Origin of the sequence: Comamonas sp. UBA7528 (assembly GCF_002479375.1) — a bacterium.
Taxonomy (GTDB): Bacteria; Pseudomonadota; Gammaproteobacteria; order Burkholderiales; family Burkholderiaceae_C; genus Comamonas.
In genome coordinates this window covers 1-57217 of record NZ_DLMU01000008.1, presented here as the reverse complement: position 1 = coordinate 57217, position 57217 = coordinate 1, and the positions used below count along the sequence as shown (strand labels likewise).

Annotated in this window: 51 protein-coding genes, 1 pseudogene and 1 riboswitch (1 of these 53 cut by a window edge); of the genes and pseudogenes, 26 read left to right on the top strand and 26 right to left on the bottom strand. The window is 64.7% G+C overall.

The features are described from left to right. The 5 genes from B3349_RS09180 to B3349_RS09160 all read right to left on the bottom strand — a co-directional run. On the bottom strand, positions 1-254 hold the start of the coding sequence (locus B3349_RS09180; RefSeq protein WP_291588346.1) for an ABC transporter ATP-binding protein. 487 nt of this gene lie to the left of the window's left edge; the window shows 254 of its 741 coding nt (coding positions 1-254); the start codon lies at positions 252-254; its stop codon lies off the left edge, out of view. Positions 255-256: 2 nt separating this feature from the next. Further along, entirely contained in the window at positions 257-1057 is an 801-nt protein-coding gene (locus B3349_RS09175; RefSeq protein WP_414646870.1) for an ABC transporter ATP-binding protein, read from the bottom strand. A gap of 23 nt (positions 1058-1080) precedes the next feature. Next, a complete protein-coding gene (locus B3349_RS09170) occupies positions 1081-2160 on the bottom strand; it encodes an ABC transporter permease subunit (protein ID WP_291588345.1) in 1080 nt (359 codons plus the stop codon). Between the two features lie 15 nt (positions 2161-2175). Then, on the bottom strand, positions 2176-3105 hold the full coding sequence (locus tag B3349_RS09165) for a branched-chain amino acid ABC transporter permease (protein WP_066539696.1): 930 nt from the start codon (positions 3103-3105) through the stop codon (positions 2176-2178). Between the two features lie 381 nt (positions 3106-3486). Next, complete coding sequence (locus B3349_RS09160) at positions 3487-4911, bottom strand: replication-associated recombination protein A (RefSeq protein ID WP_291588344.1); 1425 nt, start codon at positions 4909-4911, stop codon at positions 3487-3489. 313 nt (positions 4912-5224) lie between these two features. Here B3349_RS09160 and brnQ point away from each other — a divergent pair, with 313 nt between their 5' ends. Beyond that, positions 5225-6544 carry a branched-chain amino acid transport system II carrier protein gene (gene brnQ, locus B3349_RS09155; RefSeq protein ID WP_291588343.1) on the top strand — a complete coding sequence of 440 codons (1320 nt, stop codon included), beginning with the start codon at positions 5225-5227 and terminating at the stop codon, positions 6542-6544. Between the two features lie 245 nt (positions 6545-6789). On the opposite strand, the gene lolA is transcribed toward brnQ, so the two are convergent. Continuing rightward, complete coding sequence (gene lolA, locus B3349_RS09150) at positions 6790-7422, bottom strand: outer membrane lipoprotein periplasmic chaperone LolA (protein WP_291588342.1); 633 nt, start codon at positions 7420-7422, stop codon at positions 6790-6792. Positions 7423-7470: 48 nt separating this feature from the next. Further along, the gene (locus tag B3349_RS09145; RefSeq protein ID WP_291588341.1) at positions 7471-9804 is read right to left on the bottom strand and encodes a DNA translocase FtsK; all 2334 of its coding nucleotides are present in this window, start codon (positions 9802-9804) and stop codon (positions 7471-7473) included. Positions 9805-10047: 243 nt separating this feature from the next. On the opposite strand from B3349_RS09145, the gene trxB reads away from it, so the two are divergent. The 7 genes from trxB (at position 10048) to B3349_RS09110 (ending at position 17357) form a co-directional block, all read left to right on the top strand. Continuing rightward, positions 10048-10998, top strand: coding sequence for a thioredoxin-disulfide reductase (gene trxB, locus B3349_RS09140; RefSeq protein WP_291588340.1), 951 nt, complete (start codon positions 10048-10050; stop codon positions 10996-10998). A 300-nt stretch (positions 10999-11298) separates the two neighbouring features. Further along, positions 11299-11532 (top strand): 50S ribosomal protein L28, encoded by a 234-nt coding sequence (gene rpmB, locus B3349_RS09135; RefSeq protein WP_066539714.1) that lies wholly within the window; start codon positions 11299-11301, stop codon positions 11530-11532. Between the two features lie 20 nt (positions 11533-11552). Beyond that, positions 11553-11723: a 50S ribosomal protein L33 gene (rpmG, locus tag B3349_RS09130; RefSeq protein WP_066539717.1), complete on the top strand. Its 171-nt coding sequence runs from the start codon at positions 11553-11555 to the stop codon at positions 11721-11723. Between the two features lie 372 nt (positions 11724-12095). Next, complete coding sequence (locus tag B3349_RS09125) at positions 12096-12572, top strand: RNA polymerase sigma factor (RefSeq protein WP_291588339.1); 477 nt, start codon at positions 12096-12098, stop codon at positions 12570-12572. A 21-nt stretch (positions 12573-12593) separates the two neighbouring features. Continuing rightward, entirely contained in the window at positions 12594-13583 is a 990-nt protein-coding gene (locus B3349_RS09120; RefSeq protein WP_291588338.1) for a FecR family protein, read from the top strand. Positions 13584-13701: 118 nt separating this feature from the next. After that, positions 13702-16158, top strand: coding sequence for a TonB-dependent siderophore receptor (locus tag B3349_RS09115; RefSeq protein ID WP_291588337.1), 2457 nt, complete (start codon positions 13702-13704; stop codon positions 16156-16158). Next, complete coding sequence (locus tag B3349_RS09110; protein WP_291588336.1) at positions 16158-17357, top strand: PepSY-associated TM helix domain-containing protein; 1200 nt, start codon at positions 16158-16160, stop codon at positions 17355-17357. The genes B3349_RS09115 and B3349_RS09110 overlap by 1 nt, the downstream gene beginning before the upstream one ends. Positions 17358-17737: 380 nt before the next feature. On the opposite strand, the gene B3349_RS09105 is transcribed toward B3349_RS09110, so the two are convergent. Continuing rightward, the gene (locus tag B3349_RS09105; protein ID WP_291588335.1) at positions 17738-19246 is read right to left on the bottom strand and encodes an aminotransferase-like domain-containing protein; all 1509 of its coding nucleotides are present in this window, start codon (positions 19244-19246) and stop codon (positions 17738-17740) included. 218 nt (positions 19247-19464) lie between these two features. On the opposite strand from B3349_RS09105, the gene B3349_RS09100 reads away from it, so the two are divergent. Continuing rightward, positions 19465-19860 carry a hypothetical protein gene (locus B3349_RS09100; RefSeq protein ID WP_291588334.1) on the top strand — a complete coding sequence of 132 codons (396 nt, stop codon included), beginning with the start codon at positions 19465-19467 and terminating at the stop codon, positions 19858-19860. A 92-nt stretch (positions 19861-19952) separates the two neighbouring features. Then, positions 19953-20105: riboswitch (FMN riboswitch) on the top strand. A 135-nt stretch (positions 20106-20240) separates the two neighbouring features. Further along, complete coding sequence (locus tag B3349_RS09095; protein WP_291588333.1) at positions 20241-20768, top strand: 6,7-dimethyl-8-ribityllumazine synthase; 528 nt, start codon at positions 20241-20243, stop codon at positions 20766-20768. Positions 20769-21100: 332 nt separating this feature from the next. Here the strand turns inward: B3349_RS09095 and B3349_RS09090 are convergent, their stop codons facing one another. Next, positions 21101-21553: a GNAT family N-acetyltransferase gene (locus B3349_RS09090; RefSeq protein ID WP_291588332.1), complete on the bottom strand. Its 453-nt coding sequence runs from the start codon at positions 21551-21553 to the stop codon at positions 21101-21103. Between the two features lie 76 nt (positions 21554-21629). Then, a complete protein-coding gene (locus B3349_RS09085) occupies positions 21630-21920 on the bottom strand; it encodes a hypothetical protein (protein ID WP_291588331.1) in 291 nt (96 codons plus the stop codon). A 386-nt stretch (positions 21921-22306) separates the two neighbouring features. Between B3349_RS09085 and B3349_RS09080 the strand changes: the two genes are divergently transcribed. Then, positions 22307-23197 carry an alpha/beta hydrolase gene (locus tag B3349_RS09080; RefSeq protein ID WP_291588330.1) on the top strand — a complete coding sequence of 297 codons (891 nt, stop codon included), beginning with the start codon at positions 22307-22309 and terminating at the stop codon, positions 23195-23197. Between the two features lie 128 nt (positions 23198-23325). On the opposite strand, the gene ftrA is transcribed toward B3349_RS09080, so the two are convergent. After that, complete coding sequence (gene ftrA / locus B3349_RS09075) at positions 23326-24315, bottom strand: transcriptional regulator FtrA (protein ID WP_291588329.1); 990 nt, start codon at positions 24313-24315, stop codon at positions 23326-23328. A 99-nt stretch (positions 24316-24414) separates the two neighbouring features. Between ftrA and B3349_RS09070 the strand changes: the two genes are divergently transcribed. Then, a complete protein-coding gene (locus tag B3349_RS09070; RefSeq protein WP_291588328.1) occupies positions 24415-24813 on the top strand; it encodes a rhodanese-like domain-containing protein in 399 nt (132 codons plus the stop codon). A gap of 106 nt (positions 24814-24919) precedes the next feature. Here the strand turns inward: B3349_RS09070 and B3349_RS09065 are convergent, their stop codons facing one another. Continuing rightward, positions 24920-26191: an RsmB/NOP family class I SAM-dependent RNA methyltransferase gene (locus B3349_RS09065; protein ID WP_291588327.1), complete on the bottom strand. Its 1272-nt coding sequence runs from the start codon at positions 26189-26191 to the stop codon at positions 24920-24922. Between the two features lie 195 nt (positions 26192-26386). Between B3349_RS09065 and B3349_RS09060 the strand changes: the two genes are divergently transcribed. Beyond that, on the top strand, positions 26387-26635 hold the full coding sequence (locus B3349_RS09060) for a DUF1653 domain-containing protein (protein ID WP_291588326.1): 249 nt from the start codon (positions 26387-26389) through the stop codon (positions 26633-26635). A 195-nt stretch (positions 26636-26830) separates the two neighbouring features. On the opposite strand, the gene B3349_RS09055 is transcribed toward B3349_RS09060, so the two are convergent. Continuing rightward, positions 26831-27136 (bottom strand): hypothetical protein, encoded by a 306-nt coding sequence (locus B3349_RS09055; protein WP_218332867.1) that lies wholly within the window; start codon positions 27134-27136, stop codon positions 26831-26833. Positions 27137-27478: 342 nt separating this feature from the next. Here B3349_RS09055 and B3349_RS09050 point away from each other — a divergent pair, with 342 nt between their 5' ends. The 4 genes from B3349_RS09050 (at position 27479) to B3349_RS09035 (ending at position 30012) form a co-directional block, all read left to right on the top strand. Continuing rightward, complete coding sequence (locus B3349_RS09050; protein WP_291588325.1) at positions 27479-28033, top strand: hypothetical protein; 555 nt, start codon at positions 27479-27481, stop codon at positions 28031-28033. Positions 28034-28057: 24 nt separating this feature from the next. Beyond that, on the top strand, positions 28058-28606 hold the full coding sequence (locus B3349_RS09045; protein ID WP_291588324.1) for a cell division protein FtsI: 549 nt from the start codon (positions 28058-28060) through the stop codon (positions 28604-28606). Between the two features lie 32 nt (positions 28607-28638). Beyond that, on the top strand, positions 28639-29337 hold the full coding sequence (locus B3349_RS09040) for a flagellar basal body L-ring protein FlgH (protein ID WP_291588323.1): 699 nt from the start codon (positions 28639-28641) through the stop codon (positions 29335-29337). A gap of 87 nt (positions 29338-29424) precedes the next feature. Next, positions 29425-30012, top strand: a complete 588-nt coding sequence (locus B3349_RS09035) for a chalcone isomerase family protein (protein ID WP_291588322.1) — start codon at positions 29425-29427, stop codon at positions 30010-30012. Positions 30013-30039: 27 nt separating this feature from the next. Here the strand turns inward: B3349_RS09035 and B3349_RS09030 are convergent, their stop codons facing one another. The 3 genes from B3349_RS09030 to B3349_RS09020 form a co-directional block, all read right to left on the bottom strand. After that, positions 30040-30786: a response regulator gene (locus B3349_RS09030; RefSeq protein ID WP_291588321.1), complete on the bottom strand. Its 747-nt coding sequence runs from the start codon at positions 30784-30786 to the stop codon at positions 30040-30042. Between the two features lie 476 nt (positions 30787-31262). Continuing rightward, positions 31263-32552: an ATP-binding protein gene (locus B3349_RS09025; RefSeq protein ID WP_291588320.1), complete on the bottom strand. Its 1290-nt coding sequence runs from the start codon at positions 32550-32552 to the stop codon at positions 31263-31265. Further along, positions 32549-33256: a response regulator gene (locus B3349_RS09020; protein ID WP_066539781.1), complete on the bottom strand. Its 708-nt coding sequence runs from the start codon at positions 33254-33256 to the stop codon at positions 32549-32551. The genes B3349_RS09025 and B3349_RS09020 overlap by 4 nt, the downstream gene beginning before the upstream one ends. Before the next feature lie 258 nt (positions 33257-33514). Here B3349_RS09020 and xopAW point away from each other — a divergent pair, with 258 nt between their 5' ends. Then, entirely contained in the window at positions 33515-34417 is a 903-nt protein-coding gene (gene xopAW / locus B3349_RS09015; RefSeq protein WP_291588319.1) for a XopAW family type III secretion system calcium-binding effector, read from the top strand. Between the two features lie 129 nt (positions 34418-34546). Here xopAW and purN read toward each other — a convergent pair whose 3' ends face one another. After that, entirely contained in the window at positions 34547-35128 is a 582-nt protein-coding gene (gene purN, locus B3349_RS09010) for a phosphoribosylglycinamide formyltransferase (RefSeq protein ID WP_291588318.1), read from the bottom strand. Positions 35129-35149: 21 nt separating this feature from the next. Here purN and B3349_RS09005 point away from each other — a divergent pair, with 21 nt between their 5' ends. From B3349_RS09005 to B3349_RS08995, 3 genes are all read left to right on the top strand, one after another. Continuing rightward, entirely contained in the window at positions 35150-35875 is a 726-nt protein-coding gene (locus B3349_RS09005; RefSeq protein ID WP_291588317.1) for a YceH family protein, read from the top strand. Between the two features lie 88 nt (positions 35876-35963). Then, positions 35964-37145: an acyl-CoA dehydrogenase family protein gene (locus B3349_RS09000; RefSeq protein ID WP_291588316.1), complete on the top strand. Its 1182-nt coding sequence runs from the start codon at positions 35964-35966 to the stop codon at positions 37143-37145. Between the two features lie 134 nt (positions 37146-37279). Then, the gene (locus B3349_RS08995; protein WP_291588315.1) at positions 37280-38395 is read left to right on the top strand and encodes an acyl-CoA dehydrogenase family protein; all 1116 of its coding nucleotides are present in this window, start codon (positions 37280-37282) and stop codon (positions 38393-38395) included. Positions 38396-38511: 116 nt separating this feature from the next. On the opposite strand, the gene B3349_RS08990 is transcribed toward B3349_RS08995, so the two are convergent. Both B3349_RS08990 and B3349_RS08985 read right to left on the bottom strand, forming a co-directional pair. After that, on the bottom strand, positions 38512-39459 hold the full coding sequence (locus B3349_RS08990; RefSeq protein WP_291588646.1) for a bestrophin family protein: 948 nt from the start codon (positions 39457-39459) through the stop codon (positions 38512-38514). Between the two features lie 189 nt (positions 39460-39648). Beyond that, positions 39649-40206, bottom strand: a complete 558-nt coding sequence (locus B3349_RS08985; protein ID WP_291588314.1) for an HNH endonuclease — start codon at positions 40204-40206, stop codon at positions 39649-39651. 169 nt (positions 40207-40375) lie between these two features. On the opposite strand from B3349_RS08985, the gene B3349_RS08980 reads away from it, so the two are divergent. The 4 genes from B3349_RS08980 to B3349_RS08965 all read left to right on the top strand — a co-directional run bounded on the left by B3349_RS08980 (position 40376) and on the right by B3349_RS08965 (position 47079). After that, positions 40376-41425, top strand: coding sequence for a bifunctional riboflavin kinase/FAD synthetase (locus B3349_RS08980; RefSeq protein ID WP_291588313.1), 1050 nt, complete (start codon positions 40376-40378; stop codon positions 41423-41425). A gap of 114 nt (positions 41426-41539) precedes the next feature. Further along, positions 41540-44395, top strand: a complete 2856-nt coding sequence (gene ileS, locus B3349_RS08975) for an isoleucine--tRNA ligase (RefSeq protein WP_291588312.1) — start codon at positions 41540-41542, stop codon at positions 44393-44395. Between the two features lie 176 nt (positions 44396-44571). Beyond that, positions 44572-45078: a signal peptidase II gene (lspA, locus tag B3349_RS08970; protein ID WP_291588311.1), complete on the top strand. Its 507-nt coding sequence runs from the start codon at positions 44572-44574 to the stop codon at positions 45076-45078. A 345-nt stretch (positions 45079-45423) separates the two neighbouring features. After that, positions 45424-47079, top strand: coding sequence for a Na/Pi cotransporter family protein (locus tag B3349_RS08965; RefSeq protein ID WP_066539817.1), 1656 nt, complete (start codon positions 45424-45426; stop codon positions 47077-47079). Between the two features lie 75 nt (positions 47080-47154). Here B3349_RS08965 and B3349_RS08960 read toward each other — a convergent pair whose 3' ends face one another. Both B3349_RS08960 and B3349_RS08955 read right to left on the bottom strand, forming a co-directional pair. Continuing rightward, positions 47155-47976 carry an NUDIX hydrolase gene (locus tag B3349_RS08960; RefSeq protein ID WP_291588645.1) on the bottom strand — a complete coding sequence of 274 codons (822 nt, stop codon included), beginning with the start codon at positions 47974-47976 and terminating at the stop codon, positions 47155-47157. An 11-nt stretch (positions 47977-47987) separates the two neighbouring features. Then, a complete protein-coding gene (locus tag B3349_RS08955) occupies positions 47988-48971 on the bottom strand; it encodes a quinone oxidoreductase family protein (RefSeq protein ID WP_291588310.1) in 984 nt (327 codons plus the stop codon). Positions 48972-49131: 160 nt separating this feature from the next. On the opposite strand from B3349_RS08955, the gene B3349_RS08950 reads away from it, so the two are divergent. Continuing rightward, positions 49132-50031, top strand: a complete 900-nt coding sequence (locus tag B3349_RS08950) for a DMT family transporter (RefSeq protein WP_291588309.1) — start codon at positions 49132-49134, stop codon at positions 50029-50031. Positions 50032-50148: 117 nt separating this feature from the next. On the opposite strand, the pseudogene B3349_RS08945 reads toward B3349_RS08950, so the two are convergent. The 5 genes and pseudogenes from B3349_RS08945 to B3349_RS08925 form a co-directional block, all read right to left on the bottom strand. Beyond that, positions 50149-51753, bottom strand: a pseudogene (locus tag B3349_RS08945) (putative bifunctional diguanylate cyclase/phosphodiesterase); the annotation flags it as partial. Positions 51754-53064: 1311 nt separating this feature from the next. After that, positions 53065-53889, bottom strand: coding sequence for an SDR family oxidoreductase (locus B3349_RS08940; protein WP_192334306.1), 825 nt, complete (start codon positions 53887-53889; stop codon positions 53065-53067). 51 nt (positions 53890-53940) lie between these two features. Beyond that, positions 53941-54873 (bottom strand): DMT family transporter, encoded by a 933-nt coding sequence (locus B3349_RS08935; RefSeq protein ID WP_291588308.1) that lies wholly within the window; start codon positions 54871-54873, stop codon positions 53941-53943. Positions 54874-55047: 174 nt separating this feature from the next. Beyond that, positions 55048-56361 carry a DUF3422 family protein gene (locus B3349_RS08930; protein ID WP_291588307.1) on the bottom strand — a complete coding sequence of 438 codons (1314 nt, stop codon included), beginning with the start codon at positions 56359-56361 and terminating at the stop codon, positions 55048-55050. Between the two features lie 166 nt (positions 56362-56527). Continuing rightward, a partial coding sequence (locus B3349_RS08925; protein ID WP_291588306.1) for a methyl-accepting chemotaxis protein occupies positions 56528-57217 on the bottom strand: 690 nt, incomplete at its 5' end.

Here is a 57217-nt window from a genome sequence, read left to right as displayed (position 1 = left end):
AGATCCCAGGCACCACGCCCCTGCACGCTCTTGCCCAGGTAGCTGATCTCGCCGCCATTGGCATTCAGCGTGCGGGTGATGGCCTTCATGGTGGTGGTCTTGCCAGCGCCGTTGGAGCCGATCAGCGAGACCAGCTCGCCCTGGCGCACCTCGAAGTCCACACTCTTGACGGCCTGGATCCCCCCGTAGGATACCTTCAGGCCCTTGACCTGCAGCAGCACCTCTCCGGTGCGCTGTGTTGCTTGCTCTGCCATGCTCAATGCCCTCCGGTGCCCAGATAGGCCTCGATCACTTTGTCGTTCTTCTGCACTTCGGCCGGCGTGCCTTCGGCAATCTGCTTGCCGTAGTCCAGCACGGTCACGCGGTCGCACAGGCCCATCACCAGCTTCACATCGTGCTCGATCAGCAAGATGGTGCGGTTGTCCTTGCGGATGCGGTCGATCAGTTCGCGCAGCTGCACTTTCTCGGTGGCGTTCATGCCGGCAGCCGGCTCATCCAGCGCAATCAGCTGCGGGTCGGTGGCCAGTGCGCGGGCGATTTCCAGGCGCCGCTGGTCGCCATACGACAGCGTGCGCGCCTTGAAGTCGGCGTACTTGGCAATGCCCACGTACTCCAGCAGTTCCTGGGCGCGCTGGCGGATGGCGGCTTCCTCGGCCTTGAAGCCCGAGGTGCGCAACACGGCGCCAATCAGACCGGAGTGGGTGCGCACATGGCGCCCCACCATCACGTTCTCCAGGGCCGTCATCTCGGCAAACAAACGGATGTTCTGGAAGGTGCGGGCGATACCGGCCTTGGCCACCTTGTGCACGGCCGTGGGCTCGTAGGGGTGGCCGGCCAGCGAAAAGCTGCCGCTGTCCGGCGTGTACAGGCCGGTGATCACGTTGAAGAACGTGGTCTTGCCGGCGCCGTTGGGGCCGATCAGCCCGTAGACCTGGCCGCGGCGGATGGTCACCCCCACATCGCTCAAGGCCTGCAGGCCGCCGAATCGCTTGGAAATGCCTGCGACCTTCAACACCACATCGGTGTCGTCTGCAGCGGGGGCCATGGTGGCTGTCATTGCTTCAACTCCTTGCATGGCGCTCATCCCTTCTGCGCCAGGCTCTTGCCGTGTTCCGGTGTCGGCCACAGGCCGCGCGGACGCAGCAGCATCACGACGATCATGGCCAGTGCGATCAGCAACTGGCGCAGGATGGCGGCATCCAGGCGGCCGCCGGTCAACTCCTGCAGCGGACCTGCCACATAGCGCAGCACCTCCGGCAGCGAAGCCAGCAGCACGGCGCCCAGGATCACGCCCGGGATATGGCCCAGACCGCCCAGCACCACCATGGCCACAATCATCACGGACTCCATCAGGCTGAAGGATTCCGGCGACACAAAGCCCTGGAAGCCCGCAAACATGGCGCCCGAGACACCGCCGAAGGTGGCACCCATGCCGAAGGCCAGCAGCTTCATATTGCGCACATTGATGCCCATGGCCTTGGCGGCGATCTCGTCTTCGCGGATCGCCATCCAGGCGCGGCCGATGCGCGAATCCTGCAGGCGGTAGCAGATCACCACCGTGATCAGCACCAGCACCAGGAACAGGTAGTAGTACATGGTCACCGAGCTGATGTCGAAACCGAAAATCTCCTGGCGCTTGGCCAGGTCGACACCGAACACTTGGATCGAGTCGATCTGGCTCAGGCCCTTGGGACCGTTGGTGATATTCACCGGGTGGTCCAGGTTGTTCATGAAGATGCGGATGATTTCACCGAAACCCAGCGTCACGATGGCCAGGTAGTCGCCGCGCAGCTTCAGCACCGGAATCCCCAGCAGCACCCCGGTACAGGCCGCCAGCAGCGCCGCCATCGGAATCACCAGCCAGATGCTGGAGTGCAACCCGTCCGGGAACATGGACTGGAACCAGGCGAAGGTCTCAGACAGATGGGGCGACGCCATCAGGCCGAACATATAGGCGCCCACGGCGTAGAACGCCACATAGCCCAGGTCCAGCAGGCCGGCATAGCCCACGACGATGTTCAGCCCCAGGGCCAGCATCACATACAGCAGCGCCAGGTCGGCGATACGCACCCAGGCGTTGCCGAAGTACTGCAGCACCAGGGGCAGCACCAGCAGCACAAGGCCCCACAGCGCCCATTGCACGGTTTTCTTGGATTGCATATTGCGTTCCCTCTCTTATGCGCGGTCCGCCACACGCTCACCCATCAGGCCCGAGGGGCGTAGGGTCAGAATGATGATCAGCACGATGAACGCAAAAATGTCGGTGTAGTGGCTGCCCAGCACACCGCCGGTGAGCTGGCCGATGTAGCCCGAGCCGATGGATTCGATCAGGCCCAGCAGGATGCCGCCGATCACGGCGCCGGCCAGGTTGCCGATGCCGCCGAACACGGCCGCCGTGAAAGCCTTCAGACCGGGCAGGAAGCCCATGGTGTGCTGCACGGTACCGTAGTTGGAGGCCCACATGATGCCGGCGATGGCCGCCAGCACCGCACCGATGATGAAGGTGGCGGAAATCACCATGTCCGGGCGCACGCCCATCAGGGCAGCGACGCGCGGGTTCTCGGCCGTGGCACGCATGGCGCGGCCCAGGCGGGTGTAGTTGACCAGGTAGACCAGCGTGGCCAGGGACACGGCCGTCACGGCCAGGATCAGGATCTGCGTGGGCGTGATCACGGCACCGGCGATCTCATAGGGATCGGGCGACAGCAGCACCGGGTAGGCCTTGGGATTGGGCTTCCAGATGATCATGGCCAGGGCTTGCAGCAGGATGGACACACCGATGGCGGTGATCAGCGGCGCCAGACGCGGGCTGTTGCGCAGCGGACGGTAAGCGATCTTTTCGATACAGAAATTCAGGCAGGCCGCCACCACACAGGCGATGACCGTGGCCAGCAACAGGATCACCCAGCCCGGCGCACCGGGCATGGCCTCCTGCATCAGGCCGATACAACTCCAACTCGTCAACGCGCCCACCATCAGCACTTCGCCGTGGGCAAAGTTGATGAGCTGAATGATGCCGTACACCATGGTGTAGCCCAGGGCTATCAAGGCGTACATGCTGCCGAGGACCAGACCATTGATGATCTGCTGCAGCAAGATATCCATATGTCGCTTCCCTTCAAGGTGGCAGGTGTCCAGACAAACCACCCGTTGGTCCACCCAGCCCCGCGCACGCCTTTCTCCAGTAGCAAAAAACCCGCCAGAAAGATTTCGGGCGGGCGGCCGGAAAAAGCAATGGCAGCACGTTATGGACTTGGTCAGTTCCCCAAAATGGGGGTTACCCTTGCCATTGCGGTGCACCTCCGCGCGGGTGCAGCAGGCACACAAGGCCGTCCATCCATGCACAGCACGCAATGAAAGCGTGTGCTGCTTCGCAGCAATTGATGCCCAGCACGCATCAATACGCCACGCACCAGCAGCGTGCACACCTGCGCACCACACGCGGGCTCAGGGACAACCCGCAGGCTCCAAGTCTTCAGCCGCCTGTCAGCCTGGGGCAGACCCTGTGTCGTCTGGCGCAGACGGTTGCGGGTCCGCGCCGGGCTCTGCCGCAGCCCGGGCCGCCGCGTTCAACGCGCGCAGCTGGGCCAGCTTGTCGCCGATCTTGATCTCCAGGCCGCGCGGCACGGGCTGGTACAGGCGCTGCTCGTCCATGCCATCGGGAAAGTAGCGCTCGCCGGCGGCAAACGCCCCCTCCTCGTCGTGTGCGTAGCGGTAGCCCTTGCCCCAGTCCATGTCCTTCATCATCCGGGTGGGGGCGTTGCGCAGGTGCATGGGTACCGGGCGGGTGCTGTCGCTCTTCACCAGCGCGCGCATCTGGTTGTAGGCGTTGTAGCCGGCATTGCTTTTGGGGGCCACGGCCAGATAGAGCACGGCCTGGGCCAGCGCCAGCTCGCCCTCGGGGCTGCCCAGCCGCTCATAGGTCTGAGCCGCCTCATTGGTGATTTGCATGGCGCGCGGATCGGCCAGGCCAATGTCTTCCCAGGCCATGCGAATCAGCCGCCGCGCCATGTAGCGCGGGTCCGCGCCACCGTCGAGCATGCGCACCAGCCAGTACAGTGCCGCATCCGGGTCGGAGCCGCGCACCGACTTGTGCAGCGCACTGATGGTGTCGTAGAACTGCTCCCCCCCCTTGTCGTAGCGGCGCATGCGCTCGCCCAGCACCTGCAACAGCCAGACGTCCGTGATCACTTCCACCTTCGCCTGTTCGGCGGTAATGGACAGCGTCTCGAGCGTGTTCAGCAGGCGCCGCGCGTCACCGTCGGCGTAGGCAATCAGGCGCTCCAGTGCATCGTCCTCGATCACAGGCACGGCGCCCAGTGCCTGCGCCTTGGCCACGATGCGCTGCAAATCCTCGGCCGTCAGACTCTGCAGCACATAGACGGCCGCGCGCGACAGCAGCGCGGAGTTCACCTCGAACGAAGGGTTCTCGGTGGTGGCGCCGATGAAGGTGAACAGCCCGCTCTCCACATGCGGCAGGAAGGCATCCTGCTGGCTTTTGTTGAAGCGGTGCACCTCGTCCACGAACACGATGGTGCGCTGCTGCAGCAGGCTGTCCCGGGCCATCTGGGCTTTTTCCACGGCCTCGCGGATGTCCTTGACCCCGCCCAGCACGGCGCTGATGGAAATGAACTGGGCATCGAATGCATCGGCCATCAGCCGCGCGATGGTGGTCTTGCCCACTCCCGGGGGACCCCACAGGATGCAGCTGTGCGGCCGGCCCGATTCGAACGCCAGCCGCAGCGGCATGCCTTCGCCCAGCACCTGCTGCTGGCCCACCACCTCGCCCAGGGTATGCGGGCGCAGGCGCTCCGCCAGCGGCTGGTGGGCCGGCAGGGCCGCTGCCCCACTCGCAGCGCCGGCCGCAGGAGCGCCAAATAAGTCAGTGGTTGTGGCAGGGTTACGGGGCATAGCCATATATCAGAAGTTCACATCAGGCAAAATAGGGTTTCAGCGGACACATGCTCTCCATTGGCGAGGTCACCCCTCACGTAGATGGAACAGCAGCGCCTTCTGGCCCGTCAGCCACAAGCTTAACGGCCCTGCCCTGCCCGATTCGGTTGCCGCCTGCTGCCATCCAGTGCCTGGCAACGTGCAGCCTGCGACCGGCCTATCGCCGGCCAGTGCCAATGCACTCTACCGAATCCCCGCTTTTCGTTTGGTTTGCAATGTTTTCAACGCATCCCCGGGCGCGCTTGCGCCGCCGGGGTGCAGGGCTTTTGGTATGACAACACTCAAGACGCGGGACCTGATGGCCCTCGGCTTCATGACGTTTGCGCTGTTTCTGGGCGCAGGCAACATCATCTTCCCCCCCATCGTCGGTCTGGCCGCAGGTGAGCACCTGTGGAGCTCCGCCGTGGGCTTTCTGCTCACCGGCGTGGGACTGCCGCTGGTCACCGTGGTGGCGCTGGCCCGCGTGGGCGGCGGCCTGCAGACCATCACCGCTCCCATCGGCAAGGTGGCCGGCATGCTGCTGGGCGCCGCCGTGTACCTGACCATCGGCCCGCTGTTTGCCACGCCGCGCACGGCCACCGTGTCGTTCGAGCTGGGCGTGGCGCCGTTCGTGGGCAACAGCCCCCTGGCGCTGGGGGTCTACACCGTGCTGTATTTTGGCCTGACCCTGCTGCTGGCCCTGTTCCCCGGCAAGCTGGTGGACACCATCGGCAAGCTGATCACCCCGGTGCTGATCCTGGCCCTGGTGGTGCTGGGGGGCGCGGCCTTTTTGCTGCCCGCCGGCACGCTGTCGGCCAGCCTGCCCGATTACCAGAGCAGCAGCCTGGCCCTGGGCCAGGGCTTTGTGCAGGGCTACCAGACCATGGACGCACTGGCCGCACTGGTGTTCGGCATCGTCATTGTCAACGCCATCAAGGACAGCGGCATCACCGACACCCGCCTGCACACCCGCTACACCATCATTGCCGCCATCATCGCCGCCACCGGCCTGGGCCTAGTCTATGTGTCGCTGATCTACCTGGGCGCCACCAGCGGCAGCCTGGTGCAAAGCGCCTCCACCGGCGTGCAGATCCTCACCGCCTACGTGCAGCACACCTTTGGCGACGCAGGCATGGTGCTGCTGGCCGTGGTGATTCTGCTGGCCTGCCTGACCACCGGCGTGGGTCTGGTCAGCGCCTGCGGCAGCTATTTCAGCCAGTTGCTGCCGTTTTCCTACCGCACGGTGGTGATTGCGCTGTGCGTGTTCAGCGCCGTGGTGGCCAACCAGGGCCTGGAGCAATTGATCGCCGTGGCCGTGCCGGTGCTGGTGACCGTCTACCCGGTGGCCATCGCCCTGGTGGCGCTGAGCCTGCTGTCGGGCTGCTGGAAGCATGCCCGCCGCGTCTACGCCCCGGTGATGGCCGTGGCCCTGCTGCTGGGCCTGCTGGACGGCGCCAAGGCCGTGGGCCTGATGGAGCTGCCCGAGTGGATCACCAACTTGCCCGGCGCCGCCATGGGCATGGCCTGGCTGACCCCGGTGCTGGCCATGCTGCTGCTGGCCGCCACCGCCGATCGCCTGCTGCCCGCCCGCAGCCACCCGGCACAGGCCTGAGCGGCTTTTCCGCCGCACCATGCCAAAGGGCGCACCTCTTGCGGGGTGCGCCCTTTTTGTTGGGAATCTCTTTCAGGCATGTCTACAGGCTGCAGTGGACGGCATGACCGCCTCTGTATGCCGCCCGCTATCCGATATGAGGGCAGCAGCTAGAGCACAGTAAAAAAAAGCGCGCACTCACACCGAAAACTCAGACACAACGTTCGCGCGGTACGCCCCCCGGCAAACGCCGGCGCGGAACACCGTTACTGCTTGAGCACATCCGCCCCGGCCGGCGGGGTGAATTGGAACGTGGATGCCGGCAGCGAAGGCAGCAGTTGCAACTGACTGAAGCGGATCAGCGAACGCTGGCCAAAGCTGTCCACAATGTCCAGCGCCGACAGCTTGCCGCCGGCAAAGCCCACACGCACCTGGCGCAGTTGGTTGTCGCTGGAACGCGGCTCGGCCTGCACCCATTCCATGCCGTCGGCATCGGGGGCGTTGCTCAGGTTGAAATCCTTGCGCAGACCGTTCAGGTCGGTGGCCGAGGCCAGGATGGCCGCGGGCGTGCTGGCCAGTGCCTGGCTCTGCGCGCGCTGCGTCACCTGGTTCAGGTCCTTGTCCAGCATCCACAGCGTCTTGCCATCGGCCACGATCACCTGCTCGAACGGCTTGGTGTAGTGGAAGCTGAACCTGCCCGGGCGCTGGAACTGGAACTCGCCACTGCTGGTCTTGGTGCGGCCGGGCTGGCCGTCTCGCCCCGGGGAGGTGACCGTCTGGGTGAACTGGGCCTTGCCCGCCCGGGACTCCTTCATGAAGGATTCCAGGCTGCCCATGCCGTCGGCCAGGGCCCACAGTGGCAGCACCGACAGTGCCAGGGCGGAAATCATCTTTCGCATGCGCGAACTCCTTGTCGCAATCTCAGGGACGGCCAACCGCAGCCGCCCTCATTCGTCCCCACGGCCGGCAGGCACCAGCACTTCGCGCTGGCCGCTGGACGTGAGGGAACTGACCAGACCCGCCCGCTCCATCTGCTCCAGCAGATTGGCCGAACGGTTGTAGCCGATGCGCAGTTTGCGCTGCACATAGGAAATGCTGGCCTTGCGGTCTTTCAGCACAATTTCGACGGCCTGGTCGTACATGGGATCCTGCTCGCCATCGCCGCCGCCTTCCCCGTCGCCCCCACCGCCCTCATCGGACAGCGAAGACTCCAGCACACCATCGATGTAGTCTGGCTCGCCCTGCTCCTTCAGGTAGGAGACCACGCGGTGCACCTCATCGTCCGAGACGAACGCGCCGTGGACGCGGATGGGCAGACCGGTACCGCTGGCCATATAGAGCATGTCGCCCATGCCCAGCAGCGACTCGGCGCCCATCTGGTCCAGCACGGTACGGCTGTCGATCTTGCTGGAGACCTGAAAGGCGATACGCGTCGGAATATTGGCCTTGATCAGGCCGGTGATCACATCCACGCTGGGTCGCTGGGTGGCCAGAATCAGATGGATACCGGCGGCCCGTGCCTTTTGCGCCAGACGGGCGATCAGCTCTTCGATCTTCTTGCCCACCACCATCATCAGGTCGGCCAGCTCGTCGATCACGATGACGATGTGTGGCAGACGCTGCAAGGGCTCGGGCGATTCCGGCGTCAGGCTGAACGGGTTGCCAATGATCTCGCCCTTGCTCTTGGCATCATCGATCTTGGTGTTGTAGCCCGCCAGATTGCGCACTCCCAGCTTGGACATCAGCTTGTAGCGGCGCTCCATCTCGGCCACGCACCAGTTCAGGCCGTTGGCCGCCATCTTCATGTCGGTCACCACCGGGCACAGCAGGTGGGGAATGCCTTCGTAGACCGACATTTCCAGCATCTTGGGGTCGATCATCAACAGGCGCACGTCCTTGGCCTCGGCCTTGTAGAGCAGGGACAGAATCATGGCGTTGATACCGACCGACTTGCCCGAGCCAGTGGTACCGGCCACCAGTACGTGGGGCATCTTGGCCAGATCGGCCACCACAGGCTTGCCTTCGATGTCCTTGCCCAGCCCCATGGTCAGCAGGCTCTTGGCGTCGTGGTAGACCTGCGAACCCAGCACTTCCGACAGGCGGATCGACTGACGCCGCGCATTGGGCAGCTCCAGCGCCATGTAGTTCTTGCCCGGAATGGTTTCGATCACCCGCACCGACACCAGGGACAACGAACGCGCCAGATCCTTGGCCAGGTTCACCACCTGCGAACCCTTCACCCCGGTGGCAGGCTCGATCTCGTAGCGTGTGACCACCGGGCCGGGCGTGGCCTGCACCACATGCACTTCCACGCCGAAGTCCTTGAGCTTCTTCTCGATCAGGCGGCTGGTCATCTCCAGCGTGTCGGCGGAAACGGTTTCCTGCTTGGCCGGCGGGGCGTCCAGCAAATCCACCTGCGGCAACGCACTATCGGCCATTTCCTTGTCCTCGAACAAGGGCTTCTGGCGTTCCTTGATGACCCGCTCGCTGGGCACCACCGGCGGTGGTGCAGGGGTGTTGATCTGCACCGGCTTGGACTGGTAGGCCTCTTCGGCACCCAGGTGCACGTCGTCCAGCACGTCCCGGCGCTCCTGTGCGGCCTTGCGGCCGGCCGCTACATCCTTGACCTTTTCGCGGTGCTGCTGGCCGATGCGCACCAGTGTGTCGATGCGCGCCCCCAGGGTCTCGGCCACCGTGCCCCAGGAAAAATGGAACACCAGACCCAGGCCCAGAATCATCAGCATGATGCCCAGCAGCCCGGAGCCGGTGAAGCCGAACCAGCCGACACCAGCCTTGCCCAGCAGATAGCCCATCACGCCGCCGGCATGGCCGGGCAGATGGGTTTCCAGCCGGTACAGGCGCGACCATTCCAGCGCCGTGCTGGCCGCCAGCAGCAGCAGCAGCCCGCCCCAGAACGTGAGGTTGTCGCGCCAGGCATGGCCTTCCAGCGTTTCGCCACGCATCCAGCGGCGCAGCGAACGGCCCCAGGCGAACACCGCCGCCAGCACCGCCCACCAGACCGAATAGCCAAAGCCGAAGTACGAGGTATCGGCCAGCCAGGCCCCGAAACGCCCCGCCCAGTTGCGCACGACCACGCCGTTGGCCAGGCCGCTGGTGGACCAGGCCGCATCTTGGGGAGAGTAGGTGCACAGTGCGAGCAGCCAGAAGATCAGCGCCAGCAACGCCACCACCAGGCACACCTCGTGTCCGAAACGAACAATGCCCGCTTTGGGCGGGACTTTTGCAGACGCGGTGTTCAAGGCATTCAGTGAATAAGTCATACGCAAGGCGGGTAGCTTACCGCAGCGCTCCGGGCTCCCCCAGGGTTCCGGCCGCAGGGCAAATGCAAACAGTTGCAACAAAACTTGCACTGCATCAGGCAATGCATGCAGCAACAGCCCGATTCGGCACAGGGCTCTTGCGCTTTCTACAATGCTTGCTTCTTCCGGTCCAGCACCTTGGTAGTGGTGGACCCGGGTTCCAAGGGGCCGCGCCCATGCGCAGCCCGCTGATTGATTGCGCACATGACCACTCCGACACACGCCCAAGTCCTGATTCTCGGTTCCGGCCCCGCCGGCTACACGGCCGCCGTCTATGCCGCCCGCGCCAACCTCAAGCCGCTGCTGGTGACCGGAATGGCCCAGGGCGGCCAGTTGATGACCACCACCGAAGTGGACAACTGGCCTGCCGACGTGATGGGCGTGCAAGGTCCCGAGCTGATGCAGCGTTTTCTGGAGCATGCCGAGCGCTTCAAGACCCAGATCGTGTTCGACCATATCAGCAAGGTCGATTTCAGCAAGCGCCCCTTCACCCTGACCGGCGACAGCGGCACCTACACCTGCGACAGCCTGATCATCGCCACAGGCGCCTCCGCCAAGTACCTGGGCCTGCCCTCGGAAGAGGCGTTCATGGGCCGCGGCGTGTCGGCCTGCGCCACCTGCGACGGTTTCTTCTACCGTGAGCAGCCCGTGTGCGTGATCGGCGGCGGCAACACCGCCGTGGAAGAAGCGCTGTATCTGTCCAACATCGCCAGCAAGGTCACCCTGGTGCACCGCCGTGACAAGTTCAAGGCCGAGCCCATTCTGGTGGACAAGCTGATGGACAAGGTCGAGGAAGGCAAGATCGAGCTCAAGACCCACTTCACCCTGGATGAAGTGCTGGGCGACCAGTCGGGCGTGAACGGCATCCGCATCAAGAGCACGACGGACGGCCATACCGAAGACATCGCCCTGCAAGGCGCCTTCATTGCCATTGGCCACCACCCCAACACCGACATCTTCCAGGGCCAGCTGGAAATGGAAAACGGCTACATCGTCACCCAGGGCGGCCTCAAAGGCTTTGTCACCCAGACCAGCGTGCCCGGCGTGTTTGCCGCCGGCGACTGCCAGGACCATGTGTACCGCCAGGCCATCACTAGCGCCGGCACAGGCTGCATGGCGGCCCTGGACGCCCAGCGTTTCCTGGAACAGGAATAAGCCTCCAGGGAGGCGCTTGCGCTGCTTCTCCCGCGCTGGCGCCACCTTCCTGCAGCCTGCCGCATAGGCGAAGGCGCAAGGTTCGCCCTGGGATTTCCAGGTAACACCCAAGGGCTTTTTCAGTTCCTGGCTATAATCCCTGGCTTTGCTGGATATGGGACTTCTGTAACTACAGACTGGGACATGGATAGCAAACGGGTTACCGCCACCCATTACAAACTGGCGAGGTGAGGTTGTCGGCACAACCTGCAGTTGCAGGACCTCAGAGCCGGCAGCCGATTCAACTATCGGAGTGTCCCAATGGCACGCGTATGTGAAGTTACGGGCAAGAAGCCCATGGTGGGCAACAACGTTTCCCACGCCAACAACAAGACCAAGCGTCGTTTCCTGCCCAACCTGCAGTACCGTCGTTTCTGGGTGGAAACTGAGAACCGTTGGGTGCGTCTGCGCGTTTCCAGCGCTGCTCTGCGCCTGATCGACAAGAACGGTATCGACTCCGTGCTCGCAGACATGCGCGCCCGTGGCCAAGCTTAATTTCCTGAAGGAGAAACACCATGGCTGCTAAAGGCGGACGCGACAAGATCAAGCTGGCATCTACGGCTGGCACCGGTCACTTCTACACCACCACCAAGAACAAGAAGACGATGCCTGAAAAGATGTCGATCATGAAGTTCGACCCCAAGGCTCGCAAGCACGTCGAGTACAAGGAAACCAAGCTGAAGTAAGTGTCGTTGGGACCGCAAGAACAGCGTTTTCGCTTTTCTCGGGGTCGCACCACATCAGCAAAAAAAGGACACTTCGGTGTCCTTTTTTTTGCAGCAACCATTCCCGGTCGGGTGGTTTTCAGGTGCTGAGCGGGCCTGGGCCCCAGCCATGCAGGGACCGCACAGGTTCCGGACCTGATGCGTGGGCCTGATGGCCGGCCACCCCTGCCTTTACCCATGACGCCCCTGCACCGGCCACTCGGAACACCTCCACCGCATCCGGCGTTTACAAGCTCGTTACAATCCCGGCTCTCTCCTCCCCAGCAACAGGTCTGTCACAACGATCTCAGCCAAGCCAGGAGTTCTCTTTTGTCATCCGGCTGAGGTGTCCCTGTGCCAGAGCGCTACTACAGAGAACTGCTGCGGTATTTCACACGCAGCGCAGGCGACCGTGATGTGGCCGCCGACTTGGTGCAAAGCACCTACACCCGCATCTATGCCTTGCAGCGCGCAGGAGGAACCGTGCGGGATGCCCGTGCCCTGCTCTACCAGACGGCACGCAACTTGGCGGCCAGCGGCGCGACCCGGCGGCAGGCCGAACAACGGGTACTGGATGTGCTTCGCTTGGTCACACCCACGAGTGCGCCCTCCGCCGAAAGCACGGCCATGGCCCGCGAGCATCTGAGCCTGTTTCTCCAAAGGCTGGAAGCCATGCCACACAAACGGCGCGATGTGTTCATCCTGGTGCGCATCTATGGCTACAGCTACCGCGAAGCCGGCGAACATCTGGGTATGACCGAAACGAATATCGAACGCCACGTCATGCGGGGCATCCTGGATTGCGCGGCCTATGCGCCCTCGCGCGCCTGACGATGGAAGCGATCTCACACCATGGCATCCTCTGAACCTCCTCGCAAACTGGTGGAAACCGCCTTGCTGCTGGTGGGCCGTACCCACCGGGGGGATCCGGCCTCGGCCATGGCGGCCGGGCAGGAGCTGGAACGTTGGCGCACCGGCTCCCCGGAATGCCGCGCTGCACTGGAGACGGCAGAGCACCTGTGGGCCAGCACCGACGGCAGCTTTCTGCAGTCGAGCGTTCCGGCACCGCAGCGCCATGATCCGCAGCGCGCAAGGCGCAACACGCTGGGGCTGCTGGGACTGGGGGGGCTGACAGCCATGCTGTGGGGAGGGGGGCGTTGGTATTGGCAACAGCCTGTCTTCGAACTGGCGCTGCACACCGAACACGCACAGCAACGTGACATGCCGCTGCCCGACGGCTCGGAAGTCAGCCTTGCGCCGCACACCCGCGCGCGCATCGTGATGTACCGCGACCGGCGCGAGGTCCAGCTGGACCACGGCGAAATGCGATTCCGTGTGACCCAGGACGTGGACCGCCCTTTCACAGTGGCCACCGCCTGGGGCCACGTGCGCGTGCTGGGCACGGTGTTCAGCGTCAGCGCCCGCACCGGCCAGATGCGCGTGGAGGTGGCCGAAGGCCGGGTCGCCGTGTGGCCTGCCGACCGTACGGGAGGCCCCACCGAAATGGGCCCTGCCCCTATGACGCTGACGGCGGGAGACGCAGTGGAAGCGGATCAGAGCGGTCTGAGGCCTCGCTCGCATGCGCCTGCCGACAGCGTGGCCGCCTGGCGCAATGGATGGCTGGTCTTCAACAACACCCCGCTGGACCAGGTCCTGGACCAATGGAACGACTACCTGTCGCGCCCACTGCGCCTGGGCAGTCACCCACGCCTGCGGCAACTGCGACTGTCAGGGAGTTTTCCGTTGCGCCAGCCGCAGGCCTTTCTGACAGGCTTGCCCGACATGCTGCCGGTACGCGTGCAGCACAGCGCTGCGGGCGATATGACCGTGGAATTGCGTTGAGACGCCCCGCATCCCAAGCCTCTCGACGGCCTCCTCGCACAACGTCGCGAATTTTTTGTCAGGGTTGAAGGCCTTCGTTGGTCTTCTGCTGGAACCCCTCCAACGGAAGCACCTTCTAATGAACCGAAATCTCCTGACCGCGCCCGCCGCACGCGCATTTGCCTTGTCGCCGCTGGGCCACGCCGCCCTGGCTTGTGCAACCACATTCGCCATGTTCGGCATCACGCCCGGCGCCCAGGCCCAGACACCCGGCAACGCGCAGCATGTACAGATGTCCGTGCCGGCCCAGTCGCTGGCACAGACGCTCCATACCCTCTCGCGGCAAACCGGTATCGCGATTGGCGCCGATGCAGCGCTGCTGCAGGGCAAATCCGCTCCGGAGATTCCGGGCGGCCTCAGCCTGCAGCAAGCGATGGACCTGGCCCTGGCCGGCAGCGACTTGGTGGCGGTGCGCAGCGGCCCGGACACCATCTCCATTCGGCCCCTGCCCCCTGCGGGCCAGGGCATGTCTGCGCTGCCCGCCGTGACAGTCACCGCCGCCACGGACACGGAAACAGCAACCGGTCCCCTGTCGGGCTATGTGGCGCGGCGCGCCACGGCAGGCAGCAAGACGGATACCGCCATCATCGACACCCCGCAGTCGGTGTCGGTGGTGACCAGCGATGAGCTGCGCAGCCGCCAGGCCGAGACCTTGTCTCAGGCGCTGAACTACACCCCGGGCGTCACCACCCAGCCCACCAGCTTCAGCCGCACGGCCGACCGTTTTCGCATCCGCGGCCTTGATGTGGAGTCTGCCAACAGCGGTTCCATGCGCGATGGCTTGCGGCTGCAAAGCAACTCCTACGATGGCATTCAGGAGCCCTATGGCTTGGAACGGGTGGAAGTGCTGCGCGGCGCCGCTTCGGTGCTCTATGGGCAGCTGTCGCCCGGCGGGGTGGTCAACGCCGTCAGCAAGCGCCCCACGTCAGAGCTCATCCGGGAACTGGGACTGCAGCTGGGCAACCACAACCGCCGCCAGTTGACGGCAGACTTCAGCGGCCCTGTGGCCGGCAGTGACATGCTGGACTACCGGCTGACCATGCTGGGGCGCGACAGCAACACGGCAGATCGCTACATTCCGGACGACAAGCTGTACATTGCGCCCGCCCTCACCTGGCGGCCCAGCGCGGACACCTCGCTCACCCTGCTGTCGTTCTACCAAAAGACCAACACGCGCTTCTCTGCCCCCTTGCCCTACCAACTGGTCGAAGGCATAGGCAACGGCCCCCACACCATCGGCCGTGGCGATTTCATTGGCGAGCCGCACTACGACAAGATGAAAGGCGAGATGTTCACGCTGGGCTATGAACTGAAGCACGCGCTGAACGCCAGCACACGCATCCACCACAGCCTGCGCTTCTTCGAATCCAAAGTGACCTGGAACTATCTGCAGGCACAGACGAGTGCAGCTGCCATCGACGCCGCAGCCTCTACAGGTGTGCTGCGCCGCCAGTACAGCGACCGGCGAGAACACGCCAAGGGCCTGACATCCGACACCCGGGTGGAATGGAACGGCAAGCTGCTGGGGGCCGAGCACACCCTGCTGGCCGGTATGGACGTCTACCGCATGGACTATGACTCGCAGAATTTCCGCGCCAACACCGCTTCGCTGAATCTCGGCAGCTACAACTATGGCCAGCCGGTGGTGGTCAACCGCGACCCTGCACTGAACCGCGGCTCGCGCCGAAAAACCACGCAAGCCGGCCTGTACGTGCAAGACCAGGTCAACCTGGGAGACCGCTGGACCATCCTGGCCGGCCTGCGCCGCGACTGGGCACAGCAGGACCAGACCGCACACCGCGACGGCAGCAACGCTGTGCAAAAGGACGAGGCCACCACCTGGCGCACCGGTGTGGTCTACAAGGCACCCAACGGACTGGCGCCGTATCTGAGCTACAGCGAATCCTTCTTCCCGGTTTCGGTGTCCGAAGTGTCCGGCCAGAGCTTTCGGCCCACCAAGGGCAAGCAGTACGAAGCTGGCGTGCGCTACCAGCCGGATGGCAGCCGCATGCTGCTGAGCGCTGCGGTGTACGAGCTGGTGCAGGACAATGTGCTGAAGTTCAATGCGGGGCAGAACGCCTACCGCCAGACAGGACAGGTGCGCTCACGAGGCTTTGAGCTCGAAGCCAAGGCCGAAGTCTCGCGCGCACTCAGCGTGATCGCATCGTATGCCTATACCGATGCACGGACCACCCGCAGCACCATCGCCAGCGAAATCGGCCAGCGCAGCGAGGACACGCCCTACCACCAGGCCGCGATCTGGGCGGACTACAACTTCGCCGCCTGGGGCATGCCGCAGTTGCGCCTGGCGACGGGGGTCCGCTACAAGGGGACCACCCGTGCTTCGGGCATCGCCACGCCCATGCCGGTCTACACGCTCGTCGACGCCATGCTGGGCTACCGCATTGACGCCCATTGGGACCTCAGCGTCAATGTAAGCAACCTCATGGACAAGAAGTTCACCAACTGCGAGTACGCCATCTGCCACTACGGTGACGCCCGCCAGGCCAGCGCCAACCTGACCTACCGCTGGTGATGCCGCAGCGCAAAGCATCGCTGCGGGGCGCGCTGGTCATCGCCCACCGGCTTGCCGGCCTGACGCTGGCAGCTTTCCTGGTGGTGGCAGGGATGACCGGCAGCCTCCTGGTGTGGAACACCGAGCTGGATGCGGCGTTAAATCCGCACTGGCTTCGGACCACGGGCTCCTACACCAGCGCCCAACCGATGGACGCGCTGGCGTTGCGCGACGTGGTCCAGGCACGCCATCCCCAAGCCTTGGCCATGCGTGTCCCCCTGGCGCAGGAGCCCGGCCATGCCATGGTGTTTCTGCTGCGCCCCCTGCCTGGCACCGGTGCGCTGGAGAACGACCAGGTCTTTGTCGACCCGTACAGCGGCCGCATCCTGGGCGAGCGGCGCTGGGGCGACATAGGTCAGACCTGGCGCAACCTCATGCCTTTTATCTACCGTCTGCACTATTCGCTGGCATGGGGGGCGGTCGGGACCTGGCTGCTGGGCCTGGTGTCGCTGCTGTGGATGATCGATAGCGTGGTGGGCTTTTGCCTGACGCTGCCGGCGACATCGAACAACGCCCAACGCCCCTGGCTGGGACGCTGGGCCCGTGCCTGGAAACTGGACCTGCACAACCGCTGGCGCGCCACCTTCGACCTGCACCGCGCCGGTGGCCTGTGGCTGTGGCCTGCCCTGTTCGTTCTGGCCTGGAGCAGTTTTGCCCTCAACCTGCCGCAATGGCACGACCCCATGGTGCGGGCCTTCGGCACGCAGCAGCCAGCCACGACCGATCTGCCCCGGCGCGCCAAGCCACTGTGGCAGCCCGCACTCGACTGGAAAGCTGCCCACCTGCAGGCACGCCAGCTCATGCAGGAACAAGCGGCGCTGCGCGGCTTCGCGGTGCAGGCAGAGAGTTCTCTGGCTTACGACCCGTCGCGGGGGCAGTACCGTTACGACGTGCGCAGCAGCCTGGACATCAAAGACCGCGGCGGCAGCACCCGGCTGTTTCTCGACGGCGACACCGGGGTACTGGTCGCCACATGGTGGCCGACCGGAGCGGCAGGGGGCGATACCTTCATCACTTGGATGAGCAATCTGCACATGGCCTCGGTCGGGGGAATGGCCTATAGACTGGCTATCACCCTGGTCGGCGCAGGCGTCACGGTTCTCAGCGTCACCGGTGTGCTGATCTGGCTGCGCAAGCGGAGCGCGAAGCGGAAACAGTGATCGGCGGTGCTGCGCCGTATTCTCTGCACCCCATGGGCTGCTGCAGGGTTGCACAGGATCCGTGCCGGTGACGGTCAAGTGACCGGTGACAAACTCACGCTGTGCCGTGCAAGCCCGTACACCGCAATGCTCAAAAAAGCCGCCGTCGGCGACCCACCCCGGCCGTGAAATCCCGGCCCGTTGGTGTGCTGGCCAGAGCCCTGCAACAAGGTCAGCAGTCCGCAGCGCCGTGCGTGAACTGCATCAACACCCTCTGCATCCACTTCGGCAGGCATACGCCTGCCGAGGGGCTGCCCAGGGAACGTTCGAAAGGTACCGTGCCGCCATCTAGCACAAGCCCGTCGACTCAGCGGGCGTTTGTCTTGCCTGCTCTGCCGCAGCTATCCGCCACGCGGCACCTGCCCCAGCTGGCGGCAGGCCATGCTCCCCAGCAACTGCATCGCCTTGTCCACCGTGGCGTCCACCGGGTGGGTGCAGGCCAGCCGCATGCAGTGCTCATAGCGGCCAGAATTAGAAAACATGCTGCCCGGCGCAATGCGTATGCCCTGCGCCAGCGCATCGCCAAACAGCTGGGCGCTGGAAAATCCCTCGGGCAGCTCCAACCACAGGCACAGACCTCCGGCCGGCAAGCTCATGCGCGTGCCCACGGGAAAATGGCGCGCCACTAGCCGGGCCATGGCTTCGCGCTGGGTTTTGAGCTGGGCCTTGAGCCGCTCCAGGCTACGCTGGTGTGCGGGCGATCCCAGCACTTCGGCCACCACCATCTGGCCCAGGGTCTGGGTGTTGCGGCTCTGGGCAAATTTCAGCATCTGTATCCGGCCATGCCATTGGCCGCCGTTCATCCAGCCCTGGCGCAGTCCGGGCGCCAGGCTTTTGTTGAATGCCTGGCAATAGATCACATGGCCGGACACGCTGTCCCAGGCCTTCAGCGGCTTGACCGGCTGGCTGCCTTCGACAAACAGGCCATAGGAATCGTCCTCGATCAGCGCCGCACCGTACTGGGCACACAGCGCCACCAGCCGCGCCTTGTGCGCATCGGGCATGCGCGTGCCCAGCGGCATCTGCAGCTCGGGCACCACCACCACGGCCTTCAGGCGCGGCTGGGTCTGGAACGCCAGCTCCAGCGCCTCGATGGACAGGCCGGTGCGCGGACTGCAGGGAATTTCCAGTGTCTGCAGCTGCAGCGACTCCACGACCTGCAGCAGGCCATAGTAGGTGGGCGACTCCACTGCCACCATGTCGCCGGGCCGGGCCACGGCCGCCAGCGCCAGACTCACGGCCTCGGAATTGCCGGTGGTGGCCAGCACATCGGTCGGCGCCACCCGGATGCCCGATGCCAGCGCGCGCCGCGCCATGGCTTGCTGAAAGAGAGGGTGGTTGCCCTGGTTGGCCAGCAGCGAACGCCCCTGCACCAGCAGCTGCGGGTGCTCGCGCAGCAGGCGTGCCACCAGCTGGTTCAGGTGTTTGTGGTCAAACAGCGCAGGCGGCGGCGTGCACCCGCCCACATCCAGGAACACCTCGGCCTGGCGGCCGCGCTCCAGCAGCAGCGATATGTGTTCGTTGATGCCCACAAAGTGCGCCTGCGCGCCGGGCTGCACCGGCTGGCTCAGGTCGGGCTCGCTGGTCAGGTCCAGCGCACCACTGGCGGGCACACGGGCATCGCGCACAAAGTAGCCCACACGGGGCCGGGCCTCCAGATGGCCCTGCGTCTCCAGATGGCGCAGCAGCTGCAATGCGGTAGACAGACTGACCTGGTGGCGGCGCATCAGCTCCCGCACCGATGGCATGCGCTCGCCCACACGCAAGGTGCCCAGGTCCATGGCCTGGGCATAGTCGCCGGCCAGGCGGCGGTACAGAGGAAGGGTGGCAGCAACTGGGGCCAGGGTCATGGGCCTCGTTCCCGCAGGAACGCCGGTGGAACAAGCAGGGTGCCATCATGCCCCAGGCATCTGTTCTGCAACAGATACAGATTGACCACCCAAACACCAGAACAGTCATGTCGCCATCTGCACTGCTGCGGCGCACAAAGGTCGGGGCTGTGCCTGTTGCGCAAGGGCTCCTCTGCTTACGCTGGAGGCACTGTTTCACACGCTCTACAGGCCCTGACATGCACCCCTTCTCGCCCTCTTGCGCCCCCTCGTCCACATCGTCCACCGCAGCGCAGCCCACACCGCAACTGTTCTGTATCCACCCCGGCCAGCCCCATGCCTTGGTCGTTCCTGCGGGCAGTGAACTGTTCTGCAGCCACGGCAGCCTGCTGCTGCACAGCGGCCCCCAGGGCCTGGTCGACGGTGCGCCCAGCCTGCAGTGGCAGCTGTCCACCGGCCAACGCTGGCGCGCCCCCTGCCTGCTGTGGCTGCAGGTCGGCAGCCAGGGTGGTCCGGCCCGTTTGCAGTGCCACATGGCACCCTTGCCCGCATCTGCATCAGCCAGTGCAACGCCATGGCGGCGCCTGCGCACGCTGCTGCGCCGGTTGGGCGTGCGGCGCACGGCAGCCATCTGAAGCGGCGCCATGGCCAAGCTGCCGGGTTGCCTATGTGACCGCAGGTGCCATCGGCACCGGCCTACAATGGCACTGCCGCTTCCTTGGAGCGGCGACGTTCTCAGGGCGGGGTGAAATTCCCCACCGGCGGTATGCAGCCTCGGCTGCGAGCCCGCGAGCGCCTGAAAGGCCATGCCTTTCAGGGTCAGCAGATCTGGTGCGATGCCAGAGCCGACGGTCACAGTCCGGATGAAAGAGCAACGTGAAGACCTGTCCCCCAGCCTGGGGCGGCAGCGCATGGGCGCGGCAATCCTTTGCCCGTCGGTGCGCCGGCTGCTGCGGGCTGCCTTGCCTTCGCGCGCCCTGATTCATTTGTTCCATGTCTTTGCAAGACCAACACCATGAATCAGACCACTATCGCCAACGTTTCTTCCTCCCAGGCCACCCGTGCAGCACTGCAGCAGGCCCGCATCGCCATCGTCAGCGCCAACTGGCACAGCGATGTGGTGCACCAGGCCCGCGACGCCGCCGTGCGCCGCCTGACGGCGCTGGGTGCCGCCCCGGCACGCCTGCACCAGGTGGAAGTGCCCGGTGCCTTTGAAATCCCGCTGATGGCGCAGAAGCTGGCCGCTTCCGGCCAGTTCGATGCCGTGATCGGTTGCGCCGTCATCGTCAACGGCGGTATCTACCACCACGAATTTGTCTCCGCCGCTGTGGTGGACGGCCTGATGCGCGTGCAGCTGGACACCGGCGTGCCCGTGTTCTCGGTGGCGCTCACGCCACACAACTTCCAACCCACGGAAGACCTGCTGGGCTTTTTCCGCACCCACTTTGTCCACAAGGGCGAAGAAGCAGCCGATGCCTGCGCCCAGACACTGGCCGCCCACGCCGACATCGACGCACTGCTGACCCAGGCCGTGGCGGCGTAAGCCCGCCATGCCCTGAACCGCTGCAACGCCTTGTGCCGGCGCTGCAGCGGCCACCACACCTCCCTGCCCGGCCTCTGCCGGTGCAGGGATTTTTTATGCTGCCCCGCAGTCCGAAGCCTCCACACCAGCGGCGGCCCGACCCAACTGCAGGTGAGAACCGCAACGGCGATGGCATCGGGCTTGCAGCAGTCGACTTGCCAGTGAACCAATTCACAGCCGTCGGCTGAATGCTTCTATCCATGGGTATGGATTCCCATGGCATTCCATCCCATGCCGGGATCAAGCGGTGATGCCAAGCGGCACCGCATCGGCGAAATCTCCCGGCAGCGCCGTCAATACCGCAGCCTCAGGCGCAGCATGTCCCGGTGCTGTATGCCATCCTCGAAAACAGGCGCAGGGTAGTGTTTGACGAAGAAGTCATGGTCAATGCTGGCCACCCGAAAACCATGGCGCTGGTAGAAGGCCAGTTGGTAGCCAAACGTCCCGGTACCCACCTCCAACTGGCTGGCGCCAGATGCGCTAAAGCAATCGATGACCCATTGCAGCAGCACCGTGCCGTAACCGGATTGTTGATGGGCAGGTAGCACGGCAATGCTCATCAGCTCGTGCACGCCGGCGCCGCGCGGCTGGACGACGCAAGCCCCCACCACCACGCCATCACGGAAAGCAGCAAAGCATCGTGACCCTGCCAGATAGGAACGCACCTTGTCTTCCGACGGGTCCGCCAGCAGCAGCAGCGCCATGGGCGCATCGGTGGAAGGAATCTCCTGGATCAGCAGAGCCATGCCCGTTTTGCCATCAAAGGTCTGTCTTCACGGGCAACTGCAGGCCTGGCAAGCCATATGGGGTCATGCATGGCGCTCAAAGCCCATATTCCTGCTTCTTCGCCAGCACCCTGCGGGCAATCTCAACTGAGTGCCCCATATTCGGGTCCAGTGCCATTCTTTCCACGGCGGCCCATTCAAGGTAGTCCGCAATCACCTGGGGATCATCCGTGCCCATGGCCAGGCTGAAGACGCGAGGAAGGTACGCGTGGTATTCATCCCTGGGCCAGTCCATCGCGGAGATACCGATGGGATCCCATTCGCTCCAGAGCAGATCGTCAATCGCCCGGTAAAAATCGATGTGTCCCTGCGGGAGTTTCTGGCCCATTGCCTGTGCAACCTGACTGGATTGATACGACCGTCCATGGGAACGGACGTGCAGACCCCTATGAATCCATCCCTCTCAATCAAGGGGTCCGCGTGGATGATAGCTTGATGCATAGCCTCAGAGTCCCGAATCGCAGTCCGTAATCCGCACAGAGGCCCAGTGACCGAAGGCCACCACAGCGCGGGTCTCAAACAGACGGTCGGCTTGCATGACAGCGCATCAGCAGTCCCCATCGGCCGCAGTGGCAGCCCCATCCTTCTCTGCATTCGCCACCCGCGCCCACCGCCCTGCCCAAAGCCGCTGCCCCGTTCCACCCACGCGACAGCTGACGGCAGATCAGGCTCCCAATAATGGGGGTCGCATTACAACCACAGGAGACAACACCCATGCGTACCCCCTCCACTTATTGCGCAGCCTTGCTGGCCTGCGCCGCCATGGCAGCCATCGCCCCGGCAGCACAGGCCAGCGAAGTGCGTGCTGCCGAAGTGCAAAGCCCCGCCCTGGGCCGCGCCCTGACCTACAACGTCTACCTGCCCACCGGCTATGCCGAAAGCCCCAATGTGCGCTACCCCGTGATGTACCTGCTGCACGGCAATGACGGTGCGCGCAACGACTGGGCCGTCAAAGGCAAGATGCAAAAAACCGTCGATACGCTGGTGGCCAATGGCGACATTCCGCCTGCTATCTATGTGATGCCCGACGCCAACACCAACTGGTATGTGGACCTGAAGGAGAAGATGGAAACCGCCTTTCTCCAGGACCTCATGCCCCATGTGGAGAAAACCTACCGCACCATCAACGCCCGCAACGGCCGGGTGATCGGAGGCCTGTCCATGGGCGGCTACGGCGCGCTGCGCATGGTGCTGCAGTACCCCGAGAAATTCCAGGCGGCGGCCCTGCTCTCGCCGGCCATCTACAACCCCGAGCCACCTGCCGACTCCTCCGCCCGCCACGTCAAGGTGTTTGCCGAGCCCAACACCAACGGCGCCTACAGCAAGACGGTCTGGCAGCAGTACAACTACCCGGTGCTGATGGACGCCTTCCTGGCCAAGGGCATCAAGGTCCCCATGTACATCAACTCGGGCGACGACGATGAATTTGCCATCGAAGCCGAAGCCACCCAGCTCTACAGCCAGCTGCGCAAAGCCAAGCAACCGGCCGAGTTGCGCATCGTCAACGGCAAGCACGAATGGATGGTCTGGGAAACCACACTGGGCGACAGCCTGAAATACGTGTTCAGCACGGTCAGCCGACCGCAGGTTGGACCCACGAAATAATCCCCGCGTCGGTGCGCCCGGCAGCAGCAGCGCCACCGCCCCGCCCCCAGTCCCCGCATGCGGAAGACGCGGGCGGGGGATTCCCGGTGGACGGCGCCGCCCATGGCCGCTGCCACATGCCCCCTTGGTCAGGGATGGAGCCTGAACATGCGGCGGTACGCCGAGGGCGACACGGTCAGCCTGCTCTGGAAGTGGTGGCGCAGGGCCTGCACACTGCCAAAACCCACCAGTGCGGCAATGCGTTCAATGGACAGGTGGCTGGATTCCAGCAGACGCTGGGCTTCCGCAATACGCTCGGCAATCAGCCACTGGCCAGGGGACTTCCCGGTGCACTCCGTGAAGCGGCGCAGAAAGGTGCGCACACTCATTGCTGCGGCGTCCGCCATGCGCTCCACCGTCCATGGGGCGTCCAGCTCGGTCCGTACCCGGTCCAGCACGGCCACCATGCGGTGATGGCGGTCTGCCGGCACCGGCCTTTCAATGAACTGCGCTTGGCCACCGCTGCGGTGCGGCGGCATCACCAGGCGCCGGGCCACACGGTTGGCAGCTTCCGCGCCGAAATCCTCGCGCACGATGTGCAGCATCAAATCCATGCCGGCGGCACTGCCTGCCGAGGTGTATATGCGCTCCTCGGCCACGTACAGCACATCGGCATCCACGGCAATGTCGGGGTACAGCGTGCGCAGCTTGTCGCTGTAACGCCAATGGGTGGTCGCCTTCCTGCCGGACAGCAGGCCGGTGGCCGCCAGCACAAACGCCCCCGAGCAGATGGAGGCCAGACGCGCTCCGCGCTGCCACGCCTTGCGCAGCGCCGCCGTCAATTCGTCCGGCACCGGGACATCGGTCCCTTTCCAGCCAGCCGCCACAATCAGATCCGCCTGCTCCAGCAACTCCATCCCCGCCGTCGGTGTGACCAGCAGCCCTCCCTGCGCACGCAACACCCCGGGCTCGATGCCCGCACAGGCGTAGCGGTACCAGCCGGATCCCATTTCGGGCCGGCTCAACCCGAAGATCTCTGCGGCAATGGAAAACTCGAAGGTGCACAGCTGGTCGTGCACCAATGTCACCACCAGAGGGCCGTGGAGTTGCGGGGGCGATGCGGGGCCGGTGGTGGTCACACAGTTTGGCGTAAAGTTGTCGATCAATGGCTTGGCTGCCAATTGTTGCAGTTTCCCCGGCAAAGCACCATCTCGGCTTCACCACCAAGAAAGCCTGACATGAGCACCGCAGTGACCGCCGTTCCCGCCGCCCCCTCGGCACTTGCAGAAGCCCACTTTGCAGCAGCGTTTGCTTTTGAAACCGACTGCTGGGATGTGCACGACGCATTGTCCCAGGGCGCAGATTTCGTTTTGCTCGATGTGCGCTCGGCAGCCCTTTTTGCCCGGGGCCACATTCCGGGTGCCATCCATTTTCCGCATGGAAAACTGGTCGCCAGCCAGCTCGTACGGTGGCCTGCCGACACCGTGTTTGTGACCTACTGCGCCGGCCCCCACTGCAACGGTGCTGCACGGGGCGCACTGCGCCTGGCCAGACTGGGCCGGCCCGTCAAAATCATGGCCGGAGGCATCACCGGCTGGCAAGATGAAGGCTTTGCGCTGTCCACGTCAGCAGACTGAACGCCTGCGCGCCCGAACCGTCGATAAAAAAATCCCCGCCAGCCTTTCAGCTGCGGGGATTTTTTCCAGCGGCGAACACAGCCGGATTCCAGGGCGGAAGCTGCGCTTACTTGCGTTCCCACACGGCCGCAAAAAAGCCGTCGGTCTGGTGGGCGTGGGGCCACAGACGCACATACTGCGTGCCGGTGTCGCCGCCGGCGCACAGCGTCGCGGCGTGCTCCACTTTCAGCTTCTCCAGCGTCTGACCGGCATCCAGCGGCACGAAGTCGGGATGCGCTTGCTGAAAGGCTTCGGCAATGCGCTCGTTTTCTTCGGGCAGCACGGAGCAGGTGGCGTAGACCAGGCGGCCACCGGACTTCACCATGCGCGCAGCGCTGGTCAGGATGGACAGCTGCTTTTCGGTCAGCTCGGCCACCGCATTCTGGTCCTGGCGCCACTTCAGATCGGGGTTGCGGCGCAAGGTGCCCAGGCCGGAACAGGGCGCATCCACCAGCACGCGGTCGATCTTGCCGCCCAGGCGCTTGACGCGTTCATCGCGCTCGTGGGCCAGGGCGGCAGGGTGCACATTCGACAGCCCGCTGCGTGCCAGACGGGGCTTGAGCGCCTCCAGGCGGTGGGCAGACACATCGAACGCATACAGGCGGCCGGTGTTGCGCATTTGCGCGCCAATGGCCAGGGTCTTGCCGCCGGCACCGGCGCAGAAATCCACCACCATTTCGCCGCGCTTGGCGTCCAGCAGCAGGGCCAGCAGTTGCGAGCCTTCATCCTGCACCTCGATACGGCCCTTCACAAAGGCTTCCAGCCTGGTCAGCGCAGGCTTGCTGTCCACGCGCAGCCCCCAGGGGGAGTACGGCGTGGCTTCGGCCCGGATACCGGCTTCTTTCAGCTCTTTTTGCACCTCGGCGCGCTTGGCGTTCAGGGCGTTGACACGCAGGTCCAGCGGAGCGGGCTCCAGCATGCTGGCGGCCAGTGCCTCGAACTGATCGCCCACCTGGGCTTGCAGCGCATCGGCCATCCACTGGGGCAGGTTGTGGCGGTGCTGGGGCATCAGCTCTGCGGGCTTCACCGCATCGCATTCATCGACCCACTTGATCTCCTGCGGGCTGAGCGCGGCTTTCAGAAAGTCGCGCGGGCCGTGAAAGCCCAGGATGGCCAGGCGCCGTTCCTTGGGGCCGCTGCCGTTGCGGGCCAGGGCTTCGAACAGGGTTTTCTTGCGCAACACCGTGTAGGCCGTTTCGGCCAGCGTGCCGCGCTCGCGCGGGCCCAGATTGCGGTGGTCACGGAAATAGCGGGACACCACGGCATCGGCCGGGTGTTGAAATTGCAGGGTCAGCTTGACCAGTTCGGCGCAAGCGTCCAGAAGGGCTTTGGGGTGCATAGCCTGCATTGTCCCATTGCAGGCTATTCCCGGGCGTGGTGGCGGCTTGGCGGCTTCTTTGTTGTAGCTGGCCACCAGCCATCTACATGGCCGTCTGCATGGCACGTACGCCCCCAGACTGTCGATATCCGCCCGAATCTCTTTTTTGCGGTGTGCTTTCCGTTGACGTGCCGCCCAGGCACTAGCATGGCGGCCATGGCACACCCCGAACCCCTTCCCCCTCTGCCGCTGATTCCTGCCGGCCGCTACCGCCACTACAAAGGCAACTTCTATCAGGTGCTGGATGTCGCCCGGCACAGCGAAACGCTGGAGGCCCTGGTGGTGTACCGTCCGCTGTACGGCGAAGGCGCGCTGTGGGTGCGGCCAGCCGCCATGTTCACCGAGACGGTGGTGGTCGATGGCGTAGAACAAGCGCGTTTTGCGCACGTGGGCGGCGGAGACTGAGCACGGGCAGCAGCCTGCCCGCGCTCCGCAGGCCTTGGCAGGCACACGCACAGCCGCCATGCATGCCAGCAGCCGGTTGGAGGTGCGTTCGCCAGACCGGAGCGGACGCCCGGCAATGACCGCGGCACCCCAGGTATCTCGTCACAGGCCTGCGGCATCCACCATGTACTGCCCGGCGCCTGGGCTGCGCGCGCTTCAGACGAAAAAGTCCACGACCTTGCCCAAGGTCTTCATCCCGCCGCTGGTGTAGGCAGCAATGGCTTTGCCGGCCGTGGTCGTGGTATCGACCACGCCGGTCACACCCGCCACCACGCCATCCACCACGGCGGCGGTCACGTCTTCGACCAGACCGCTGGCAATGCTGCCCACGCCCCCGGTCTGTGCGGCAAAGGCCGTTCCCGCCACGGCCCCCACCACATCGCCCAGTGAACGCTTCTGGTGCACGGCAGTGCCCAGCTGCAGGGCACCACGTACCGTCTGGATGGCCTGAAGTGCATTCATGTCGTCTTCATTTCTTTTTCATTTCTATGCCGCATTTGTATCACAAACATTCCAGAATAAATGGCGCCATACAAAATCCACACAAACTGGCTACATCGCATATACAAAATTCCAAAATCAATACCATATCATTGATCAGAATTTGTATGCACAGCGTCACCGGATAATTTCAAACACCGTACAAGATGCACGCCAAAATAATGCTTTTCTTTGCCATCTCGTATCCAAAATGTTGATTATCTGTATGCGCTTTGTAGTTTGAACTGATTTTCTCCCATTCATCGTCTTATTCAATAAATCAGCACACTCCTAATATTCGCTCATCTTTTCAAGGAGATTGCGATGAGCGACATCACATCTGTTTCAGGCAGCGGCTCCAGTTCTCTCGCTGCGCTGACCAACATCCAGCGCCCCCGCGTGGCGGCGGACACCCAGCAGGCAGGCGAATCCGACTTTGCCAGCGCCATCTGCTCTTTCAGCAACGAAAGCATGGCCCTGCTCAGCGAAGCAGGCCACACCGGTCTGGAGTGGCTGGAAGCGGGCATTGACGGCACCGTGGAAGGGGTGAGCGATCTGGGAGACGGCATTGCCGAGCTGGCAGAAGACGGCCTGGACGCCATCGTGAGTCTGGCCCAGACCGTGGAGTCCACCGCGTCCAGCGTCGCCCACTCCCTGGGATCGGCCGCCACCAGCGTGGCCCAGTCGGTGGAATCCACGGCGTCCGGCGTGGCCGATCTCTGGGATGACACGGTGGAGATGGCTTCCACCGTGGCGGGCGCGGTCACCGACGGTGCCGAAACGGTGCTGGATGTCGTGGGCTCCGGCTCGCGCAACGTGGCCTCCTATGTGGCCCTGGGCAATTCGGCGGTACGCGCCCTTCTCAACGAACTGGTCTGAACACAGACCGCAGGACGCCCCATCATGCGAATCCCCTCCCCCCTGCTCACCACCCTGGGCATTGCAGCCTGCGCACTGCAAACCGGCTGCGCCATCATCACCGTGGAACCCTTGTGGGAACTGACCAAGGCCGCCGCTGTCGTCGCCAACAGCGCCGTGGCGCTGTCGCCTCCCTCGGCATCCAACACGCTCTACAACCTGCGCACGCCGCTGAACAGCGTGTGCATTGAGTACAACCCCCAGACACAGGTGCCCGACCTGGTACCGGCCCTGCAGGCCGAACTGCAGAAGCACGGCATCGACAGCAAGGTGTATGACACCGCCCCTGCGGCACGCCTGTGCAATGTCTGGCTGGAGTACACCGCCTACTTCGACTGGGGCCGCCCCCCCTTCACGGGTGACTTCCGCCCCTATGTGACCTCGGTCCAACTGGCCCTGCGCTCCAAGGAAGGCGAGCTGATCTCCAGCAGCCAGTTCCAGCTGGACCCCTACCTGTCGCGCGGCCAGTGGACCAGCACCCGCAGCAAGGTCAGCCCGGTCGTGACCGCCCTGGTCACCGGCTACCAGGACTGATTCCCCTTTTTCCGATTTCGCAGGAGATTCCGATGCCCATGCCTTTCCGCCCATTGTTCCTGGCCTCCGCCGCCTTGTGCGCAGGCATGCTGACCGGCTGCGTGACGCGCGACCCCTCCATTGTCAACAGCCCGGTTGCAGTGGCCGCCCTGCCACGCATGGCCAATATCGAGCGCGTCAACACCGGCAGCCTCTTCAACAACAACACCTTCACCAGCCCATTCAACGGCCGTGCCCGGCCGCGCAATGTCGGGGATTCGCTGAAGATCGAGATCGCCGAGTCCATGAGCGCCACCAGCAAGGCCAAGACCGACGCCAGTCGCCAGAACGCCATGGCCAACAAGGGCCCGGGCAGCAATTCCGGCACCGGCTTTCTGGGCTCCATCCTGAATCTGGATGCCCAGGCCTCCGGCAGCGATTCCTTCAGCGGTGACGGCAGCGCCAGCAACTCCAGCAATTTCACCGGACAGATTGCCGCCTCGGTCATCAACGTGCTCCCCAATGGCCACCTGGTGGTGGCGGGCGAACGCAGCATCGCCATGAACGGCGACGCCAAGACCCTGCGTTTCTCCGGGGTCGTCGATCCGCGCGACTTCCGTCCCCAGAACATCGTGGCCTCGTCCGATGTCATCAACGCCAAGATGGAAGTGGTCGGCCGTGGCGATGTCTCGGAAGCCGGTCAACGCACCTGGCTGCAGCGCGTGCTCACCAACACCCTGGCCATCTGGTAGGCGCCGCACTGCTTTTCCTGCCGGCGTCCCATTTTGTTGACCCGCAGCAGTGCCGGATGCTGCACCCGTCTTTGCAAGGAGATCACCATGTCCACTCCATTCAAGACTGCACTGGCCATCGCCTCCTGTGTGGCCAGTTGCTGGCCCAGCCTGGTGCGCGCCGCCGAAGCGGAGCCTGCCCTGATCGGAGCGTCCGCCCAGGTGGCGGGGCAGCAGCTGCAGCTCAATGGCGCAGGCATCAGCAAACGCCTGCTCTTCAAGGTCTACACGGTGGGTCTGTATCTGCGTGACCAGCGGCGCACCACCGAAGCCGTGCTTTCCAGCGACGGGCCGCGCCGCCTGGTGATTCGGCTGATGCGCGACATCTCCGCCAAAGAGTTCGAGGAAGCCGTGCTGGACAAGCTGGCCAAGGACATCGCCCAGATGGATGCCCGTGTGGCCGAGCAGATGAATGGCCTGAGCCAGGCCCTGGCACACCTGCCTTCCGGACTGCGCAGCGGCGACCTGCTGACCCTGGACTGGATTCCGGGAACCGGCACGGTGGTGGAGCACAACCGCCGCCGCGTGGTGAAACCCATGCAGGACATTGCCTTCTACAACACCTTGCTCAATTTCTGGCTGGGCGAACAGGCGGACGATACACAGCTCAAGACCGCATTGCTGGGCCTGAGCTGAGACCGTGAAGACGCTCTGCCGGTCTGGTCAGCGCTGCCAGACCGGGTGGCCCTGGACGTGGTGCACCTCCAGCACATAGCCCACGCCGCGCACGGTCTTGAGCAGCGTGGGCGAACGGGGATCGTCGCCGAGCTTGCTGCGCAGGCGCGATACCAGCAGGTCGATGCTGCGCTCGAACGCCGCCATCGTGCGCCCATGGGCCTGCTCCATCAGCTTGTCCCGGCTGCAGACCCGCCGAGGGGTGCGCAAAAACGTGCACAGCAGGCGCAGCTCGGCCCCCGACAGCGGCACCACCACCCCGTCGGGCGACACCAGATGGCGCTCCATGGTGAAGAGCTGCCAGCCATCGAACTGCACCACCTCGAGCAGGTCCGGAGGCAAGGTCACCGGCTTGATCGCCGCAGCCACTGCGGCTGCCGAGTTCCGCAGCACGTTCTGGATGCGTGCCACCAGTTCACGGGGTTCGAAGGGCTTGCCCATGTAGTCGTTGGCACCCAGCTCCAGCCCCAGCACACAGTCAAAGGGGTTGGAGCGGGCCGTCAGCATGATGATGGGCAGCTGGGAGTGCGAGCGCAGCTCCTTGGCCAGCCGGAGCCCGTCCACGCCCGGCAGCATGACATCCAGCACCACCAGATCGATGGGCTGGGCAGCCAACTGGGCACGCATGGAATCTCCGTCGCAGGCCGCATAAGTGGCATAACCGAAACGGGTGAGATATTGCGTGAGTAATGCGGTGATTTCCTCGTCGTCATCCACCACCAGAATATGGTGCATAGGCAAACCGTGCTGAGTCAAAAATAATCGTGGTCGTTTTGACTGCGAGTGTAGGCACCCCTCGGCACTCGCGGTGAAAACTTAAGCAGTTTTTTTACTTTTTTTTGCTCTTTACGTAAGCAACTGCGTACACAAGCACCGCAAGACGCCTACAAAGGCCATTTTTTGTAGATGACTTGAAACAATATGTCATCCCCGCTATTTATGGCGGTTGCGGTCGATCGAAAATCAGCGCCGATTTTCAGGCCCATCTTGTGTGCGCCACATAATTCGGCAAGGCCTATTTTCCACGCCCCCTGAATATGCCTGCCAGCCCGAAAAATCAAACTGTGGCATCGCAGGCGCAGCACATTCCGACCGCTTATATTCCCGCCTGCACGTGGCCGCCACAGCGGGTGCGGCAGACAGCACCCCATCCGCCGTCCAGGTGACGACCCGGCACGCCATGGTCGCCGCCGCCAGGCGCATGGCGCGCATCACGGCTGGCTGTAGGGCAGCTCCAGCACGGCGCACAGGCCACCGTCGTGGGCGTTGTGCAGGCGCAGCTCGCCATGGTGGCGCAGCGCAATATCGCGCGCAATCGACAGACCCAGCCCCACCCCCCCGTGGTGGCGGTGGCGCGAGGCATCCATGCGCACAAAAGGCTGCATCACCTGCCGCAACGCCGCGTCGGGCAGGCCGGGGCCATGGTCGCGCACGGTGATGCGCACGCCCAGCGGGCTTTCCTCCAGCAACACCTCGGCCCCGCCGCCGTAACGCAGCGCATTGGCAATCAGATTGTCCACACAGCGGCGCAACGGCCCGATCTGGGCCTGGATGATCCCGGCCGTTCCCCGCAACGGGATGTGCACCCCCGTCAACTCATGGTCGTCCACCACACTTTCCAGCAAGGCCTGTACCTGCACGCGCACCATGGGCGTGGCCTGGGCCTGGCCGCGCAGATAGTCCAGGGTGTCCTGGATCATGGCGTCCATCTCCGCAATGTCGCGCTGGAATTCCAGGTTGGTGTGCTGGTCCTCCAGCAGCTCGGCACGCAGGCGCAACCGGGTCAGCGGCGTGCGCAGATCGTGGGAGACGGCCGCCACCAGCCGGTCACGGTCCTGCAGTTGCTGGCGGATGCGGTCCTGCATCTGGTTGAACACCCGGCTGGCCTCGCGGCATTCCACGGTGCCGGTCTCCGGCAGCGGGGGGCGGTTGATATTGCGCCCCAGCTCCCGCGCTGCCGCCGCCAGGCGCAGCATGGGGGTGGCCAGCCAGCGCGCGCCGAACCAGGTGGCGATCAGCAGCGCCGACAGGCGAAAGCCCACGTCCAGCACAAAGGCCCACAGCGAGCGCTGGGGTTCTTTTTGCGGCGGCAACGGCCGCCCTTCAGGCTGCAATTGCAGCGGCAGTCCACGGCGAACCACATAGGATTTCTCGTTGGTCACGGTGATGGGGCTGCTCAGGGTCTCGCCCTGGACCTGCTGCGGCGGCATCGGCGGCTGTGGCGGGGGCGGCGGAGGTCCGCGCAGCTCGAACATCAGCGACAGCGCCAGCAGATGGCTGGCCACGACCACCACGGCCAGCAGACAGGCCAGCCGGCCGAACAGCGTGTCCGGCCCGCGCCGCAGCCGCTGCAGCAACCTGCGCAGCCGTTCAGTCCCGCCCAGTGCCGGTGGCGCCACGCTGGGCGCAGCGGCCGGCCCCATGGCCGCGTCGGCATCCGCCTGCGACGGCATGGCAGCAGGCCCCTGCCCGTCAGCGGCAGGTGCAGACACCGGACTCATGCCACGCAGGCCTGGATCTGGCGGGCGTCGAGCATATAGCCTGCCCCCCGTACGGTCTTGATCAGCGAGGGCCCGTCCTCACCCAGCTTGTGGCGCAGGCGTGAGATCAGCAGGTCCACGCTGCGGTCCAGGCTGTCCATGCTGCGGCCCCGGGCCTGCTCCAGCAGTTGCTCGCGGCTGAAGACACGGCGTGGCGCTTCCAGCAAGGTGCACAGCAAACGGTATTCCGCATACGACAGCGGCACCACCGTGCCCTGCGGGTCTACCACCTGGCGCTCCAGGCGCTGCAAGGTCCAGGCATCGAAACGCACATTCGCAGCCTGGCTGGTATCGGCCTGGGCCGTGGCCTGGCGGCGCATCACACTGTGGATACGGGCCACCAGCTCGCGCGGCTCGAAGGGCTTGCCCATGTAATCGTCGGCGCCCAGCTCCAGCCCCACCACGCAGTCATAGGATTCGGCACGCGCGGTCAGCATGATGATGGGCATCTGCGATTGCTGGCGCAGCAACCGGGCCAAGGTGAGGCCGTCGACACCGGGCAGCATCACATCCATCACCACCAGATCGATGGCATGGGCCTTGAGCTGGCTGTGCATGCTGGCGCCATCGCTGGCCACATGCACCTCAAAGCCAAAACGCTCCATGTATTGGCTGAGCAGCGTCGTAATCTCTTCATCGTCATCCACCACCAAGATTCGGTACATCGCGCGCTCACTCCTTGCATTTCCGCGTCAACAGGAGGCCAGTGTAAGGACGTGCTTCGCTTGGTATGGGAGGAAAGAACGGATGCCCCATAGACAGTTCAGGGGCTTACAACGCGCTTTGTAGCGGCCGCCGTACAAACAGGACAACAACGGTTTACGCGGCGGCCTCAGCATGTGCAGCGGTTCACCTCGCAGCCATGTCTGCGGCAGAGGGCATGCAGGCCGCTGGCGGGCTGGATCTTCTTGAAAGGACCTCCCATGACCAGCATTTCCAGTCTGGGCAGCAGCAATGCGTGGAGTTCTGCGATACAGAGCCAGCGCAGCCAGCAAAGCGCCAAGCTCGCAGAAAAACTCTCGGCCGACTTTGATGCCGACGGCGACAGCAGCCTGAATAAGACCGAGCTGCAGTCGCTGATGGATGACATCGGCAGCCGCACCGGCCAATCCGGTGGCAGCAGCGCCAAGGACCTGTTGTCCAGCAGCGACAGCAACGGGGACGGCAGTCTGAGCACCGACGAGCTGGAAGCTGCACTGCCCAGCATGCTGCCGCCACCCCGCTCCACCATGGATTTCGCGCAATCGCGCGGCGCGGGCCAGAGCGATGACCTGTTCAGCAAGGTGGACAGCGACGGCAGTGGCGATGTGAGCAGCGACGAACTGACGGCGCTGCTGCAGAAGATGAACGGCCAGGAGAGCGTCAGCGAGGAAGACGCGGCGGCCCTGTTCAGCCAACTCGACAGCGACGACGACGGCAGCCTGAGCCAGGCCGAATTCGATGCCGCCCGCCCCCAGAACGCCGGCGGCATGCCGCCCCCACCGCCTGCCCAGGCCAGCGCCAGCACGGATTCCGACAGCGACAGCACGGGCACGGCTGCAGCCGGCGGTGTCGGGGGAGCCGCAGGCGCAGGGGGCTCGACCACCACCGTCTACGACGAGCTGGACACCAATGAAGACGGCACCGTGTCCTTGGCTGAACGCCTGGCTGGCGCCGCCGAAGACGCCGCCGATGCGGCCCTCAACATGGTCGATCAGCTCAAGCAATCCGCCGAGAGCTGGACCCAGAATACCCGCAGCGCCCTGCTGGACACCGCCCACCGTGCCTACCAGGCTGCCAGCGGCGAACCCGCCGCAGCCCGCAGCACCTACAGCTATACGGTCTGAGTTATGGCTTCCCTCTGCGCCGCGGGTGAGCGGCGTGGGGGAACGAAGCCCCGCCTCCGGTGGTGGACCTGGGGCACAACGTGGTCGATGGAAGCGGGTTGCAGACGGGGAGCCTCCCGACCACCGCCGTTACAGATGGCGCAGAAAGTGCGCCACGGCACGCGGATAGATGATGTGTTCCTGCGTCAGCACCCGCCCGGCCAGGGTCTGGGGGGTGTCCTCCGGCAGTACCGGCACCACGGCCTGGTCCAGAATGGGCCCCACATCCAGCTCGGCCGTCACCTGGTGCACGGTCGCGCCGGCAAACTTGCAGCCCGCCTCGATGGCACGCTGGTGCGTATGCAAGCCCGGAAATGCCGGCAGCAGCGAAGGGTGGATATTCAGCAGCCGCCCGGCAAAGTGGTTCACGAATCCGGGCGTGAGAATGCGCATGAAGCCAGCCAGCACCACCAACGCCGGTTCATGGCTGTCGATCTGCCGGGCCAGCGCCGCATCAAACGCTTCGCGGCTGTCGAAATCCTTGTGGTTCAGCACGGCCGTGGCAATGCCATGCTCACGGGCAAAAACCAGGCCTTGGGCATCGGCCTTGTTGCTGATGACGGCGGCCACGCGGGCGTCCAGACGGCGCGCCCACTCCTGTTGCTGGGCGGCCCGAACGATGGCTGCCATGTTGGAGCCGCCGCCAGAGATCAAAATCACGATGTTTTTCATTTCCTGCGAATTATCCCAGCCATGCCATTCGACCACCGCACTCAGCCTTTGTCGCCCCACGCCGCCCGTGTGCTTGCCACGCTGATGGAGAAAGCCCGCACCGTACCGGACAGCTATCCGCTCACGGTGAACAGCCTGCAGTCGGGCTGCAACCAGAAGACCAGCCGCGCTCCGGTGATGCAACTGAGCGAAGGCGAAATCCAGGCCGCCCTGGACGAGCTGCGCCAGCGCCACCTGGTAATGGAAGCCAGCGGCCAGCGCGCCACACGCTGGGAGCACAATTTCGAGCGGGTGGTGGGCGTGCCCAGCCAGGCCAGCGCCATCCTGGGCCTGCTGATGCTGCGCGGCCCGCAGACGGCGGGCGAGCTGCGCATCAACACCGAGCGCTGGCACCGCTTTGCCGACATCGGCTCGGTCGAGGCCTTCCTGGAAGAGCTGCGCGACCGCAGCGACGAAAAAGGCGGTCCGCTGGTGGTGCTGCTGCCGCGCGCACCCGGCGCCCGGGAAGCACGCTGGGCGCACCTGCTGTGCGGAGAGGTGGATGTCAGCGCCCTGGCTGTGACCAGTGAAGCCGGCAGTGCCACTCCGCCCGACAGCGCCACCGCCCAGCGCCTGGCCGCACTGGAAGCCGAAGTGGCGCTGCTGCGCGCCACCGTGCAGCAGCTGTGCACCGCCCTGGGGGTGGAAGCACCGGTGCCTCTCAGCAGCACGGATTCTGCAGAGCAGAACCCGCCAGCCGAAATCTGACTCCGGACTCACCCTAGGCTGTCGCCGCCCCGACATGGCGGCAGCGAACGACCATGCTAAAAACCTTGCATTACAAGGAGACCGCAGCATGGATTTGGCATTCACGCCCGAAGAGCAGGCCTTCCGCGAGGAAGTCCGCGCCTGGATACACGAGCACCTGGACCCCGCCGCCGCCCGCAAGGTCCGCGAAGGCCTGCGCCTGACGCGCGACGACATCCAGGGCTGGGCCAAGACCCTGGGCAAAAAGGGCTGGCTGGCCTATGGCTGGCCCAAGGAATTTGGCGGCCCCGGCTGGACCGCTGTGCAAAAGCACCTGTTCGCCGAAGAACTGGCCAAGGCCGGCGCCCCCAGCATCGTGCCCTTCGGGCCGGTGATGGTGGCCCCGGTGATCCAGGCCTTTGGCACGCCAGCGCAGCAGCAGCGCTTTTTGCCCGGCATTGCCAGCGGCGAAGTCTGGTGGAGCCAGGGCTACAGCGAGCCGGGATCGGGTTCGGACCTGGCCAGCGTCAAGACGCGCGCCGAGCGCCAGGGTGACTTCTACATCGTCAACGGCCAGAAGACCTGGACAACGCTGGGCCAGCATGGCGACTGGATGTTCAATCTGGTGCGTACCAGCAACGAAGGCAAGCCACAGACCGGCATCAGCTTCCTGCTGATCGACATGAAGTCGCCTGGCGTCACGGTGCGCCCCATCAAACTGCTGGATGGCGAATGCGAAGTCAACGAAGTCTTCTTTGACAATGTGAAGGTGCCTGCCGACCAGCTGATCGGGGAAGAGAACAAGGGCTGGACCTACGCCAAGCACCTGCTGGCGCACGAACGCACCAATATTGCCGACGTGAACCGCGCCAAGCGTGAACTGGAACGCCTCAAGCGCGTGGCCCGGGCCGAGGGCGTGTGGGAAGACCCGCGTTTCCGCGACCAGATCGCCCTGCTGGAAGTGGACGTGGTAGCACTGGAGATGCTGGTGCTGCGCGTGCTGTCGGCCGAAAAGAGCGGCAAGAACCCGCTGGACATTGCCGGTCTGCTGAAGATCAAGGGCAGCGAGATCCAGCAGCGTTACACCGAGCTGCTGATGCTGGCCGGCGGCCCCTACAGCCTGCCCTTGGTACACGAAGCCATGGAAGCCGGCTGGCAGGGCGACTTCCCCGGAGGCACGGTGGGCTTGGCCCCGCTGGCATCCAGCTACTTCAATATGCGCAAGACCACGATCTACGGGGGCTCCAACGAAGTGCAGCGCAACATCGTCGCGCAGACGGTGCTCGGCTGATGCCCTACTGCCATCCGCGCTGCACACAGCAGGACGGCTCCCCCACGCCCCCTCGGGGAGGGGGCTCCAGACAGAGCTTTGCTGGACACCCGATACGGCGGCGCCGCCCGGGATGACAGCACCAGGAGAGATTTATGGATTTCAATTTTTCCGAAGACCAGCAGCAACTGCGTGATGCCGTGCGTCGCTGGGTGGACAAGGCCTACTCCTTCGAGCACCGCCGTGCGGCGGTGAAGGCCGGTGGCTTTTCACGCGACACCTGGACCGAACTGGCCGATCTGGGACTGACGGGACTGACCGTACCCGAAGCGCATGGCGGCCTGGGCCTGGGTGCGATTGACGCCATGGTGGTGATGGAAGAACTCGGCCGCGGCATGGTGCTGGAGCCCCTGGCCCAGGCCTTCATCACCGGTGCCGTGCTCGGCCAGTTTGCCCCCGAAGCCGTGCAGGCCCACTGGCTGCCGCGCGTTGCGGCCGGCGAGTCCATCGTGGTACTGGCCCTGCAGGAACGCCGGGCACGCTACCGCCTCGACCGTTGCGAGGCCCAGGCCACCAGGAACGGTGCGGGCTATGCCGTGACCGCCCGCAAGAGCATCGTGCCCATCGGCGACAAGGCCGATGCCTTTCTGGTGCCCGCCCTGCTGGACGGCCAGCAGGCGCTGTTCCTGGTGGAAGCCTCGGCAGACGGCGTGCGCACCCAGGGCTATGGCACCCAGGACGGCAGCCGTGCCGCCGAGCTGCAGTGCGACGGCAGCCCTGCCACCCTGGTCACCACCGACGGTCTGGCCGCGCTGGAACTGGCGGTGGACGTGGGCAGCGCCAGCGTCTGCGCCGAAGCCGTGGGCGTGATGGAGCAGGCCCTGCTGACCACCGCGGACTACCTGAACCAGCGCAAGCAGTTCGGTGTGGCGATCGCCAGCTTCCAGGCCCTGCGCCACCGCTCCGCCGATATGAAGATGCAGCTGGAACTGGGCCGTTCCATGAGCTACTACGCCAGCCTGCAACTGGGCCAGCCGGCGGAGGCCCGCCGCCGCTCCATCGCCCGCGCCCGCGTGCAACTGGGCCAATCCATGCGCTATGTGGGCCAACAGGCCGTGCAGCTGCATGGCGGCATCGGCGTGACGGACGAATACATCATCAGCCACCACTTCAAGAAGCTGACCCAACTGGAGATGACATACGGCGACAGCCTGCACCACCTGGGTGAAGTGTCGGCGCGCATGCGCGAGACCGCAGGCGTAATGGAATAAGCCCAGCGCCACCGGCATCCCTCGCGGCCGGTGCTGCATGGCGCAGCCCTCCGGCCGCTTTTGGCACGGACCCCTTGGGGTCCGTTTTTTTATTCCGGCAAGAAGGAGTTCGTCCTTCAGGTCAACCGGTACTCCAGCGGCTGCAGCGGCTGTGGCGGCTCGGCATCCCCCAGCGACTGGCACAGGCTGATTTCGATGCTGCGGCAGAAGGCATCCAGCGGCAGGTCGTTGCTCTCCACGCCGAAGGGCTCTTCCAGCTCGTCCCCCAGCGCGTCCAGACCGAAGAAGGTGTAGGCCACGATGCCCACCACGAACGGCGTCATGAAGCCCGTGGTGTCCACCAGACCGAACGGCAGCAGAAAGCAGTACATATAGGCCGTGCGGTGCAGCAGCAGCATGTACGAAAACGGAATCGGCGTGTGGCGAATGCGTTCGCAGGAAGCGGCCGCAGCCGTCATGGCGGTGAAGGTCTTGTCGATCTGGGCGGCCAGCACCGGGTCGATCCAGCCCTTGCGCAGGCAGTCGCTCAGGTCATGGCCGTTGGCCAGCATCAAGGCATCGGCACGGAAATTCAGCGGGTGGTTGCGCATGGCAAACCACTCCTCGGCCGTCAGCCAGCGTTCCAGTGCCCCGTCGTCCTGGTGACCGCGTAGCTGGGAACGCAGCGCATGCGCATGGGCAATCGCACGGTGCACCATGCGCACCCGCACATCTCCCACGCGGTTGCGGGGGTCCAGCACCACAGGCACGCGGATGAAGTTCTGGCATTGGCGCGACAGCGTGCGGGCGCAGATCACCAGCTCGCCCCAGAGCTTGCGCCCTTCCCAGAAGCGGTTGTAGGCCGTGGTGTTGCGAAAGCCCAGAAAAATGGCCAAAGGCAAGCCGATCAGCGTGAACGGGATCGGCGTGACGGTGATCTTGAGATCGAACAGATTGCCATGTGCATAGGTGACCAGCACGGCCAGCACAATGTTCAGGCACAGCACCCAGCGGATACGTTGCAGCACGGAGCCGCGCAGGATGAGGAAAAGGTTGAAGCCGGTGGGGCGGTCGCGGACGATCATGCGCAGCAGGCGATCGAGGGTAAACCCCAATTGCACCACAGTACAACCGACCATTTCGGCAAATGCCGAAAATTCTCTGTCCATGGCATGCGCTTTTCCTCCGGAGCAAGGTCTGCGGTGGGGGCCAGGACTGGCGACCCTGCCCGCCCCGTGGAGATAAGGCCGCACATCCGGGCCCCGGCACTGCGGCTACAGCGCCCAGCGCGAGCTTTTGGGCACATGGGCCAGCAGAAACTCCATCTGGTCCGCCAGGATGCGGCGATTGCGCAGGATGAAGTCCTCCCACAGGCTGGGGGTGTAGGGTGCATACAGCAGCGGCATGCGGGCCTGCTCCGGCGTGCGCGGCCCTTTGCGGTGGTTGCAGGCACGGCAGGCTGTGACCACGTTCATCCAATGGTCCTGGCCTTTCTGTGCAAACGGCACGATGTGCTCGCGCGTCAGGTCGCGCTCGTCGTGGACCCGGCCACAGTAGGCACACAGGTGGCGGTCACGGGCAAACAGCTTGCTGTTGGTGAGGCCGGGCTTGAGCGCATGCGGGTTGATGCGCGGAATGCCTTTGGTGCCGATGATGCTGTTGATGTAGATCACCGACTGCTCGCCGGTGTGCGCGTTGTGGCCCCCGCGGAACACCGCGATCTGCGCGCCCGATTCCCAGCGGACCTCATCGGCGGCGTAGTGCAGCACGGCCTCCTCCAGGCTGATCCATGACTGGGGAAGTCCGTGGGCGGACAGCTTCAGAACCTTCACGATGCACCTCCTCGAATGAACGTCAACGTCCAGGACGGGTTTCGCGGCAAGCCGATAAGGCATGCGACAGGCATGCCCTATGGATAGCAATATACTCGCTTTCACTGTCAGACAGCCATCCTGTGCTGAATTGGAAAGCGCCGCGCGCTATGAAAAACAAAGCATTCCCATGAAGATTTTCAGAGGCCTTCAGCACCCCGATCGTGCCCCCGCATGCGCGGTCACCATTGGTAACTTTGATGGGGTGCACCGTGGCCACCAGGCCATGCTGGGATTGCTGCGTGCCGAAGCCGCGCAACGCGACCTGCCCACCTGCGTGCTGACCTTCGAGCCGCATCCGCGCGACTACTTCGCGCAAAAGCTGAACAAGCCTGATCTGGCACCGGCCCGGGTGGGCACGCTGCGCGACAAGCTCAGCCAGCTGGCCATCTGCGGCGTGGACCAGACGGTGGTACTGCCTTTCAACGATGCGCTGGCCGGCCAGTCCCCCCAGGCCTTTATCCAGAACGTGCTGGTACAGGGTCTGGGTGCCCAGTACATCCTGGTGGGCGATGATTTCCGCTTTGGCAGCAAACGGGCCGGCGACTACGCCATGCTGGATGCCGCCGGTCAGGCCCAGGGCTTTGATGTGGCCCGCATGAACAGTTACGAGGTGCATGGCGAGCGCGTCTCCAGCACGACGGTGCGGGCGGCACTGGCGGCCGGCGACATGCCGCAGGCGGCCAAGCTGCTGGGCCACCCCTACACCATCTCCGGCCATGTGGTCCATGGCCGCAAGCTGGGCAGACAGCTGGCGGAGTCCAAGGCCGGGGCGGCCGATGGCTTTCGCACCCTGAATCTGCGCTTTGACCACTGGAAACCGGCGGCCAGCGGCATCTTTGCGGTGCTGGTGCACGGCCTGGATGCACAGCCGCTGCGCGGCGTGGCGAACCTGGGGGTGCGCCCCTCGCTGGACCCGAACGACGTCAACGGCGGCCGTGTGCTGCTGGAGACACATTGTCTGGATTGGCCTACCCATCTGGGTGGCGAAGGCGCCTACGGTAAAATCATCCGCGTGGAACTTCTGCACAAACTGCACGACGAGCTGAAGTACGACAGTCTCGATGCCCTGACAGCAGGCATCGCCAAGGACTGCGATGACGCATGCGCGTTTTTTGCGTCCATTCCCGCGTCTTCCTACACCGAAACCCGTCGCCAGACCACGCGCGACCGAATTTGACGCTCGCCGTCCCAGCCTGGGCGCGGCAGCGCTTCGGGCACCTGCATCCCATTCACGTCCTGGCCGCGACGCCAACGCGCCGGCCATGGCCTTGCCCTGCTTTCAAGGTTTTCCATGTCTGATTCGAAGTCCAACAAGCCCGAAGCGTCCGCCTACCGCGCCACGCTGAACATGCCCGACACCCCATTCCCCATGCGCGGCGACCTGCCCAAGCGCGAGCCGGGCTGGGCCAAGGAATGGGAAGACCAGGGCACGTACCAGAAGCTGCGTGCGGCGCGCCGCGGCGCGCCCATGTTCATCCTGCACGACGGCCCGCCCTACGCCAACGGCAAGATCCACATCGGCCACGCCGTCAACAAGATCCTGAAGGACATGATCGTCAAGAGCCGCCAGCTGGAAGGCTATGACGCCCGCTATGTACCGGGCTGGGACTGCCACGGCCTGCCCATCGAGAACGCCATCGAGAAGCTGCACGGCCGCAACCTGCCCCGTGACGAGATGCAGGCCAAGAGCCGCGCATTCGCCACCGAGCAGATCGCGCAGCAGATGGTGGACTTCAAGCGCCTGGGCGTGCTGGGCGACTGGGACCATCCCTACAAGACCATGAACTACGCCAACGAGGCGCTGGAGCTGCGCGCCTTGAAGAAGGTGATGGAGCGTGGCTTTGTCTACCGCGGCCTGAAGCCGGTGTACTGGTGCTTTGACTGCGCCTCCTCGCTGGCCGAGTTCGAGATCGAATACCAGGACAAGCAGTCGCAGACGCTGGACGTGATGTTCCCCGCTGCAGATACTGCCAAGCTGGCCGCAGCCTTCGGCCTGCCCCAGTTGGACAAGGACGCCTTCATCGTTATCTGGACGACGACGGCCTGGACCATCCCTGCCAACCAGGCGCTCAACGTCAACCCCGATCTGGAATACAGCCTGGTCGATACCGAACGCGGCCTGCTGATCGTGGCCTCGGCCCTGGTGGAAAAGTGCCTGGCGCGCTGGAACATCACCGGCCAGGTGGTGGCCACCGCGCAAGGCAAGGTGCTGGACCACATGCCCTTCAAGCACCCGCTGGCCCATGTGGACAAGGGTTTTGACCGCATCTCCCCCGTCTACCTGGCCGAGTACGCCACGGCGGACGACGGTACCGGCATCGTGCACTCGGCACCGGCCTACGGCGTGGATGACTTCAACTCCTGCATGCACAACGGCATGGGCTACAAGGACATCCTCAACCCCGTGCAAGGCAATGGCGTGTACGCGGCAGATCTGCCCCTGTTCGGCGGCCAGTACATCTGGAAGGCCGTGCCCGTCATCCTGGACGCCCTGAAGGTCGCAGGCCGTCTGATGGACACCACCCACCTGACCCACAGCTACCCACACTGCTGGCGCCACAAGACGCCGGTGATCTACCGTGCGGCCGCACAGTGGTTCATCCGCATGGATGAAGGCGAAGGCGTGTTCACCGACCCCGCGCAGAAGCCCGAGAAGACCCTGCGCCAGATCGCACTGGAAGCCATCGACAACACCAGCTTCTATCCCGAAAACGGTCAGGACCGCCTGCGCGCCATGATCGCCGGCCGTCCCGACTGGTGCATCTCGCGCCAGCGTTCCTGGGGCGTGCCCATCCCCTTCTTCCTGCATGTGGACACGGGCGCGCTGCACCCCCGCACCATGGAGATCCTCGACCAGGCGGCCGACATGGTGGAGCAAGGCGGCATCGAGGCCTGGAGCCGCGTGAGCGCGGAAGACATCCTGGGCGCGGAAGAAGCCAAGCACTACACCAAGAGCACCGACATCCTGGAAGTCTGGTTCGATTCCGGCTCGACCTTCTGGCATGTGATGCGCGGCACCCACGCCGACATGCACCACGACCAGGGCCCGGAAGCCGACCTGTACCTGGAAGGCCATGACCAGCACCGCGGCTGGTTCCACTCCTCGCTGCTGCTGGCCTCCGCCATCTTCGGCCGCGCCCCGTACAAGGGTCTGCTGACCCACGGCTTCACCGTGGACGGCCAGGGCAAGAAGATGTCCAAGTCGCTGGGCAACACCGTTGCTCCGCAGGACGTGAGCGGCAAGATGGGGGCCGAAATCATCCGCCTGTGGGTGGCTTCGACCGATTACTCGGGCGACCTGGGCATCGACGACAAGATCCTGGCCCGCGTGGTCGATGCCTACCGCCGCATCCGCAACACGCTGCGCTTCCTGCTGGCCAACACCAGCGACTTCGATGCGGCCACCGACAGCGTGGCCTATGAGGACCTGCTGGAAATCGACCAGTACGCCCTGGCCCGCGCCGCGCAGCTGCAAAAGGAAATCATCGGCCACTACCAGGTCTATGAATTCCACCCCGTGGTCGCCAAAATCCAGCTGTTCTGCTCGGAAGACCTGGGCGGCTTCTACCTGGACGTGCTCAAGGACCGCCTCTACACCACGGCCCCCAAGAGCCTGGCCCGCCGCTCGGCCCAGACCGCACTGCACCAGATCACCCAGGCGCTGCTGCGCTGGATGGCGCCGTTCCTGTCCTTCACGGCCGAAGAAGCCTGGAAGATCGTGGGCCACAGCGAAACCATCTACCTGGAGAAGTTCACCGAACTGCCCGAAGGCGATGCCGCCCTGCTGGCCAAGTGGACCCGCATCCGCGAGATCCGCGACGTGGTCAACAAGGACATCGAAGCCGTGCGCGTGGAAGGCAAGGTCGGGGCGTCGCTGCAGGCCGAAGTCACCATCTCGGCCCAGCACGAAGACCTGGCCCTGCTGCAGTCGCTGGCCGACGACCTGAAGTTCGTGCTCATCACCTCGGCCGCCCGGGCGGTGGCAGGCGATGCGCTGGCCGTGGCCGTCACTCCGTCGGAAGCCTCCAAGTGCGAGCGCTGCTGGCATTACCGCGATGATGTGGGCGTGAACCCCGCCCATCCCACGCTGTGCGGCCGCTGCGACAGCAATCTGCACGGCAGCGGCGAAGTGCGCAGCAAGGCCTAAACTGCCGCATCCCCCCTCACACCGCCCACGCCTCCGTGGGCGGTGTGCTTTGATGCAAAGACAGGAGCTGCGCGGGCAAGGACATCCATGGATCCGGGACCAAATCCACCTGGAATTCATGTGGTGATAGTACTGGCAGCTATGATTTTTTGAGTTTCACAGGATCCCCGATTGCCATGACCGCACCCCTTGCTTTGCGCACCGCCCGCATCTGGCCCTGGCTGGCCTGGGCACTGGCTATCATTGCGCTGGACCAGATCACCAAGCAGTGGATTCTGGATGTCTACCAGCTGGGCGACTGGACGCCCATCACCGGCTTCTTCAACATCGTGCGCGCCCACAACACCGGCGCGGCGTTTTCTTTCCTGGCCGACGGCAGCGGCTGGCAGCGCTGGCTGTTCGTCGGCATCGGCGTGGTGGCCACGCTGCTGATCGTCTGGCAGCTGCACAAACACCCCGGCGACAAGCTGTTCTGCTTTGCGCTGTCCAGCATCCTGGGCGGCGCCATAGGCAATGTGGTGGACCGCCTGCAGCACGGCTATGTCGTGGACTTTCTGGACTTCTACTGGGGCAGCAGCCACTTTCCCGCCTTCAACGTGGCCGACGTCGGCATCAGCGTGGGGGCCGCCTGCCTGATCCTGGACGAAATCCTGCGCAGCCGCCGGGCCAAACGCGGCATGTAAGCCACACGCCGCCGGCCTCCCGCTCACCCCTCCCGGCCTCCCGCTGCGAGGGGTTTGCTTTTCAAGGGTCTCGTACGGACCGCCGGGTGTCTGCCACGCAACAGATCGGAGCGCCGCCAGCGCCCACAGACAGAGGCGATCGTGCTAGCGTTTCAGGTACAAGAAATGCTTGTCAGGCAGACGCAACGCACAGGTTGGATGGGGTGCCGTTAGTACCCATTCTTTTTGTTTCGTTTTTTTTCTAAAATATTCCTATCCCGCACTGCCTGGTGCGCTATCGATGGCCACCCGGTGTCCAACACCGGGTCTCAGGGTTATATTAGTTCGCTTCCTAGCGAACCGTTCATGAAGCACTTACTCAATCTTTTGGCTGCTGTGGCCCTGCTGGTCTGGGGCACCCATATGGTGCGCACAGGTGTGCTGCGCGTGTTCGGCGCCAACCTGCGCAATCTGCTGGCCCACAGCATGCGCAACCGCTTCACGGCGGCCCTGTCGGGCCTGGGCGTGACGGCCCTGGTACAGTCCAGCACGGCCACCTCGCTGATGACTTCGGCCTTTGTCGGCCAGGGCCTGATTCCGCTGCCTGCTGCCCTGGCGGTCATGCGCGGCGCCGATGTGGGCACGGCCGCCATGGCGGTGCTGTTCTCCTTCGATCTGTCCTGGCTGTCTCCGCTGTTCATCTTTGTCGGGGTGGTGCTGTTCATCACCCGGCAGGACACCACGCCGGGACGCATTGGCCGGGTGCTGATCGGGCTGGGCGTGATGCTGCTGGCACTGCGCCTGGTGGTGGAAGCCACCGAACCGCTGCTGGAATCTGCCACCGTGCGCACCTTGCTGGCCTCGGTCAGCAGCGACATTTTTCTGGAACTGATGCTGGGCGCCGTGCTGGCGGTGCTGGCCTATTCCAGCCTGGCCATCGTGCTGCTGATTGCGGCCATGGCCAGCTCCGGTGCCATTCCGCTGGACGTGGCCCTGGGCCTGACATTGGGCGCCAACCTGGGCAGCGGCATGGTAGCGGTGCTGACCACCGCCAAGGCCGCCATCGAGGTGCGCCAGGTCACCGTGGGCAATATGCTGTTCAAGATCATGGGCGTGGCCATCGTGGCGCCGTTCATGGGCCTGTGGGTCACTTATGCCCAGCCCCACATTCCCGGCGCGGGCCAGAATGTGGTGCTGTTTCACCTGGCGTTCAACATCTTCAACAGCCTGTGCTTCATCGGCCTGACCCAGACCGTGGCACGCTGGGTGTCCAACCTGCTGCCCAAGCCTGCCGACCACAGCGCCGGCAGCCTGCTGCGCCCGCGCCACCTGGATCCTTCGGCCCTGTCCACCCCTTCGCTGGCCATCAGCTGCGCCGCACGCGAAGCGCTGCACCAGGCCGATGTGGTGGAGTCCATGCTGATCGGTCTGCAGAAAGTGGTGGAGAGCGATGACGCCAAACTTTCGCACGAGGTGCGCAAGCTGGAAGACACGGTGGACGACCTGTATTCCGCCATCAAGTACTACATGACCAAGATTTCGCGCGCCGAGCTGGACGAACGCGAAGGCCAGCGCTGGACGGAAATCATCAGCTTCACCATCAACATGGAGCAGATCGGCGACATCATCGAGCGCGTGCTGCAGGAAATCGAGGACAAGAAGATCAAGAAGGGCCGCCATTTCTCGGAAGCTGGCAAGCAGGAGATCAGCCAGCTGCACGAGCACCTGCTGAGCAATCTGCGCCTGGCCATGAGCGTGTTCCTGAACGGCAACCCGCGGGAGGCACAGAAGCTGCTGGAAGAGAAAGCACGCTTCCGCGACCTGGAGCTGGCCTACTCCGCCACCCACCTGAACCGCCTGGCTGACAACACCGTGCCCAGCATCGAGACCAGCTCGCTGCACATCGACCTGATCAGCGACCTGAAGCGCATCAACTCGCTGCTGTGCTCCGTGGCCTACCCGATCCTGGAGTCCACCGGTGCACTGGCGCCCAGCCGGCTGCGCGAGCCGGTGGCAAAGTAAGCGCCCGACGGGATCCGTCCGCAGACATAAAAAAGGCGCCCCCCGGGCGCCTTTTTTTGCACCGCGTTCCGGCGGCTACCAGCCCAGGTAGTCGGCCAAAATCAGACTGGCTTCAGGCGTGAAGCAGTCCTGCAGCAGCCAGGCCTGCAGTTGCTGCGGCGTGATGCACTGGAACTGCGCCACTTCCCCGTCCATGTTTTGCGGTTGCACGCCCTTCGGCACCACGGCATGGAACCATTGGATACTTTCCAGCATATAGCCTGTACCATCGCCACCTTCTTCACTGGGGCAGGCAAAGTCCACCTGGCCGCCCCGGCGCAGCTGCTGCAGCGGAGCCAGGTCCAGGCCGGCTTCCTCCTGCGTTTCGCGTGCCAGCGCGGTCTGCAGGCTGTCACCGGCTGAGACCATCCCCCCCATCAGCGTGTCCCACTTGCCCGGGTGCGTGGGTTTGTTCAGTGCGCGCTGCTGCACCCACATGCGCCCGTCCGGGGCAGAGCCCAGCAGGTGCACCGCCTGCGTGGCCACGCCCAGCACGCGCACGGCGCCGCGTTCCACCGTGGCCACCAGCGCACCGTCCTGGCCATGCACATCCAGTTGCTCATTGCGCCAGGGGCCACAGCGCCCCTGTGTGCGCAGCAGTTGCGCCATGGCATTGAGTGCCGCCGTGGGATCGTCGGCCTGCAACTGCCAGGCCTGTGCGCCCTGCACCGTGGCAGCCTCCAGCACAAAGCCCTGCTGCCGGGCCCAAACCGTGGCCTGGGCCGCATCGAACACCGCTTCGGCCACACTGCCGATGCGCTGGCCATTGCACCACAGCGGCCAGCGCGGAGCCTGCGGCGGCTGCCGGCTGGCCTCCCGCAGCGGCTGCACCCATTGCGTTCCAGCTCCGGCCGGCATGTGCAGGCCGCTCACAGCGTCAAGATGCTGGAGCCGGTGGTCTTGCGCGCTTCCAGGTCCCGGTGGGCCTGCTCCACATCGGCCAGGGGGTAGCGCTGGTCGATGTGGATGTTCACCAGCCCGCTGGACACCACATGGAACAGATCGTCCGCCATGGCCTGCGTGGCTTCCCGGCTGTGCATATGGGCAAACAGGGTCTGGCGCGTCACATACAGCGACTTGGTGGCCAACACAGCCGGCGCAAAAGGCGCCACCGGCCCGGAGGCATTGCCGAAGCTGACCATCAGACCAAAGCGCCGCAGGCAGGCCAGCGAGCCTTCCCAGGTGTCCTTGCCCACGCTGTCGTAGACCACTTTCACCCCTTGCCCTTCGGTGATCTCCATCACCCGCTCGGCAAAGTTCTCGCTTCTGTAATTGATAGCGTGCACGGCCCCATTGGCCAGCGCCAGCGCACATTTCTCATCAGATCCTGCGGTGGCAATCAGCTGCAGGCCCAGCGCCCGGGCCCACTGACAGGCAATCAGTCCCACGCCACCGGCCGCCGCATGGAACAGCACGAAATCCCCGGGCTGGATGCCTTCCACCGGCCGGCATTTCTTGAGCAGGTACTGGGCCGTCATGCCCTTGAGCATCATGGCGGCACCGGTCTCGAAACTGATGGCATCGGGCAGATGGCACACATGGGTGGCCGGCATCACACGGCGCTCGCTGTAGCTGCCGGGCGGGTGGCTGGCATAGGCCACGCGGTCCCCCACCTTCAGGTGCTTCACATCCTGTCCCACGGCTTCCACCACGCCGGCGGCCTCCATGCCCAGGTTCAGCGGCAGCGGCAACTGGTACAGGCCCGAGCGTTGGTAGACATCGATGAAGTTCAGGCCCACCGCATGGTGGCGCAGCAGCACCTCCCCGGCGCCCGGTGCCGGCACCTCCTGCTCCACCAGTTGCAGCACCTCCGGACCACCGTTGTGGGTGATCTGCACGACACGGGATTTCATGGCATCTCCTTGGAATTGGCACACACTCTAAACGCTTCGGCAGGGCACTCGCCGCCGCCACGGGCATGCCCGCTGCCAGCAAAACGCGATGCCCCCACGCCTCACATGCTGCCACGCCCGGCCCTGCGGCCTGTCGCAACGGCGCTACCATGGGGCCCCTATGACTTCACCGTTGACACTGGGCACGGCTGCCATGCTGACGGCAGCGCCATTGCTCTGGGCTGGCAATGCCATTGTGGGCCGCATGGTCCACGACCTGATCTCTCCGTTCACACTGAACTTTCTGCGCTGGGTACTGGCCTTTGCCCTGTTGCTGCCCTGGAGCTGGTCCGTGCTGCGGCGTGGCAGTGCACTGTGGCCGCACTGGCGTCGCTATGCCCTGCTGGGGCTGGTGGGGATTGGTTGCTACAACGCGCTGCTGTACCTGGCATTGCAGACTTCCTCGCCCATCAATGTGACCCTGGTGGGCTCCAGCATGCCGGTGTGGATGCTGGTGATTGGCCGACTCTGCTTTGGTGCGCGCATTTCGCTGCGCCAGATGCTGGGCGCGGCACTGTCGGTGCTGGGTGTGGCGGTGGTGCTGAGCCGCGGAGACCTGCGCCAGCTGCTGAGCCTGCAGTTGGTGCCGGGCGATGTGTTCGTGCTGCTGGCCACCATTCTGTGGTCGCTCTACAGCTGGATGCTGGCCGATACCCGGGAGCCCACCAGCATCCGGGGCGACTGGGCCGGCTTTCTGATGGCCCAGCTGGTCTTCGGCCTGGGCTGGTCGGCCCTGTTCGCCAGCGGCGAACTGGCGCTGGGCCACATGAATCTGCAGCTGAGCCTGCCACTGGCCGGCGCCTTGCTCTTCATCGCCCTGGGCCCGGCCATTCTGGCGTACCGTTTCTGGGGCGTGGGAGTCTCACGTGCCGGTCCGGCCGTGGCCGGCTTTTTTGCCAACCTGATCCCGGTCTTCACCGCCATTCTCTCCACCCTGGTGCTGGCCGAGCTGCCCCATGTCTACCACGGCGTGGCTTTCCTCCTGATCGTGGGCGGCATCGTCGTCTCCTCCCGGCGCTGAAGCTTCCATGTGCCGGCCCAGCCCCAGCGCTGCGCCGTTGCCCAGCATGGAGGGCTGCCTGGCCGGCATCTGCTCCACAAAGCGCTCCAGGTCGGCCACCGGCAGGGGCCGGCTGAAGAAATAGCCCTGGAAACGCTGGCAGCCAAAGCGCACCAGGCTATCGAATTGCGACTGCAGCTCCACGCCTTCGGCAATCACCGTCAGGCCCAGGTTGTGGGCCATGCCGATGATGGTCTGGGCCACCACATCGTCGGTATGGCGCTCACCCAGGTGGCGCACAAAGGACTGGTCGATCTTCAGCTGGCTCAGCGGCAGCCGTGTCAGATAGGACAGCGAAGACTGTCCTGTCCCGAAATCGTCCATCGAGAATCGGACACCGGCCGAGCGCAACTCGCTCATCTTGGCGATGGAGTCTTCCATGTCGTCGATCACCAGCGTCTCCGTCAGCTCCAGCTTCAACAGGCTGGAGGGGATCGCACTCTCGGCGATGGCGCGCAGCACCTGGGAGACAAAATCCTGCTGACGGAACTGGCGCGCACTCACATTCACTGCCAGGTGGATGCCCACCAGCCGCGGGTGGTTCTGCCACCGCGCCAGTTGCTGGCAAGCCGTGTGCAGCACCCATTGGCCGATCTGCACGATCAGCTCGCTGTCTTCGGCCACGGCAATGAACTGCCCTGGCGGCACCATGCCCTGTTCGGGATGCTCCCAGCGTACCAAGGCTTCGATGCCGTCGATGCTGCCGTCGGACATGAACTGCGGCTGGTAATGCAGCACAAACTGGTCGTGCGCGATGCCATAGCGCAGATCCGCCTCCAGCTGTGCCCTCGCGCTGAGGACCTCCTGCATATGGGGTTCGAAGAAGCAGACCCCCGCACCCTGCTGGGTCTTGATCTGGTACATGGCAATGTCGGCCTGCTTCAGCAGCTCGCCCACCTCCACCTGTGCATTGCCAAACAAGGTCACGCCCAGGCTGGCGGAGCAGCGGTGCACATAGGACCCCAGCACATAGGGTTCGGCCAGACGGCGCAGCATTTTCTCTGCAATCTTCTTGGTCAGCTTGCCGGCTTCGTCCATATTGCCCGGCAGGTCGCAGAGCATGATCACGAATTCATCCCCACCCAGGCGCGCCACGGTATCGGAGGCACGGATGGACGCATGCAGACGCTGCCCCACCTCCTGCAGCAGCAGGTCGCCCATTTCATGGCCCTGGGTATCGTTGAGCACCTTGAACTTGTTCAGGTCCACAAAAATCAGCGCCCCCAGCCAGCCCGCGCGCTGGGCCAGGTGCGTGGCCTGGCCCAGACGGTCCAGCAGCAGGCGGCGATTGGGCAACCCCGTCAGCGGATCGTAGAAAGCCAGGGTCTCGATCTCGGCCGAGGCCAGGCGGATGGCCGTGATGTCCTCGCAGGTGATGACCCGCCCACCATCGGGCGTGCGCCGCTGGCTCAGTTGCAACGTCAGTCCCGAGGCGGTGGCCAGTTCGCTGCCACTCTCATCCCCGTCTTCCCATGCCGCCAGCATGCGGCGCAGCTGGATCACCTCGCTGTGCAGCGCTGCGTCTGCGCCACTGCCTTCCGCCGAGATCAGCACATCGCGCCACAGACAGCCACGCACCAGTGCGGTCAGCTGCCAGGGAAACATTTCCGCATACCGCTGGTTCCAGTGCACGACCTGCATCGCATCGTCCAGCTGCAAAAAGCCCGCGGCAATGCAATCCATGGCGCGGTGCAGCGTGGCTTCCGACTCCATCACCCGCTGCTGGGCACGCTGCATATGCCGCATGTACACCTGCATCATGCCCGCGCCCGCCAGCAGCAGCAGGGAAAACACCACCACCCCGGCCAGCACCGCATCGCGCGTGCCATACCACTGGCCGAGCACGGTCGACATCGGCAAGGCCGCCGTCAGCCGCAGTTGGTCGTAATTGAGCTGCACGGCTTCCAGCAGGCTCGGAGCGCCGTCCAGGCGCGAGGCGGCCTGCTGCACGCCCTGGTGCAGATAGCGGTCCAGGGGCGGGGCATCGGCCTGCAGGCGGGCGCTGCTTTCCAGCGGCACGCGCAGCACCAGGGTGCCATCGGCACGCTCCAGCGTCACTTCCAGGTTCTTGAGCGCGGTGCCCTGCATCAGCAGCCCCACCCAGCTGGAAACCGGCACCTGGGCCACCACCAGGTAATGCTCGCCTCCCTGGCTGCTGTTCAGGTAACGGGCAATGTGCAAGGTACGGACCTGCGCCCAGCTTTCATCCGGCATGCTGATGTGCAGCATGCGTTCACGCTCGGGAGTTTGCGCCACCGTCTGCAGCCAGTTCTGCGGAATGCGCACCACACGGTAATTGCCCAGGTTGTCGGCCGCTGCCAGCACCTTGCCATCGGACTTGACCACCACGATGGAGCTGATCAGCGCATTTTGCTTGGCCGCCAGCTGCAGCACCTGCTGCAGGTAGGCGGGATCCTGCTCGGACAGCGGGGCACCATTCAGGCGCAGCATGTCGTCCACACCGGTCAGCAACATATCGATGGCACTCATTGACCGGTTCAGGGCGTTCTGCGCGCCTTGCACAAAGCGCGTCAGGCGCTGCTCGCTTTCCTCGCGGGTGCTGGTGTGCATGTCTTGCAGCAGCCAAAGCGCCCCCACCAGCAACACCGCCACCAGGGCCAGCACACTGGACCACACCACCCGCGCGGCATGGCGTGGAAGCCGAGGGATTCTTTCCATGGCTCAGCGTCCGCCCGCAACGCGCAATGCGGCGGAGCAAGGTGCAACCGGGAAACCGTGGCGATCAGGGGACAGCATGCATCCAATCCGTTCGAGGGGGAGAAACCTGCGGGACAAGCCCGCTTCACTTCTTCGCAGCACCCTGGAGACATACCACCCAAGCCATCGCCACGCCTTGGGTTACATCATGTGACAAGCGCAGTGCAATTGGGTCAATGCCCCTGCCCGTCAGGAGATGTCTGGCGACCGGCGGAGCCGGTCGCCGTGATAGGCAGCTGCAGGCCGGGCTCCCAGGCTCGACTTGCAGCCACTATCTCAGAAAGTGCCCGGATAGGCGCCACCGTCAGCCAGAATGTTCTGACCGGTCATATAGCCGGCATGCTGGCTGCACAAAAAGGCGCAGATCGCACCGAATTCAGCGGGCGTGCCGAAGCGCTTGGCTGGCACCATGGCTTCTTGCGCCTTGCGCACTTCATCCACGGTTTTGCCGCTCTTGCCGGCATTGGCCGCAAAAGTGGTCTTGAGGCGGTCGGTGTCGAACTTGCCAGGCAGCAGGTTGTTGATGGTCACCCCTTTGGCGGCAATGCCGGAACGCGCCACACCCGCCACAAAGCCGGTCAGGCCGCTGCGTGCGCCGTTGGACAGGCCCAGGATATCGATGGGCGCCTTCACGGCGCTGGAGGTGATGTTGACGATGCGGCCAAAGCCACGCGCAGCCATGCCATCCACCGTGGCCTTGATCAGCTCGATGGGGGTCAGCATATTGGCGTCCACGGCCTTGAGCCAGGCATCGCGGTCCCAGTTGCGGAAGTCGCCCGGAGGGGGACCACCGGCGTTGGTCACCACGATGTCGTAGTCCTTGCCCGGGCCGCCCGGCACACTGAATACGGCCGCACGACCGGCTTCGGTGGTGATGTCGCAGGCCACCGCCAGCACCTCAGGCGCCTTGCGGCCTGTCGTGCCGGCCCATTGCGTGGCCACAGCCCGCAACTGCGCAGCCGCCTCCTGCAGCGCGGCATCGGTGCGGGCGTTAATGACCACATTCACACCATCTTCCACCAGTGCCTTGGCGCTGCCAAAACCCAAGCCCTTGCTCGCGCCGCACACCAGCGCCCATTTGCCTGCAATACCCAGATCCATGGGAAATCTCCTTGTTGTTGCTTACCAAAAGTCCATTGTCGGGCCGGATGCTCAGCCTTGCGGCTTGCGGGCCATGCGGGTGAACAGCAAGATGCCGCCCACCACCAACACCGTTCCCGCCAGCATCCAGCGGTTGAAGTCTTCGTCCAGCAGCCACACCCCCATCAAGATGGTGGACAGCGGACCGATCATGCCGGTCTGCGCCGTCAGACCCGGCCCGATGCGTTCGATGGCCATCATCACCATCAGCACCGGGGCGGCCGTGCACAGCAGGGCATTGAGCAGCGACAGCCACAGCACTTCGTGTGGCACGGTCTGCAGGCTGGCCACATCGCGCACCACGAAGTACTGTGCAATGCAGAACAGACAGGCCACGCTGGTGGCCAGACCCACCAGGCGCAGCGAGCCCAGGCGGCGCACCATTTCGCCGCTGTAGATCAGATAGACGGCATAGCTGATCGCACTGGCCAGCACCAGGAACGCACCCCAGGCCGCATGGCTGCCCTGGGCGCCCAGTTCATGGCCAAAGACCAGCAGCACGCCGCAATAGCTCAAGCCCATGCCGGCCAGTTGGCCCCAGGTGATGGCGCGCTTGTAGACCACCCAGCCGAACACCACCACCAGTGTGGGGTTGAGGTACAGGATCAGCCGCTCCAGCGAGGCGGTGATGTACTGCAGCCCGGCGAAATCCAGGTAGCTGGACAGGTAGTAGCCACAGAAGCCCAGACCCACCACACCCCACCAGTCGCGGCGCGACAGCGGTGGCCTGCCCCGGCCGGCCCACCAGGCCATGACCAGAAACAGTGGCAGCGCAAACAGCATGCGCAGCATCAGCAGCAGCACGGCATCGGCCCCGTAGCGGTAACCCAGTTTGACGATGATGGCCTTGCCGCTGAAGGCAATCGCCCCCAGCGTGGCCAGCAGCAGCCCGCCCGCTATCCCTTTGGGGGCTGCTGGTGCAGATAAGGTCTGCTCAGATGGCACTTTTCACTCACATTCCTCAGCCAGAGGCGCTGCCGGTTGCAGCACCTTGCCGGGGCCATTCTTCCACTGCCGGCGCTGCCGCGCCGACGTGGGTGAACAAGACCGCCCACGCCATGCACGCCAGCGCCCTTGGCCACGACAGGCTGGCAGCCGGGCAGGGCTGCGGCCTGTGCGTCAGTGCTTTCCGTTGAACAGCTTGTGGTGCAGACGGCGCAGCGACCACCAGACACTGAACGCCACCACGGGGATGGCCACGGCCGCCGAAATCTCGGGGGACAGCGGCCAGCCCAGCTTTTGCGCACCCTTGGCCAGGTAGGCAATCAGGCCGGTGATGTAGTAGGTGATGGCGGCCACGGACAGGCCTTCCACCGTGGACTGCAGCTTGAGCTGCATGCCCTGGCGGTCGTTCATGGTGCCCAGGATGGCCTGGTTGCTTTGCTGCTGTTCGATTTCCACCCGCGTGCGCAGCAGATTGCTGACGCGTGAAACCCGCTGCGACAGGGCATTCTGGCGGTGCGTAGCCCATTCGCAGGTGCTGCGTGCGGGTGACAGCCGGCGGTCCATGAATTCGTGGATGGTCAGCAAGCCCGACAGGCGCTGCTCGTTCAGGTCATGGATGCGTTTGTCCACCAGCTCAAAATAGGCACGGCTGGCCGAAAAGCGCGAATGGGTCGCGGCGTACTCGCTCTCCACCTGGCCTGCCAGCCGGGTCAGCCGGTCCAGCAGCACGGGCTCGGACTCGCGGTCCGCCTCGCGGATGGCCTGGGCCAGATCAGCCAGTTCTTTCTCGGCCGTCGCCAGCACCGCTGCAGCATGGCGTGCCACAGGCAGACCCAGCAAGGCCGACATGCGGTAGGTTTCAATCTCCAGCAGGCGCTGCACCAGACGACCCAGGCGGCGCGCACTGATGTGATCGGAGGGCTTGACCAGCATGCGCGAATAACCGTCGGCGTGTATGGCGAAGTCGGTGCACACCTCCGTGTGCCCGACGTGCACCACGGATCCGGCCAGCGTGTCTTCGTTCAGCATCTGCAACACCAGCCCCTTGATGCCCTGGCCTGCACACTGCGCGTCCTTGACGATCCACAGGTGCACACTGCTCAGGCACAGGCCGGGCAACTTGGCAAACCAGGCCTGCGGCACCTGTTCGATGGCCGTCGGTGGCGTGCGGGTGTCCAGTGGCACGCCGGGCTCCAGCGGCACCATGAAAGTCCAGGTGACGAATTCGGTGTGCAGCTCCCAGCGCAGACGAAAAGTCCCCAGGTCCACCCGCAGATGGGTGGTTTCCCCGTCGGGTCCGGTCTGGTGGTGGTCGCGCATCAGCGCGGCCAGGTGCGCACGGCTGGCCTCGCGCTGGGCGGGGTCCGTGAGCATGACCACATGGGTGATGGCCGCCGGCGCATGAATGGGCTCGGCCGGACGGGCATGGATCTCGTTGTGCAGCAGCGTGCGCTGCGGGTGGGGTACGGGCTGGAGCGGAACAGGCATGCAAACCTCAAGAAACTGCCGCTATTGTGCAGGCAGCGGCCCGGTTTCTTGCGGGTTTGTACCCGGCAGCCTACACCCGAGAGCGACCAGCCCCCACCACGCACCATGGCTGGGCATGACAGGGTGCTGCGCGGCAGGATGGCCCCACAGGCTGGAGAGCCCAGGCTTAGAAGCTTTCCCAGTCCCCATCGTCCGCCGTCGCGGAGTGGGCCACACCGGGGCGACGCAGCGCTCCGCCCTCGGACTTGGCTGCGGGCGCCTGCGCCAATGCCGGTGCTGCAGCCACCGCAGCGGCCGGCTTGGCCCTGGGTGCCGCCACTGCGGCGGGGCGCGCCGCAGGCGCCTGCACGCGGGGTGCAGCCACCGTTGCAGCCGGGGCCGGGCGCGGCGCCGCAGCGCTGCGCACCAGGCCCTCCTGGCCCACGTTGAACACCGCCACCACCTGCTCCAGGCGCTGGGCCTGCTCGCGCATGGCCGTGGCCGCGGCCGTGGACTCCTCCACCAGCGCCGCGTTCTGCTGGGTCATCTGGTCCAGGTTACCGATGGCACTGTTGACCTGGCCGATACCGTCACGCTGCTCCAGCGAGGCGGCTGTGATTTCGCCAATCAGATCGCTGACACGGCGCACGCTCTGCACGATCTCCTGCATGCTCTGGCCGGCCTGCTCCACCTGCTGCGAGCCCGATTCCACATTGCTCACGCTGGCGGTGATCAGGGCCTTGATTTCCTTGGCCGCCTCGGCGCTGCGCCCCGCCAGGGAACGCACTTCCCCGGCCACCACGGCAAAACCCCGGCCCTGCTCGCCCGCACGGGCGGCTTCCACCGCGGCGTTCAACGCCAGGATATTGGTCTGGAA

Bases quoted from the DNA above. Each gene is read 5' to 3' on its own strand.
- B3349_RS09175 (WP_414646870.1), bottom strand. From the start codon at position 1,057: ATGACAGCCACCATGGCCCCCGCTGCAGACGACACCGATGTGGTGTTG.
- B3349_RS09170 (WP_291588345.1), bottom strand. From the start codon at position 2,160: ATGCAATCCAAGAAAACCGTGCAATGGGCGCTGTGGGGCCTTGTGCTG.
- B3349_RS09165 (WP_066539696.1), bottom strand. From the start codon at position 3,105: ATGGATATCTTGCTGCAGCAGATCATCAATGGTCTGGTCCTCGGCAGC.
- B3349_RS09160 (WP_291588344.1), bottom strand. From the start codon at position 4,911: ATGCCCCGTAACCCTGCCACAACCACTGACTTATTTGGCGCTCCTGCG.
- brnQ (WP_291588343.1), top strand. From the start codon at position 5,225: ATGACAACACTCAAGACGCGGGACCTGATGGCCCTCGGCTTCATGACG.
- lolA (WP_291588342.1), bottom strand. From the start codon at position 7,422: ATGCGAAAGATGATTTCCGCCCTGGCACTGTCGGTGCTGCCACTGTGG.
- B3349_RS09145 (WP_291588341.1), bottom strand. From the start codon at position 9,804: ATGACTTATTCACTGAATGCCTTGAACACCGCGTCTGCAAAAGTCCCG.
- trxB (WP_291588340.1), top strand. From the start codon at position 10,048: ATGACCACTCCGACACACGCCCAAGTCCTGATTCTCGGTTCCGGCCCC.
- rpmB (WP_066539714.1), top strand. From the start codon at position 11,299: ATGGCACGCGTATGTGAAGTTACGGGCAAGAAGCCCATGGTGGGCAAC.
- rpmG (WP_066539717.1), top strand. From the start codon at position 11,553: ATGGCTGCTAAAGGCGGACGCGACAAGATCAAGCTGGCATCTACGGCT.
- B3349_RS09120 (WP_291588338.1), top strand. From the start codon at position 12,594: ATGGCATCCTCTGAACCTCCTCGCAAACTGGTGGAAACCGCCTTGCTG.
- B3349_RS09115 (WP_291588337.1), top strand. From the start codon at position 13,702: ATGAACCGAAATCTCCTGACCGCGCCCGCCGCACGCGCATTTGCCTTG.
- B3349_RS09110 (WP_291588336.1), top strand. From the start codon at position 16,158: ATGCCGCAGCGCAAAGCATCGCTGCGGGGCGCGCTGGTCATCGCCCAC.
- B3349_RS09105 (WP_291588335.1), bottom strand. From the start codon at position 19,246: ATGACCCTGGCCCCAGTTGCTGCCACCCTTCCTCTGTACCGCCGCCTG.
- B3349_RS09100 (WP_291588334.1), top strand. From the start codon at position 19,465: ATGCACCCCTTCTCGCCCTCTTGCGCCCCCTCGTCCACATCGTCCACC.
- B3349_RS09095 (WP_291588333.1), top strand. From the start codon at position 20,241: ATGAATCAGACCACTATCGCCAACGTTTCTTCCTCCCAGGCCACCCGT.
- B3349_RS09090 (WP_291588332.1), bottom strand. From the start codon at position 21,553: ATGGCTCTGCTGATCCAGGAGATTCCTTCCACCGATGCGCCCATGGCG.
- B3349_RS09085 (WP_291588331.1), bottom strand. From the start codon at position 21,920: ATGGGCCAGAAACTCCCGCAGGGACACATCGATTTTTACCGGGCGATT.
- B3349_RS09080 (WP_291588330.1), top strand. From the start codon at position 22,307: ATGCGTACCCCCTCCACTTATTGCGCAGCCTTGCTGGCCTGCGCCGCC.
- B3349_RS09070 (WP_291588328.1), top strand. From the start codon at position 24,415: ATGAGCACCGCAGTGACCGCCGTTCCCGCCGCCCCCTCGGCACTTGCA.
- B3349_RS09065 (WP_291588327.1), bottom strand. From the start codon at position 26,191: ATGCACCCCAAAGCCCTTCTGGACGCTTGCGCCGAACTGGTCAAGCTG.
- B3349_RS09060 (WP_291588326.1), top strand. From the start codon at position 26,387: ATGGCACACCCCGAACCCCTTCCCCCTCTGCCGCTGATTCCTGCCGGC.
- B3349_RS09055 (WP_218332867.1), bottom strand. From the start codon at position 27,136: ATGAATGCACTTCAGGCCATCCAGACGGTACGTGGTGCCCTGCAGCTG.
- B3349_RS09050 (WP_291588325.1), top strand. From the start codon at position 27,479: ATGAGCGACATCACATCTGTTTCAGGCAGCGGCTCCAGTTCTCTCGCT.
- B3349_RS09045 (WP_291588324.1), top strand. From the start codon at position 28,058: ATGCGAATCCCCTCCCCCCTGCTCACCACCCTGGGCATTGCAGCCTGC.
- B3349_RS09040 (WP_291588323.1), top strand. From the start codon at position 28,639: ATGCCCATGCCTTTCCGCCCATTGTTCCTGGCCTCCGCCGCCTTGTGC.
- B3349_RS09035 (WP_291588322.1), top strand. From the start codon at position 29,425: ATGTCCACTCCATTCAAGACTGCACTGGCCATCGCCTCCTGTGTGGCC.
- B3349_RS09030 (WP_291588321.1), bottom strand. From the start codon at position 30,786: ATGCACCATATTCTGGTGGTGGATGACGACGAGGAAATCACCGCATTA.
- B3349_RS09025 (WP_291588320.1), bottom strand. From the start codon at position 32,552: ATGAGTCCGGTGTCTGCACCTGCCGCTGACGGGCAGGGGCCTGCTGCC.
- B3349_RS09020 (WP_066539781.1), bottom strand. From the start codon at position 33,256: ATGTACCGAATCTTGGTGGTGGATGACGATGAAGAGATTACGACGCTG.
- xopAW (WP_291588319.1), top strand. From the start codon at position 33,515: ATGACCAGCATTTCCAGTCTGGGCAGCAGCAATGCGTGGAGTTCTGCG.
- purN (WP_291588318.1), bottom strand. From the start codon at position 35,128: ATGAAAAACATCGTGATTTTGATCTCTGGCGGCGGCTCCAACATGGCA.
- B3349_RS09005 (WP_291588317.1), top strand. From the start codon at position 35,150: ATGCCATTCGACCACCGCACTCAGCCTTTGTCGCCCCACGCCGCCCGT.
- B3349_RS09000 (WP_291588316.1), top strand. From the start codon at position 35,964: ATGGATTTGGCATTCACGCCCGAAGAGCAGGCCTTCCGCGAGGAAGTC.
- B3349_RS08995 (WP_291588315.1), top strand. From the start codon at position 37,280: ATGGATTTCAATTTTTCCGAAGACCAGCAGCAACTGCGTGATGCCGTG.
- B3349_RS08990 (WP_291588646.1), bottom strand. From the start codon at position 39,459: ATGATCGTCCGCGACCGCCCCACCGGCTTCAACCTTTTCCTCATCCTG.
- B3349_RS08980 (WP_291588313.1), top strand. From the start codon at position 40,376: ATGAAGATTTTCAGAGGCCTTCAGCACCCCGATCGTGCCCCCGCATGC.
- ileS (WP_291588312.1), top strand. From the start codon at position 41,540: ATGTCTGATTCGAAGTCCAACAAGCCCGAAGCGTCCGCCTACCGCGCC.
- lspA (WP_291588311.1), top strand. From the start codon at position 44,572: ATGACCGCACCCCTTGCTTTGCGCACCGCCCGCATCTGGCCCTGGCTG.
- B3349_RS08965 (WP_066539817.1), top strand. From the start codon at position 45,424: ATGAAGCACTTACTCAATCTTTTGGCTGCTGTGGCCCTGCTGGTCTGG.
- B3349_RS08960 (WP_291588645.1), bottom strand. From the start codon at position 47,976: ATGCCGGCCGGAGCTGGAACGCAATGGGTGCAGCCGCTGCGGGAGGCC.
- B3349_RS08955 (WP_291588310.1), bottom strand. From the start codon at position 48,971: ATGAAATCCCGTGTCGTGCAGATCACCCACAACGGTGGTCCGGAGGTG.
- B3349_RS08950 (WP_291588309.1), top strand. From the start codon at position 49,132: ATGACTTCACCGTTGACACTGGGCACGGCTGCCATGCTGACGGCAGCG.
- B3349_RS08940 (WP_192334306.1), bottom strand. From the start codon at position 53,889: ATGGATCTGGGTATTGCAGGCAAATGGGCGCTGGTGTGCGGCGCGAGC.
- B3349_RS08930 (WP_291588307.1), bottom strand. From the start codon at position 56,361: ATGCCTGTTCCGCTCCAGCCCGTACCCCACCCGCAGCGCACGCTGCTG.